Here is a 53,849-nt window from a genome sequence, read left to right as displayed (position 1 = left end):
TGAGCGTCTTCCACTTCGACACGTTCTGGATGCGCGAGTTCAGCTGGTGCGACTTCGAGTGGGACGCGCGGATCTTCCCCGACCCGCCGGGCATGCTCAAGCGGCTGTCGGACCGGGGACTGCGGACCTGCGTGTGGATCAACCCGTACATCGCGCAGCGCTCGTCGCTGTTCGCCGAGGGCATGGCGGCCGGCTACCTGGTGCGCAAGCCCGACGGTGACGTGTGGCAGTGGGACCGCTGGCAGGCCGGCATGGCACTGGTCGACTTCACCAACCCGGACGCCTGCGAGTGGTACGCGGGCAAGCTGCGGGCCCTGCTGGAGATGGGCGTCGACGCGTTCAAGTCCGACTTCGGCGAGCGCATCCCGCTCGACGTGGTCTGGCACGACGGCTCGGATCCGGAGCGGATGCACAACTACTACACCCAGCTCTACAACCGGGTGGTCTTCGACGTGCTGCGCGAGCACCGCGGCGAGGGCGAAGCCGTGGTGTACGCGCGCTCCGCGACCGTCGGCGGGCAGCAGTTCCCGGTGCACTGGGGCGGCGACAACTCCTCCACGTACGAGTCGATGGCGGAGAGCCTGCGCGGCGGGCTGTCCCTGGCGGCGTCGGGCTTCGGCTTCTGGAGCCACGACATCGGCGGCTTCGAGGGGCTGCCGGACCCGGCGGTGTTCAAGCGCTGGATCCCGTTCGGGCTGCTCTCCTCGCACAGCCGGCTGCACGGCAACCAGACGTACCGGGTGCCCTGGCTGTTCGACGAGGAGGCCGTCGACGTACTGCGCTCGTTCACCCGGCTGAAGCTGTCGCTGATGCCGTACCTGTTCGAGGCGGCCGGGCGCGCGCACCGCGAGGGCCTGCCGGTGATGCGGCCGATGGTCTTGGGTTTCCCGGACGACCCGGCCGTCACCCACCTGGACCGGCAGTACCTGCTCGGCGACAACCTGCTGGTCGCGCCGGTGTTCAGCGAGGCGGGGGACACGTCGTACTACGTGCCGGCCGGGCGCTGGACCCGGTTCGGCACCGGGGAGGTCGTCGAGGGGCCCGGCTGGGTGCACGAGACGCACGGCTTCGCCAGCGTGCCGCTGCTGGTGCGCCCGGACTCGGTGCTGGCGATCGGGGCCCGCACGGACCGGCCGGACTACGACTACCGCGACGGCATCACGCTGCAGCTCTATGAGCTGGCCGAGGGCACCCGGACGACGACCGTGCCGGGACCGGCGGGGGAGCCGGCGACGACCTTCGAGGTGGCCCGGTCGGGCGGCACCGTCCGGATCGTCCGCACCGGGGCGGCGGCACCGTGGCGGGTGCGCGCCGGTGACGTGGTGGCCGAGGTGGCCGCCGACGTGGCGACCTGCGAGCTGCGTCTGCCGTAAAGGTCGGACATCGGGTCGGTGGGGGGGGCAAATCCCGCCCCACCGCCGCGTTTCGGGCGGGCTACCACGTTGTCACCGTCCATGAACACCTTGTTACAGAAGATTGCTCTCCTCCCCTCGCGCCTGCCAGCGATATCTGGCAATGTCGGGGTCAGGGCTGTGAGCTGGGCCACTTTGAGCCGGCGGTTGGCCCGGACGGAGGATCGATGATGATTCCACGACCGACGACGCCCCGGCGGCCGTCACGGTGGGCCGCGATGATCGGGGTGACGGCCCTCTTCGCCTCACTCGCGGCCTGTTCCAGCGGTCCTGAGGGCACGGTGGTCAACCTGTACGGCGGAGCCAGCGGCACCGGCTTCGACAAGATCATCGCCGACTGCAACCAACAGGCGGCCGGCCGTTACACCATCGTCGGCAATCTGCTTCCCAGCGACGCCGACGGCCAGCGCGACCAGTTCGTCCGGCGGCTCGCCGCCAAGGACGACGGCATGGACCTGCTCGGCATGGACGTCACCTGGACCGCGGAGTTCGCCGAGGCCAAGTGGATCCGCGAACTGACCGGGGAACAGAAGGCCCAGGCGACCAAGGACACCCTCCAGCCGCCGATCGACACGGCGACCTGGAAGGACAAGCTCTACGGCGTACCGCGCACGACCAACGTGCAGCTGCTGTGGTACCGCAAGTCGCTGGTGCCCACCCCGCCGAAGACCTTCGACGAGATGATCGCGATGGCCCAGCAGCTCAAGGCCCAGGGCAAGCCCTACGAGATCGGGCTCACCGCGGCCCAGTACGAGGGCTACGTGGTCAACGTCAACAACCTGATCACCGCGTACGGCGGCACGCTGGTCAACGAGGACAGCTCCCAGCCCACCATCGACGACAAGACCGTGCAGGCGCTGACCCTGCTCCGCAAGCTGGCCACCTCCGGGGTCACCAGCGCGTCGCTGTCCAACGCCCAGGAGCCCGAGGTCTTCGCGGACCTGCAGGCCGAACGCTCCGCCTTCTCGCTCAACTGGCCGTACGTGCTCAGCGCCATGCGCGAGGCCAACCCGGACCTGGTCGACGACCTCGGTTACGCGCCCTACCCGTCGGTCGACGGCGGGCCGCCCAAGGTGACGCTGGGCGGGATGAACTACGCCATCAGCACCTACAGCAAACACCCGGACGAGTCGTTCGAGGCGGCCATGTGCCTGCGCAACGAGAAGAACGCGCTCAGCGCCGCCCTCGACGCCGGTGACGTGCCGGCGCTCGCCACGGTCTTCGAGCTCCCGGAGTTCAAGGAGGCGTACCCGATGGCCGACGTCATGCGGACCGAGCTGGAGGCCGCCGTGCCCCGCCCGGTGTCGCCGGTCTACCAGAACATCTCGACCCTCGTCTCCACCACGCTCTCCCCGCCGCAGAGCATCAACCCGCAGAAGGCGGCGGACGAGCTGCGCGACTCCATCAAGGACGCGATCGAGGGCAAGGGGATCGTGCCATGACCGCTACACCGACCGCGGCGGCCGCTGAGGCGGCCGAGGACCGCATGGACGACGGCACCACCGAGATCGCCCGCCAGCGGCACACCGACGCCAAACGGGCCGAGCGCAAGCTGGGGCTGATGCTGGTCGGCCCGGCCGTCTTCATCATGCTGGCCGTGGCCGCCTACCCGATCATCTACGCCTTCTGGCTGTCGCTGAACAAGGCGGACCTGCGCCAGCCGGACGCCAACGAGTTCATCTGGTTCGACAACTACGTCACCGTGCTGTCCAGCCCGATCTGGTGGACCGCGTTCGGCGTCACCATGCTGATCACCATCGTCGGCGCCACCCTCGAGCTGATCCTCGGCATGCTGCTGGCGATCGTCATGCACCGCACGATCGTCGGACGCGGGCTGGTGCGCACCTCGGCGCTGGTGCCGTACGCGATCGTCACCGTGGTCGCCGCGTTCTCCTGGCGCTTCGCCTGGACCCAGGGGCTGGGCTGGCTGGCCCCGGAGAATTCCGCGCCCCTGACCGAGTTCTGGCCCTCGATCGGGATCATCATCCTGGCCGAGGTCTGGAAGACGGTCCCGTTCATGGCCCTGCTGCTGATGGCCGGGCTGGCGCTGGTGCCCGAGGACCTGCTCAAGGCCGCCTCGATGGACGGCGCGAACGCCTGGAAGCGGTTCTGGATGGTGACCGTGCCGCTGATCAAGCCGGCCATCCTGGTGGCGCTGCTGTTCCGCACCCTGGACGCGTTCCGGGTGTTCGACAACATCTTCATCCTCACCAGCGGGTCCAACCAGACCAGCTCGGTGTCGATGGTGGCCTACAGCAACCTGATCCGGGGCCTCAACCTCGGCATCGGGTCGGCGATGTCGGTGCTGATCTTCATCACCACCGGGATCATCGCGTTCGCGTTCATCAAGTTCTTCGGGGCGGCGGCGCCCGGATCCGACGCTGAGGGGAGGCGGTAGTCATGCAGCCGGAGACCACGAACCGCAAGCTGATGTGGTGGGGTGTCAACGCGATCGTCCTGCTGTACGCGTTCGTCCCCGTGCTCTGGATCGTGTCGCTGTCGCTGAAGGACGACGCCACGCTCAACGACGGGAACTACATCCCCACCTCGCCCAGCAACGACAGCTACAGCGCGATCTTCAACAACCCCGACTTCCTCCGGGCGCTGATGAACTCGATCGGCATCTGCATCATCGCCACGCTCATCGCCATCGCGTTCGGCACCATGGCCGCGTACGCCATCGCCCGGCTGGACTTCCCGGGCAAGCGGACGATCGTGGCGATGGCGCTGCTCGTGTCGATGTTCCCGCAGATCGCGCTGGTCACGCCGCTGTTCAAGATCGAGACGGCGGTCGGGCTGTTCGACACCTGGCCCGGGCTGATCATCCCGTACATCGCCTTCGCGCTCCCGCTGGCGATCTATACGCTGTCGGCGTTCTTCCGGGAGATCCCGTGGGACCTGGAGAAGGCCGCGAAGATGGACGGCGCGACGCCGTACCAGGCCTTCCGCCGGGTGATCACCCCGCTGGCCATGCCCGGCATCTTCACCACGGCCATCCTGGTCTTCATCTCGTGCTGGAACGACTTCCTGTTCGCCCTCTCGCTCACCTCGACCTCGAACGCGCGGACCGTCCCGGCGGCGATGAGCTACTTCACCGGCGCCACCACGTTCGAGAAGCCGACCGGACCGATCGCGGCCGCCGCCGTGGTCATCACCATCCCCATCGTGATCTTCGTGCTGGTCTTCCAGCGGCGGATCGTCGCGGGGCTGACCTCGGGCGCCGTCAAGGGCTGACCCATCCCACGTACCGATACACCGAGGAGCTGACGTGGCCGAGATCGTTCTGGACCATGTGGTCAAGCGTTACCCCGACGGCGCCCTGGCCGTGGACGACTTCAACCTCGAGATCGCCGACGGCGAGTTCATCATCCTGGTCGGCCCGTCGGGGTGCGGGAAGTCGACCACGCTGAACATGGTGGCCGGCCTGGAGGACATCACCGCCGGCAAGCTGATCATCGACGGTCAGGTGGTCAACGACAAAGCCCCCAAGGACCGCGACATCGCCATGGTGTTCCAGTCCTACGCGCTCTACCCGCACATGACCGTCGGCGACAACATGGGCTTCCCGCTGCGGCTCGCCGGGATGGACAAGGCGGCGATCCGCAAGAAGGTGGAGCAGGCGGCCGAGATGCTGGAGCTGACCCAGCACCTGGACCGCAAGCCGGCCAACCTCTCCGGTGGCCAGCGGCAGCGGGTGGCGATGGGCCGGGCCATCGTCCGCTCGCCCAAGGCGTTCCTGATGGACGAGCCACTGTCCAACCTGGACGCGAAGCTGCGGGTGCAGATGCGCACCCAGATCTCCCGGATCCAGAAGAACCTGGGCACGACGACGCTCTACGTCACCCACGACCAGACCGAGGCGATGACCCTGGGCGACCGCGTCGTGGTCATGCGCAGCGGCGTGGTCCAGCAGGTCGGTTCGCCGGCCCACCTGTACGCCCACCCGGCGAACCTGTTCGTGGCCGGCTTCATCGGCAGCCCGTCGATGAACTTCTTCCCCGGCCGGCTGCGCCCCGACGGCGTGGTGACCGCGCTGGGCGAGGCCAAGCTGCCCGACCAGGTCCGGCAGGCCCTCAACGGCTCGAGCGGCGAGCGGGAGGTGATCGTCGGCATCCGCCCGGAACACTTCGAGGAGGCGTCCCTGGTCGGGGACAAGCCGGGAGCCACCTTCGACGCGCCGATCGACATCGTCGAGGCGATGGGCTCGGACGTCTACGCCTACTTCACCATGAAGGGCGACCAGGCCCGGTCCAAGGACCTGGAGGACCTGGCCAAGGACACCGGCAACGACCTGCACAGCGGCGGCGTCGAGGTGACCGCCCGGCTGGACGCCGCCGCGAACGTCCAGCGCGGCAGGACCGCCCGGCTCTGGTACGACACGTCGAAGATCCAGGTGTTCGACGGGGCCAGCGGCAAGAACCTGGTGGCCGGCACCGACTGACCGGCGGAGGTCGAGCGCTGCCGGCGGCGGATCAGCCGCCGGCAGTCAACTCCCTGCGCCGGCGCCGCGATGAAAGCGGCTGAGCCGCTACGTCGCTGCGCCGCGTGGGTGGATGCCGTCGATGGCCAGGCCGAGCAGGCGTTCCGCCTCGCTGCCGTTCTCGCCGGGGCTGTGCTCGACGGCCATCGAGATGGCGGTGACCAGGGTCAGCAGGTCGTCGATCGACACCTCCGGGCGGACCGCGCCCGTCGCGCGGGCCCGGGTCACCAGCTCGTCGCCGGCCCGCACGATCATGCGGTGGCATTCGTTGTCGGTGCTCGGCACCAGCGACGAGGCCAGCCCGCGGGTCGACGCGACGTAGGCCCCGAGCGCGCGCAGCCAGATCGTCAGCGCGGGGCCGGGATCGGAGCCCGCGGCGAGCTCGTTGGCCTGCTGGCACAGCGTTTCCACCCGGCCGTGGAAGACCGCGTTGAGCAGTGCCTGCCGGGACGGGAAGTGCCGGTGCAGCGTGGCCGAGCCCACTCCGGCCTGCCGGGCGATCTCCTCCAGTGAGGCGTCGGCCCCCTCGCGGGCGAACGCCGTGGCCGCCGCGGCGACCAGCTGGTCGTAGTTGCGCCGGGCGTCCGCGCGTCTGGGTCGCATGCTCACCGTCCCGACAAGATGGGTTGTGCAGGGTGGGTTGTGGAACTGGGGTGCCCCTCCGTATCGTAGCGAACGATAAACGGGGGGCCGCCCCGTTTCCGCGGAGGGACATGTCATGGCACCGGTTCTGGTCACAGGAGGCACCGGCAGCAGGGTGGGGCTGTCGCGCGGGCGTTGCTCGCCGGAGGTGTCGCCGTCCGGGCACTCGTGCGGGATCCGCAGGCCGAAGCGGCCAAGTCGCTCGAGACGCTCGGCGCCGAACTGGTCGTGGGCGACCTCGACGTGCCCGGCACGCTGGTGCCGGCGGCGACCGGTGCCCGCGGCGTCTTCTCGGTGCAGACCCCCGACGTCACCGATCTGGGCTCGGACGCCGAGGTGGTGCGCGGGCGCAATCTGGTCGCGGCGGCCCTGACGGCCGGGGTGCCGCAGTTCGTGCACACGTCGGTGTCCGGCGCGGGGGAGTTCGCCCGCAGCGCACCGGGCTGGGACGAGGGCCGCTGGAACACCCACTACTGGGAGAGCAAGGCCGCGATCGACGAGGCCGTGCGTACGGCGGGCTTCGCCTCCTGGACCGTCCTCAAGCCCTCCACGTTCATGGAGAACCTGCTCGGCTGGTCGTTCATGTTCGGCAACTGGGCGCAGGACGGCTTCGTCACCACGTTCGGCCCGGACACCAAGCTGAGCTGGGTCGCCGTCGACGACATCGGCACCGCCGCCGCGGCCGCCTTCGCCGATCCCGCGCGCTGGCACGGCGTCGACCTGGACCTGGCCGGCGAGCGCCTGACGATGACCTAGGTCGCCGCCACCCTGACCGAGGTGCTCGGGCGCCCGGTCCCGGCTCCGGTGCTGACCGCGGACGAGGCGGTGGCGCGGGGGCTGCCGGCCATGATGGTGCCGATGCAGGAGTGGACCGGGATCATGGGCAGCCCGGCCCGTCCCGAGCAGGCCCACGCGTACGGCCTGCCCACGACCGGTTTCCGCACCTGGGCCCGGACCCACCTGGGCTGAGGGTGGCCGCCGGGCCGTGAGTCGGGGAGGGTGGAGGCATGACTGAGCCGCTCTGGACCGGGCCCGCCGTCGCCCTGGTCACCCTGTTCGACGCCGATGCCGCGGTCGACGCGAAAGGCACCGCCGCGCACGCCGCCCGGCTTGTGGACGCCGGGATCCGGGCAGTGCTGGTGAACGGCAGCACCGGTGAGGCCGCCACCCTCTCCGACGCCGAACGGGTGGAGCTGGTCGCGGCCGTCCGCGCCGCCTGCCCCGGGGTGCCGGTCATCGCGGGCGCCTCCGGGGAGTGGTGGCAGCCCGCAGCCGCCCGGGTCACCGCGGCGATCGACGCCGGCGCGGACGGTGTGCTGGTGGCGCCGCCGCGGCTGGGCGGGGCCCTGGGCAGCTATTTCGCGCACGTGGTGGAGGCCGCCGGCGCGGTGCCGGTGCTGGCCTACCACTATCCGGGCGTCGCGGGCGGGCCGGTGCCGGTCGAGGCGCTGGGCGAGCTGGGCCTGGCCGGTATCAAGGACTCCAGCGGTGACCCGGTCCGGCTCGGGCACGAGCTCAGCCTGGGCGGGGACCTCGCCGTCTACAGCGGGGCCTCGGCGCTGCTGGGCTACGCGAGCTGGCTGGGCGCGACCGGTGGCATCGTGGCGGCGGCGAACCTCGTACCGGAGCAGTGCCTGGCCGCCTGGGAGCGCGACGCCGCCGCACAGCACGTCGTGCTGCGCACCGAGCGCGCGGCCAAGGCCCTGCCGGGCGGCCTCAAGGAGGCCATGGCCCGGCAGTACGGCACCTCACCGGTACGCCGGCTGGGCTGACCCCCTACTTGTCCAGCTTGGCCGGGTCGATGGTGGTGTCCTGGTGCAGGATGAAGCGGTTGGTCGCGTAGGTGATCGCCCACAGCACGACGCCGATGATCAGCAGCACCCCGGCCACTCTGTAGTCGGCGCTGGCCCGGCCGGAGAGCGGACTGGCCAGGTAGGCGCAGCTGATCGCCCCGATGATCGGGATGATCGTCGGGGCCTTGAAGTGCTTGTGCTCCACCGTGTCGCGGCGCAGCACCAGCACCGCGACGTTCACCACGGTGAAGACGCAGAGCAGCAGCAGGGCGGTGGTGCCACCGAGGGCGGTCAGGTCGGCGAACCAGATCAGCCCGAAGGCGATCAGCGTGGTGAAGACGATGCCGACCCACGGCGTACGCCGGGTGCGGTGGACCTTGCCGAGCACCTTGGGCAGCACCCGCTCGTTGGCCATGCCGTAGAGCAGCCGGCTGGCCATCAGCATGTTGATCAGCGCCGAGTTGGCCACCGCGAACATCGTGATGAAGGCGAAGATGGTCAGCGGGAACGCGGGCGCCCCGGCCGCCACCACCTTGAGCAGCGGCGCGTCGCCCTCGTTGAGGTCGGCCGGGGAGACCAGCGCCACGGCCGAGATCGCCACCAGGACGTAGATCACCCCGGTGATGCACAGGCCGGTCAGCATCACCTTGGGGAAGATCCGCACCGGGTCCTTGGTCTCCTCGGCCATGTTCACCGAGTCCTCGAAGCCGACCATCGCGAAGAACGCCAGCGCGGTGGCCGCGGTGACCGAGAAGAACGCGTGCTCGCCGGGCGGCGAGTCGAACTCCACCAGCCGCGACAGGTCGCCGTTGCCGCCGCCGAGCGCCCACGCGCCGATGGCGATGACGATCAGCAGGCCGGTCAGCTCGACGCAGGTCAGCACGACGTTGGCCTTCACGCTCTCGCCGACGCCGCGGAAGTTGACCAGGGCGATGAGGGTCATGAAGGCGACCGCCACCGCGGTCAGTCCCAGCCCTTCGCCCAGCGACAGGTCGAACGCCTCGGCGAAGTTGCCGGCGAACGCCTTCGACGCGCTGGACGCCGAGGTCAGGCCCGAGCACATCACCGCGAAGGTGACCATGAAGGTGAAGAAGTGGATGCCGAACGCCTTGTGCGTGTACAGCGCCGCGCCGGCCGCACGCGGATACTTGGTCACCAGCTCCAGATAGCTGAACGCGGTCAGCAGCGCGACCACGAACGCGATGAGGAACGGCAGCCAGACCGCCCCGCCGACCTCGCCGGCGACCTTGCCGGTGAGGGCGTAGACGCCGGTGCCCAGGATGTCCCCGACGACGAAGAGCAGCAGGAGTCCGGGGCCGATGACCCGGTTGAGAGTGGGTTGTCCGTTGGCTTCGGTGCTGTCCCGTGTTCCCGCGTCCGCCATAGCCGCGTACCTCCACATCGACATGCCTGGCCTCACGGTAAGGGATCAGCGGCGAACGCGCCGCCGCTGAGGCTTGTTCCGGCGCGGCGCACGGGTGAGGATCGACCCACGTGATCCCACCTGCCGGAGGACGACATGCACATCGTGCTGGCTGCCAAGCCCGACGCCGACCAGCCCTGGATCACCGATGCGGTGGCCCGGCTGGCCAAACAGACCGCCGCCACGGTCACCGTGGTCGCGGTCGACGAGGTGGAACTGGAGCGGTTCTCCCCGGCGCCGCGCAGCGTCTTCGTCCAGGGCGCGCGGGAGGCGGTCGACACGGCGATCCGGCGGCTGGCCGACGTGGGGGTCGAGGCGCAGGGGACGGTGCTGCCCGGCCGCCCGCTGGAACGCATCATCGAGTTCGCGGCGCAGCAGGAGGCCGACGTGATCGTGGTCGGGGCCAGCTCCCGGCCGGCGCTGGCGGAACGACTCCTCGGCAGCGTCCCCCTGCAGCTGATCGAGAAGGCGTCCCGCCCGGTCCTCGTGGTGACCCATCCCTGATGGCGGTGCTCGCGCAGATATCGCTGGGCGTGCAGGACTGCGAGCGGGCCGGCGCCTTCTGGAGCGGGGCCCTCGGTTACGTCCGGCGCCCGCCGCGCTACCCGGGTGACGACTGGATCGTCCTGAAGCCGCCGGCGGGCGTCCCGGGCGCGGCGATCGCCATGGACCTGAGCGAGACCCCGGTGCAGGACCAGCCGCGGATCCACTTCGACCTCGACGCCGGCGACCGCTCCCTCGATGGAGAGGTTGCCCGGCTCCTCGCTCTCGGCGCCCAGCGCGTGGACTGGCCGTACTACCCGGAGCAGCCGGAGCCGGGCGCGCCGCCGTACGTGGTGCTGGCCGACCCGGAGGGCAACCGTTTCTGCGTGGCCGGCCGGCGCTGAGTCCTACTCGCGGGCGCCCAGGAGGGAGACCGGCGCCGCCCGGGTCGCCGACCAGGAGGTCAGCAGGCTGGTCAGCCCGGTGACCACGAACGCCGCCACCGCGAGCACCGCCATCAGCGTCCACGGCAGGTCCAGGGTCGCGGTGCCGGTCACCGCCGAGGTCGTGGCCAGCACCGCGATGGAGGTGCCGGCCGCGGCCAGTGCGCCCAGGAAGACGCCGATCATGGTGACCGCCGACGACTCCAGCAGCGCCGCGCGCAGCACCTGAGGCCGGGTCAGGCCGGTCGCCCGGGCCGCGGCGAACTCCCGGCTCCGGGCGGCCGCGGCGATCACGACCGCGTTGACCACCCCGATCAGCGCGTACAGGCCGCCGAGGCCGAGCACGATCAGCATGATGTTGTCGCTCGTGCTGGTCCGGGCCTCGGCGTCGGCCCGGAGCCAGTCGTCCACGCTGGTCACGGCGCCCACTTCGGACAGTTCCGCGGTGACCCGGGCGGGGTCGGCGCCGGAAGCGAGGGTGACGAACGTCCGGGTCGGTGCTTCGGCGAGCTGGTCGGCCGGGAGCAGGCCCACCGGCACCAGCAGGGCCGCCCCGCCACCGATCGTGGCCGGCACCTCGGCGACGACCGGCAGCGGGTGGTCGGTACCGGCGAAGTGGGCCGTCACGGTGTCGCCGCGGGAGAAGCCCGCACGGGACGGGCCGCCCGCCACGGCGTTGCCGCGCAACGCCCGCAGGGAGCCGCTGCCGGGGTGGGCGCGTTCGAAGGCCGCCGGCTCGACGACCAGGGCCGACTCGATCAGGGTGTCCGCCGTGTCGCCGCGGCCCGTGGTGATGCGCAGTGGGGTCTCGGTCTCCGACGAGAAGGACGCCACCCCGGCCACGGCCGGGAAGCCCGGTCCGGTGGTCTCGACCACCAGGTCGGCGGCCGTCCCGCGGCGTTGCTCGGCCACGCCGGCGGCGGCGAACGAGGCGGACGCCCCGACCTGCCCGAAGACGACGCCGATCAGCACGATGAGCGGGGCCGCGGTGGCCGCGCTGCGGCGGACCTCGTCGCGCAGGTTGGCCCGGGCCAGCATGCCGGTCACCCCGGCGGCCGGGATCAGCCGGGCCACCGCGGGGACCAGCACCGGCGCCAGGAGCGACAGGGCGACCGCCGCGCACAGCGACACGTTCATCGTCAGGGCCTGACCACCGGCCGCCCCACCCACCGGGGCCAGGATGATCAGGGCCACCGCCCCGGCGGTGAAGAACAGCCCGGTCAGCCAGCGCCCGGCGGTCATCACCCGGCCCGCGTCGGGATCGCGGAGCGCGTCCAGCGGGCGGACCCGGGCGGCCCGCCGGGCGGCGACCAGCACCCCGGCCAGCGCGAGGCCCAGCCCGACGCCGGCGGAGGCGCCGAGGATCCAGTCGCGCCACTGCCCGGTGAAGCCCTCCGGCACGAAGCCGAAGCCGACCAGCAGCCGGGTCTGCAGGGCCATCACGGCCACCCCGGCCGGTACGCCGGTGGCGGTCCCGATCAGACCCAGCAGCAGCGCCTCGCCCAGGAGCAGCCGGCGCACGTGCCGGCGACCGCCGCCGACCAGCCGCAGCAGGGCCAGGTCACGACGGCGCTGGGCCACGGTGAAGGCGAACGTGGAACTGATGATGAACACGGCCAGGAACGTCGAGAAGCCCAGCGTCACGCCGAGCAGCGCCACCGACGCCTCGGCGCTGTCGCTGAAGTGCAGCCGCTCGGCCGGGGACAGGCCGGCCGGCGGGTCCAGGGTCGCCGCCGAGATCATCAGCAGCAGGGAGGACTGCACCAGCGCGACGCCCAGGCACACCGACAGGGTCGCGCCGACGAACAGCTGCCAGCGTTCGGCCAGGCCGGAGAAACTCATCCGCAGCATGTCAGCGCTCCAGGGCGACGAGGCGGTCGGCGACCTCGCGGGCGCTCACACCGGCGAGGTGGTCGACCAGCCGGCCGTCCCGGAGGAACAGCACCCCGTCGGCGCGGGCGGCGGCGGCCGGGTCGTGGGTCACCATCACGATGCTCTGGCCCCGGTCGGCCATGGCCCGCAACAGATCCAGCACGGTACGGGCGGCCGTCGAGTCCAGCGCCCCGGTCGGCTCGTCGGCGAAGAGCACCTCGGGCGCGGTGACCATGGCCCGGGCGATCGCCACCCGTTGCTGCTGGCCGCCGGAGAGCTCGCGCGGGCGGTGCCGGGCCCGGTCGCCGAGCCCGACGTCGTCGAGGGCCTGGCGGACCTGCGCGCGTCCCGGACGCCGGCCGGCCAGGCGCAACGGCAGGGCCACGTTCTGCTCGGCGCTCAGCGAGCCGATCAGGTTGAAGCTCTGGAAGACGAACCCGATCCGGGTCCGGCGCAGGGCGGTGAGCTCGTTGTCGCTCGCGGCGGTGATGTCGGTGTCGCCGAGCAGCACCCGGCCGCTGTCCGCGCGTTCCAGGCCGGCGGCCAGGTGCAGCAGGGTGGACTTGCCGGAGCCGGAGGGGCCCATCACGGCGGTCCAGGTGCCGCGCCGGAACTCGACGTCGACGTCGTCGACAGCCCGGACGGCGGTGGCGCCGCGGCCGTAGCCTCGGCTCACGCCGCGCAGGGCGACCGCGGTCGAGGTGGGGGTGGAAGTCGTCGTCATCGTCACTGCTCGAACGTATGGCGACGGCCCGCGAATAGCGTTGCGGCGGTCCCCCGGATCCGGGGTAGGGCTAACCCTACGGCCGGCGATCCAGTAAGCGGGACAACACCGTCCGCCCCTTGCCTATATCCCAGTTTGGCTATAGGAAATAGATATGTTGCGCGATCGATCCCGGGTCACCGCCCTCGCCGCCGCCACCCTCCTGCTGCTCGCCGCCTGCTCCGGCACCACCACCGCCGAGGCCGGCGCCGACGCCGGGCAGCCGGTCAGCGGCGGCTCGCTGACCTGGGGCATCGAGACCGAGCCGATCACCCTCAACCCGCACCAGTACGCCCAGGCCAAGGCCCGGCTGCTGGTCGCCAACGCGTACGAGGGCCTGCTGACCCACGACGCGAACGGCGGTTACGTCCCGCTGCTGGCCACGGGATACCAGGCCGCGGCGGACGGCCGGTCCTACACGTTCAAGCTGCGGACCGGCGTCACCTTCTCCGACGGCACGCCGTTCGACGCCGCCGCCGTCAAAGCCAACATCGACCAGCTGCTAGCCCCGGACTACGCACCCACGGTCGCCGCCGTCCAGCTCAAGAACCTCGAGAGCGTCGAGGCGCCCGACCCCACGACGGTCGTGTACCACCTGACGAGACCCGACGTGCTGCTGCTCGACTTCATCTCGTCCCCGCAGGGCGCTGTCGTCTCGCCGACGTCCTTGCGCAAGGCCGCCAACCTCAAGGCCGGCGGTCCGGAGCTGGCCGGGACCGGGCCGTTCATCCTGGACCGGTACGCCGCCGGCCAGGAGGTGCACTTCAAGCGCAACCCGTCGTACCGGGGGAGCCGCCCGGCCTATCTGGACGAGGTGACCTACCGCTTCCTCAAGGAGTCCTCGGTCCGGGTCGGCGCGCTCACCTCGGGCCAGGTGCAGGTCATCGAGGGCGTGCCCGCCACCGATCAGGCGCTGATCACCGGCGACCCGCGGCTCACCCTGACCCGGGGCCTGAACTCGGGCTCCGCCTACTCCTACTACCTCAACGTCTCCCATCCGCCCTTCGACGACCTGCGGGTGCGCCAGGCGTTGCGCGACGCGCTGGACGTGCCGACCGTGCTCAACGCGGTCTACCAGGGCACCGCCACCCGCGCCTGGAGCGTGATCGGCCCGACCAGCCCGCTCTACGACAAGTCCCTCGAGGGCTCGTACGGCAACAACGCCGCCCGCGCCAATGAGCTCCTGGACCAGGCCGGCTGGACCGGACGCGACGCTGACGGCTTCCGGACCAGGGCGGGCCGGCGGCTCACCGTCCGGCTCGTGCAGTCGGCCCCGTTCGTCCGCGACCGGCGCGACATCCTGGCCCAGGCCGTGCAGGCCGCGGTCCGCAAGAGCGCCGGCATCGACCTGGCCGTGTCGGTCGTGGACCAGGGCACCGCCACCAAGGCCCTGGCCGACGGCGAGTACGAGGTCTTCGACAACTCCCGCGCCGACACCGACGCGGGCGCGGCGCTCAACCTGCTGCTCGCCTCGGACGGCGCGATCAACCGCACCGGCAGCAAGGATCCGGAACTGGACCGGCTGCTGGCCGCCGGGCAGGCCACGAGTGACGCGGACCAGCGCCGGGCGACGTACCGGGCGGTCCAGCAGCGGGTCGTCCGCGAGCAGGCGATCGTGCTGCCGCTGTACGCCCCGAACGATCAGATCGCCGCGGCGAGGACGGTCGGCGGCCTCTCCTTCGAGCCGACCGCCGGGGTGCCGAACAGCGCCTACGGGGTCTGGGTGCGCAAGTGAGCCTGGCCGCCGCCGTGCTGCGGCGCGTCGTGACGGGACTGGTGGTGCTCTGGGCGGCGGCCACGGCCGGTTACCTAGCGCTGCTGGCCGCGCCCGGGGACACTGTGGACAGCATCGTCGGCGACGGCGCCGACACCCCGCTGATCCGGGCGCAGATCATCGCCGAGTGGGGCCTGGACCGGCCCGCCGTCGTGCAGTACGCCGACTACCTGTGGCGAGCCACGCACGGTGACCTCGGCCGGTCGTACCTGCTGCAACGGCCGGTGCGGGACGTCGTCGGCGAGCAGCTGGGGCCGACGCTGAAGCTGGCCCTGGCCGCCGCGCTGCTCGGCGTCGTGCTGTCGCTGCTGCTGGCGGTGAGCACCCGCCGGCCGTGGGCGCGCCGGGTCAGCTCCACCGCCGAGCTGGTGCTGGTGTCCACGCCGCCGTTCCTGATCGGGATCATTCTGCTCAGCGTCTTCTCGTTCCGCCTCGGTCTGTTCCCGGTCGCCGGCGATCGCGGGTTCGCCGCGCTTGTGCTGCCGGCGGTCACCCTCGCCCTGCCGATCGCCGGGATTCTCACCCAGGTGCTGCGCGACGGGCTGGACCGGGCGCTGGACGAGCCGTTCGCGGTCACCGCCCGGTCCCGGGGCCTGCGGGAGAGCGCGGTGCTGCTCCGGCACGCGCTGCGGCACGCGTTGCTGCCGGCCGTCACGCTCACCGGCTGGCTCTTCGGCATCCTGCTCGGCGGCGCCGTGATCATCGAGTCGGTGTTCGGCCGGCCCGGCCTGGGCCAGGTCACCCTGGCCGCCGTCACCAGCAAGGACATGCCGGTGGTACTCGCGGTCGTGGTGCTCTCGGCGGCCGTCTACGTGGTGCTCAACACCGCCGCGGATCTCGCGTACCTGATCGTCGACCCGCGGCTGCGCAGGAGCTGAGCGATGACCCTCGCCACCGAGCGGCCACTGATCGGCCGGGCCCGCCGCACCACCCGCCGCCCCCGCCCGGGCGTCGCCACCGCCACCGGCTTCCTGCTGCTCATGCTGGTCGCGGCGCTGTGGCCCGGCCTGTTCGCCGGGGACCCGCTGGCCGCGGACCCGTTCCAGGTGCTCCGGCCGCCGGCCGCCGGGCACTGGTTCGGCACCGATCAGCTCGGCCGGGACGTCTTCGACCGGGTGGTGCACGGCGCCCGGCACTCGCTGGCCATCGGCGTCGCCGCCACCCTGATCGCGGTCACCGCCGGGATCCTGCTCGGCGTGCTGGCCGGCCTGGCCCACCGGTACGCCGACGAGGCGCTCAGCCGCTCGTTCGACGCGCTGTCGGCGTTCCCGCTGCTGCTGATCGCGCTGCTGTTCATCGCCATCGCCGGCCCCGGGACGGTGAGCCTGGTGGTGGCCATCGGCATCGCCACGCTGCCGCACCACGCCCGGGTCGTCCGAGCCCAGACGCTGGTCGTGCGCCGGGCCGGCTACGTGACCCAGGCCGTCGCCTTCGGGCACTCGCGGACCCGGCTGGTGCTGCGGCACGTGCTGCCCAACGTGCTCGGGCCGATCCCGGTGCTGGCCATGATCGGCCTGGGCGAGGCCGTGCTGGCCGCTGCCGGGCTCAGCTTCCTCGGCATGGGACCGCAGCCGCCGTCGCCGGAGTGGGGCGCGATGCTCTCCGAGGGCCGCGGCTACCTGCGGATCGCCTGGTGGGCGTCGGTGCTGCCGGGCGTCGTCGTCACTGGAACCGTCATAGCGCTGACCGTCACCGGACGACACCTGCAGCGCCGCTTCGAGGGACGGGAGCAACGATGAGCACACCCCTGGTCCGCGTCGAGGACCTGCACGTCACGTTCGACACCGGACGGCACCGGGTCGAGGCCGTCCGGGGCGTCAGCTTCACCGTCGAGCGCGGTGAGTGCCTGGCCATCGTGGGGGAGTCGGGGTCGGGCAAGAGCGTCACCGCCCGTACCCTGGTCGGTCTGGCCGGTCCCGGCGCCGAGGTCCGTGCCGCCGCGCTGGAGCTCGACGGCCGCGACGCCCGCCGGCACACCGAGCGGGACTGGCGCCGGGTGCGCGGCGGCTTCGCGGGCCTGGTCCTGCAGGACGCGCTGGTGTCGCTCGACCCGCTGCGCACGGTCGGCGCGGAGATCGGCGAGGTGCTGCGCACCCACCGGCGCCGGACCCCGGTGGAGAAGCTGCTCGCCGACGTGCACGTGCCGGAGCCGGCCCGGCGCGCCCGGCAGTATCCGCACCAGCTCTCCGGCGGCCTGCGGCAACGGGCGTTGATCGCTTCCGCCATCGCCGGCGAGCCGCCGTTGCTGATCGCCGACGAGCCGACCACGGCCCTCGACGTCACCGTGCAGGCGCAGATCCTGGCGCTGCTGGCCGAGCGCAAGGCGGCGGGGGAGACGCTGCTGCTGATCAGCCACGATCTCGCGGTCGTCGGCCGGACGGCGGACCGCGTGCTGGTCATGCGCGAAGGCCGCCTCGTCGAGTCGGGGGCCACGTCGCTGCTCGTGTCCGGCGCGGAGCACCCGTACACGAAGAAGCTGCTGGCCGCGGTCCCGTCGGCGGCGTCCCGCGGCCGCCGGCTGGCCGGATCGGGGGAGAGCCCGGCGGTCCGGCCGCCGGCCGGCGTCGTGGCCGAGGCCACCGCACTGCGCAAGGTGTACGGCCGCAGCACCGTCGTCGCCGGCGTCGACCTGAGCATCGGGCGCGGCGAGATCGTGGGCCTGGTCGGGGAGTCCGGCTCGGGCAAGACCACCGTGGCGCAGTTGCTGTTCGGGCTGGTGGAGCCGACCGCCGGCAGCGTCACCTTCGAGGGCGCGCCCTGGTCCGGGGTGTCCGAGCGCGGCCGGCGACCGCGGCGCCGCCGGATGCAGCTGATCTCCCAGGACCCGCTGTCCTCCTTCGACCCCCGCTGGACGGTGGCCCGGATCGTCGGGGAGGCCCTGCCGCCCGGTGCCGCCGTCGTCCCGCTGCTGGAACGCGTCGGCCTGGACGCCACCGTCCTGGACCGCCATCCGCGGCATCTCTCCGGCGGCCAGCGCCAGCGGGTCGCCATCGCCCGGGCCCTCGCGCCGCGGCCCAGCCTGATCATCTGCGACGAGCCGGTCTCCGCGCTGGACGTCTCGGTGCAGGCCCAGGTGCTGGACCTGCTGGCCGACATCCGGGCCACCGACGGCACCGCGCTGCTGTTCATCTCGCACGACCTGGGCGTGGTGCACCACCTCGCCGACCGGGTCCTCGTCATGCGCGACGGCACGGTCGTCGAGCGCGGCCCGGTCACCGACGTCTTCACCCGTCCGCGGCACGAATACACCCGCGCGCTGCTGGCCGCGGTGCCCACCCTGGAGGCCGTCCCATGACCGATCTGCACCTCGCCGTGGCCCTCGACGGGCTCGGCTGGCACCCCGCCGCCTGGCGCACCTCGCCGCTGGCCGCCACGGCGGTCTTCACCGCCGGGTACTGGACGCAACTGGCCCGGGAGGCCGACGCCGGTCTGCTGGACTTCGTCACGTTCGAGGACACCTTCGGGCCGCCGACCGACGACCCCGGCCGGATCAACGGGCGGCTGGACGCCGTGCTGGTCGCATCGCGGGTGGCCCCGGTGACCCGGCACGTCGGGCTGATCCCGGTCGCCACCACCACCCACACCGAGCCGTTCCACCTGTCCACGGCCGTGGCCACGCTCGACTACCTGAGCACCGGCCGGGCCGGCTGGCAGGCCCGGATCTCCGCCGCCCCGGCCGAGGCGGCCCTGCTGGGACGGCGCCCGGCCGGCTCCGGCGACGAGCAGCTCTGGGACCTGCTCGACGAGGCCGCCGACGCCGTCGAGGTGGTCCGCCGGCTCTGGGACAGCTGGCAGGACGACGCCGTCATCAAGGACATCGCCACCGGCCGGTTCATCGACCGGGACCGGCTGCACTACATCGACTTCGCCGGCCGGTGGTTCAGCGTCAAGGGACCCTCGATCGTGCCCCGGCCACCGCAGGGCCAGCCCGTCGTGGCCGCCCTCGCGCACACCCCGGCGGTGTACGAGTTCGCGGCCCGCTCGGCCGACGTGGTCTTCGTGACGCCGGCCTCGCCCGCCGAGGCCGCCGAGATCGTCGCCCAGGTCCGCGCGGCCGGCCCCCTGAAGATCTACGCCGACCTGGTGGTGTTCCTCGACGAGCACGGCGGGACAGCGCTGCGCCGCCGGGCCCGGCTGGACGAGCTCGCGGGCGCGCCGGTGCCCTCCGACGCGCTGATCTTCGCCGGCGCCCCGGAAGAGCTCGCGGACCTGCTGCTGGCCTGGCGGGAGGCCGGGCTGGACGGTTTCCGGCTGCGGCCCGGCGCCCTGCCGTACGACCTGGAGGCGATCACCCGGCTGCTGGTGCCGACGCTGCAGGACCGCGGCGTCTTCCGCACCGCACCCGCGCCGGGCACGCTGCGCGAACGCCTCGGCCTGCCGCACGCCGTCAACCGCTACGAAGGGGCCCGCCTTGGCTAAGCAGATCATTCTCGCCGCGCACTTCCCCGGCGTGAACAACACCACCGTGTGGAGCGACCCGGCGGCCGGCAGCCAGATCGAGTTCGACTCCTTCGTGCACCTGGCCCGCACCGCCGAGCGGGGCAAGTTCGACTTCTTCTTCCTGGCCGAGGGGCTGCGGCTGCGCGAGCAGCGCGGGCTGATCCACGACCTGGACGTGGTCGGGCGCCCGGACACGCTGACCGTGCTGGCCGGCCTGGCCGCCGTCACCACCCACCTCGGGCTCGCCGGAACCCTCAACGCCACCTTCCACGAGCCGTACGAGCTGGCCCGTCAGCTCGCCACGCTCGACCACCTCTCCGGCGGCCGGGCGGCCTGGAACGTGGTCACCTCCTCCGGCCCGTTCTTCGGCGAGAACTTCCGGCGCGGCGGGTTCCTGGAGTACGCCCAGCGCTACGAACGGGCCGGCGAGTTCATCGACACCGCCCGCGAGCTGTGGGACTCCTGGGCCGAGCTCGCCCCCGACCGCGACCGTGGCTTCTTCGCCGACACCGGCTCGTTCGCCCACCACGGCCCGCAGTTCGGCATCGAGGGCCGCTTCGGCGTCCCCCGCAGCCCGCAGGGCCACCCGGTGATCCTGCAGGCCGGCGACTCCGACGGCGGCCGGGAACTGGCCGCCGCCAAGGCCGACGCGGTCTTCTCCCGGCACCACGAGCTCGAGGACGGCCGGGCGTTCTACCGCGACGTCAAGTCCCGGCTGGCCCGCCACGGCCGCGACCCGGACAGCCTGAAGATCATTCCCGGGGTGTCGTTCGTGCTCGGCGACACCGAGGCCGACGCCCAGGAGAAGGCCCACCACATCCGGCGCCAGCAGGTCAGCCCGCAGACCGCCATCCTGCTGCTGGAACAGCTCTGGAACCGCGACCTGTCCGGCTACGACGCCGAGGGCCCGCTGCCCGCCATCGACCCCGACGTCTCCGAGGAGTCGATCATCCAGGGCCGGGCCGGCATGTACCCCGACCGGCTGGCCACCGCGGCCGAGTGGCGGGCCCGCGCGGAGCAGAAGAACCTCAGCATCCGCGAGCTGATCATCGAGGTGACCGGGCGGCAGTCGTTCATCGGCACCCCGGCCCGGGTGGCGGCCGAGCTCAACACGTATGTGCAGACCGACGCCTGCGACGGCTTCATCCTCGTCCCGCACCTCACGCCGGGCGGCCTCGACGACTTCGTCGACACGGTGGTGCCGCTGCTGCAGGAACGCGGCGTGCTGCGCACCGAATACACCACCAGCACACTGCGCGGGCACCTGGGGCTGGCATGAAGTTCCTGCTCATCACCCTGATCACCCACCTGGACCCGGCGAGGACAACCCGGCAACGCTTCCGCGAGGTGGTCGACAACGCCGTGCTGGGCGAGGAGCTGGGCTTCGACGGGTACGGCGTGGGCGAGCGCCACGAACGCCCGTTCATCTCCTCGTCCCCGCCGGTCGTGCTCAGCCACATAGCCGCGCGGACCAGCCGGATCCGGCTCTTCACCGCGGTCACCACGCTCAGCCTGCTCGACCCGGTACGCGCCTACGAGGACTACGCCACCCTGGACAACCTCGCCGACGGCCGGCTGGACCTGATCATCGGCAAGGGCAACGGCGCCGCCCAGGCCGAGTTGTTCCACGTCACCGCCGAGGACCAGTGGGACCGCAACCGCGAATCGTACGAGCTGTTCCGCCGGCTCTGGCGCGAACCGAAGGTGACCTGGCAGGGCCGCTTCCGCCCGCCGCTCACCGACGCCGAGACGTGGCCCCGCCCGTTGCAGCAGCCGATCCGGGTCTGGCACGGCAGCGCCACCAGCCGCGCGTCGGTCGACCTCGCCGCCCGCTACGGCGACCCGCTGTTCTCCGCCAACGTCACCAACCCGATCGAGCCGTACGCCGAGCTGATCCGCCACTACCGCGAGCGCTGGGCGCACTACGGCCACGACCCGGCGGACGCGCTCGTCGGTGCGGGCTCGGCCGGCTACTACGCCGCGCGTACCTCGCAGGAGGCGATCGCGACGTACCGGCCGATCTTCGACGCCCGGCTGGCCGCGTTCACCCGGCTCGGGCTCACCCCGGTCTTCCCGACCCTGGAGGACGCCATCGCCCGCGGCTCGATCCTGGTCGGCAGCCCCCAACAGATCATCGACAAGGTGCACCGCTACCACGCCGAGTTCGGCCACGAGGTGATGCACCTGAGCGCCGACGCGGACGGCCTCACCGAGAAACAGCACCGCGCCACGCTGGAGCTCTTCCAGAGCGACATCGCCCCCGAGCTGCGCCGGAGCATCCCCAGCCGTCCCCTGGGAGGACAGTGACCATGCCCGTACCCCTGTCGATCCTCGACCTCGCCCCGATCCTGGCCGGCGGCACCGCCGGCGACGCCCTTCACCGCACGCTGGACCTGGCCCGGCACGCCGAGCAGTTCGGCTACGCCCGCTACTGGGTGGCCGAGCACCACTTCACGCCCGGCGTGGCCAGTTCCCAGCCGGCGCTGCTGCTGGGCCAGCTGGCGGCGGTGACCGGCCACATCCGGCTCGGCTCGGGCGCGGTGCAGACCGGCCACCAGACCGCGCTGTCCATCGTGGAGCAGTTCGGCCTGCTCGACGCCCTCTACCCGGGCCGCTTCGACCTCGGCCTGGGCCGCTCGGGCCAGCGCCGCAAGGAAGCGCTGAGCGAACTGGGCACTCCGCCGCCGCCGGCCGAGGAACACGTGGTCGACGGCCTGCTGATCCCGAAGCCGTTCTCGTTCGCCCCGCTGCTGGCCTCCGCCCGCACGGCTCTGTTCGTGCGGCTGTTGCAGCAGCCGGGCGCGGAACCCCCGGACTTCCCCGAGGTGCTGGACGAGATCGAGGCGCTGCTGGCGGGCCCGATCACCGACGGCGACGGCAACGAGGCGCGTGCGGTGCCGGGCGAGGGCGCGGACCTCCAGCTGTGGATCCTGGGCAGCAGCGGCGGCCAGAGCGCCCGGGAGGCGGGCCGGCGCGGCCTGCCGTTCGCGGCGAACTATCACGTCGCACCGGCCAAAGTGCTGGAGGCGGTGGACGCCTACCGCTCGGCGTTCCGGCCGTCGGCGGTCCTGGCCGCACCGCACGTCATGGTCTCGGCGGACGTCGTGGTGGCGGCGGACGACGACACGGCGCGGGAACTGGCGGCGGGCTTCGGCCTGTGGGTGCACAGCATCCGGACGGGGGCGGGGGCCCGGCCGTACCCGTCACCGGCCGAGGTGGCGGCGCACGTGTGGACAGCGGAGGAACGGGACCTGGTCGCCGACCGGGTGGCGACGCAGTTCGTCGGCTCGCCGCAGACCGTGGCGGACAAGCTGCGGACCCTGCAACGGGCGACGGGGGCCGACGAACTGCTCGTCACCACGGTGACGTACGACCACGCGGACCGGGTGCACTCCTTCGAACTGCTCGCCAAGGAGTGGCTGGGCCAGGGGCCCCCGTGGTGACCCCGCCGAAATACGGCGGCGGGTCCGGCCACGCCTGACGTAGGGTCGGGCATCCGAGCATGACGGGGATGCGGGAGGGACCACGGATGGCAGTGGCACGGAGGCGATCGCGGCCGATCACGGTCGGTGGGACGGCGTACCGCTGGACGGTCCGCAGGCGGGCGGCCTACCACCAGGGCGACGGCTGGAACCTGTTGCCGTTCGTGGTGGAGCAGGCCACCGGCCACGGTGCCCTGCTGATGGTCACGCTGCCGGACCACTCCGCGCCGGAGGGCCGGTCCGTGTCCTCGTCGACGGTCGCCGCGAGTATCGACCGGGCGCTGACGGCCGGTTGGCGTCCGGACTGGCGGGGGCCGGCGATCCGCTCCCGGCCGAAGACGTCCCGCTGGGGTGACGAGTTCCGTGGCGGCCGGTCCGTGCAGCCGGTGCGGCACTCCGGCCCCCGCCGGGACACCTGAGACGGCGGCCCCGGAGCGCGGCGCTAGTTGCGGGCGAGCGGCACCCCCAGCCGGTCCAGCAGCCGGCGCCGCAGCGGTCCGAAGCCCGGGTCGTCCGGCGCCCGCGGATGCTCCAGGGGGATCACCAGTTCCTCGGCGATCTTCCCGCCGTCGAGCACCAGGGCCCGGTCGGCCAGCAGCAACGCCTCGTCGACGTCGTGGGTGACCAGTAACGCCGCGAAGCCGTGCCGCGCCCGCAGGCGGCCGAACAGGTCCTGCATCTTGAGCCGGGTCAGTGCGTCCAGCGCACCGAACGGTTCGTCGAGCAGCAGCACCCGCGGTTCGCGGACCAGCGCGCGGGCGAAGGCCACCCGCTGGGACTGCCCGCCGGACAGCTCCGCCGGCCAGCTGTGGCCCCGGTCGGCCAGGCCCACCTCGGCCAGCGCCGCCGCCGTACGGGCCGGGACGTCACCGCCGGTCACGCCCAGGCCGACGTTGCCGGCCACCCGCTTCCAGGGCAGCAGGCGATGCTCCTGGAAGACGACCGCGTGCTCGCGGGGGACGGTCACCGCGCCGGTCGCGTCCGGGTCGAGGCCGGCCAGGATGCGCAGCAGGGTGCTCTTGCCCGAGCCGCTGCCGCCGAGCAGGGCCACCACCTCGCCCGGGGCGATGGACAGGTCGACGCCGTCGAGGACGACCGCCGGGCCGAACGCCCGGTGGACACTTTGCGCCCGTACCACCGGATTCATGACGCTCGCAGCCCGCGTCGCCATGCCAGGGCTCTCCTTTCCGCGGCCCGCAGCAGCAGGTCCGACAGCAGGCCAAGGGCGGCGTACACGAAAAGCCCCAGGACCACCACGTCGGTCTGGCTGAACTCGCGGGCCTCCATCATCAGGAATCCGATGCCGTTCTGGGTGTTGGTCTGCTCGCCGACCACCAGGCTGAGCCAGGCCGCCCCGATGGCCAGCCGCAGGCCGAGGAACAGCGAGGGCAGCGCGCCGGGCAGGATCACGTGCCGCAACCGGGCCCAGGTGCCCAGCCCGCAGGTCTTGGCCGCCTCGACCAGGCGTTCGTCGATGTCGCGGATGCCGGCGTACGTGTTGAAGTAGAGCGGGAAGAACACGCCCAGCGCGACCAGGGTGATCTTCATCGACTCGCCGATGCCGACCCAGATGATCAGCAGCGGCACCAGGGCCAGGTGCGGGAGCATCCGGGCCATCTGCACGGGCGGGTCGATGGCGTCGTCGCCCAGGCGCAGCAGGCCGGCCGTCGCGCCCAGCGCCAGCGCGAGCACCCCGCCGATGACCAGCCCGATGCCGGCGCGGGTCAGCGAGTCCAGCAGGTGCGCGCCCAGCGTGCCGTCGGCGGTCAGGCGCCAGCCGGTGCGCAGCACGGTGCTCGGGGCGGGCAGCTTGTCCGGCGACAGCACGCCGCCGCGCGACAGCGCCTTCCACAGCAGCAGGATCACGACCGGGCTGACGATGCGCTGCCACCGCAGCCGCCGGACCCGCTTGACCTGGCGCGGGCGCACCGCCACGTCCGGTGCCGTGGCGACGGCGGTCATTGCAGCTCCGCGGTGAACCGGTCGTCGATCCGGGCCTTCATGTCGACACTGCCCGGGATGAGCTTCAGGTCGGTGAAGCCGTCAGCGATGGCTTGCAGCTCGGCGCCGACCTCGGGAGTCAGCGGGGCGAGCGGCTGCGCGGAGCGGGCCAGCGCGCGGGCGGTCACCGCCTCGTCGATCTTCAGCTCCGGGGCCAGCACCTTGGCGCGTTCCTCCGGGTTGGCGATTCCCCAGGTCGTGGTCTTCTGGTACGTGTCCAGGAACGTCCGGATCCGCGGCGCCTTGTTCTTGACCGCATCGGGGTGGACCAGGATGTACTCGCGGTTGTTGGCCAGCCCGGTGGCGTCGGCGAGCACCTGCACCCCCGGCTGCTCGGCCAGCGCGAAGTACGGGTCCCAGATGATCCACGCGTCGACCTGGTCGTTGTCGAAGGCCGGCCGCCCCTCGGCGGGCTTGAGGTACTTCACGTTGATGTCGGTCAGCTTCATGTGGTTGGCCTCCAGCAGCTTGACCAGCAACCAGTTGACGTTCGAGCCCTTGTTCAGCGCGACCGTCCGGCCGCGCAGGTCGGCGAAGCTCTTGTAGCCCTTGGCCTGCTTGACCAGGACGGCCTCGCCCTTGGGGACGGGCGCGCTGGTGCCGACGATGGCGAAGGGGATCTTGGCGGCGGCCGCGAAGATCGGCGGGGCCTCGCCGGTCTGGCCGATGTCGATGGCGCCCGCCTTGAGCGCCTCGGTGACCGCCGGGCCGCTCTCGAAGAGCGACCACTGCGCGTCCGGGGCGGCGGCCCGGGCCTTGACCAGGCTCAGCCCGCCGAACCGCTGGTAGCCGATCCGCAGGGGGCCGTTGTCGGCCGGGCCGGCGCCCGCGTCGTCGCCGGCGCACCCGCCGAGCGCCACGGACACGGTCAGGGCCAGCAGGGCGGCGATCGCACTCCGTCTATGCATGGCCGTCACTCTATCTAGCCGATAGGAGATATGGGTACCCTGGGCCCATGACCTCGCTCGACTTCCACTGGTTCCTGCCCACCAACGGCGACAGCCGCGACATCGTCGGCGGCGGGCACGGCACGCCGGTCGGCTCCGCCGGGGGCATCCGCCCGCTGACCATCGGCTACCTCGGCCAGATCGCCCGCAGCGCCGAGCAGCTCGGCTTCGTCGGCGCACTCACCCCGACCGGGGCCTGGTGCGAGGACGCCTGGCTGGCCACGGCGATGCTCACCGAGGTGACCGAGCGGCTCAAGTTCCTGGTCGCGTTCCGCCCCGGGCTGATCTCGCCGACCCTCGCCGCCCAGATGGCCTCGACGTTCCAGCGGCTGTCCGGCAACCGGCTGCTGCTCAACGTCGTCACCGGGGGCGAGTCCAGCGAGCAGCGCGGCTACGGCGACTTCCTCGACAAGGACGCCCGGTACGCCCGCACCGACGAGTTCCTCGGCATCATCAAGGCCCTGTGGCGGGGCGAGACCGTCGACCACGTCGGCGAGCACCTGCGCGTCGAGGGCGCCCGGCTGAGCCGCCTGCCCGACCCGGCGCCGGAGATCTATTTCGGCGGCTCGTCGGCCGCGGCCGGCCCGGTCGCGGCCCGGCACACCGACGTCTACCTCACCTGGGGTGAGCCGCCGGCCCAGGTGGCGGAGAAGATCGCGTGGATCCGCGGCCTGAACCCGGCGCTGCGCTTCGGCATCCGGCTGCACGTCATCGCCCGCGACACGGCGGAGGCGGCCTGGGCCGAGGCGGACCGGCTGCTGCAGGGCGTCTCGCCGGCCGACATCGAGGCGGTGCAGGCGGGCCTGCGGCGCAGCGAGTCCGAGGGCCAGCGGCGGATGCTCGACCTGCACGGCGGCAGCCGCGACGGCCTGGTCGTCTCGCCGAACCTGTGGGCGGGTGTCGGCCTGGTCCGCGGCGGCGCGGGCACGGCCCTGGTCGGCAGCCACACCGAGATCGCCGACCGGATCGCCGAGTACGCCGGCCTGGGCATCACCGAGTTCATCCTGTCCGGCTACCCGCACCTGGAGGAGGCGTACTGGTTCGGCGAGGGCGTCCTGCCGGAGCTGCGCCGCCGCGGCCTCTGGCGGCACCCGGACGGTGACGGCCACACCGGGGCGACGAGCATCCCGTTCGCGGGCGTGGCCACCGCCGGGGCTGCCTCCAGCTGATCACGCGCCGAGCCCGGCCGGGCCCGGCGCGCCCCCGATCAGCGCCAGGTCATGTCGAGCTGGCGTTCGAACGCGTCGTAGCCGGCCCGGGCGAAGGCCCGGGCCATCGGCTGGTTGCCCACGTCGGTGGAGGCCCGGATCCGGGGTACGCCCTCCTCCGCCAGCAGCCGCGTGCCCGCCGCCAGCACCTCGTCGATGTAACCGTGGCCGCGGTGCTCCGGCACCACCCCGAGGTAGGCGATGATGGGGTTGTAGCCGTTGTGCGCCGGGATCACGAAGCCGACCGGCTCCCCGTCCGGCAGCGTCGCCACCCGCCACCACTCGTGCGGGCTGGCATAGCCTTCCAGCTCGTCGCGGTACTGCTCCTCGGCGGCCTGCCGGGCGCTCATCCGGCTCAGATCGTCGAGGCTGTGCGCGTCCAGGGTGCCGTCCAGCACCCGCGTCATGAGCCCGATGAGCTCCTCGGCGTCGCGCACCGGGCGGAACGTGAGGCGCCCGGCCGGCTCCGGCACCGGCGTGCCGGGCCGCCACTCCAGGCGCAGCCGCTCGACGAAGAGCTTGGCGCCGAGGCGTTCCAGCACGCCCATCCGCTGCTCGACGCCGCGGCGGACGTCGGGCTGCTCGCGCCAGTCGCCCGGGACGTACCGCAGATAGTCGGGCGGAGTCTCACCCGCGGCGACCACCGTGGACAGAGCCGTCCGGACGAGCCGCACGGCGTCGTCGGGGTCGCCGTCGAGATCGAGGATGTCCATCAGGAACGGGTGCTCCGCGCCGGGGCGGGACCACCAGGCGGCCCGGGCGACGACGCGCTCGCCGCGCAGGGCGAGCCACAGCCACCGCGGGTGGCGGCGGCCGGCGTCCAGGTCCTTGGCGAGCTCGCCGTTGAGGACGTACGGGAAGGTGGTGAACAGGTCCAGCTCGTCGGGCCCGGTGATCGGGCGCAGGGTCAGGTCGTGGTGGTGCAGAGTCAAGGCATTCTCCGTTGCGGAGGCGCCCTGTCCCGCCGGGATCAGCTCGGCTGGTGGCCCCGGGAGGACGTGGGCGCGGTGTGCGTCGCGTACATGGCCCAGCCCTCCTTCCTTCGTCGGTCCGGCCGCCAGTTCTATCCGCCGCCGGGCGGGGCCGCAACCGATTTACTCGATAGGGTCGGGGCATGGACCTGCCGGCCCGCGCCGCCGAGCTGATCGCCGTACCCTCCACCGCGGACCGGCCCGAGGAACTGCACCGCGCGCTGGAGCTCGTGCTCGACGTCGTCGGGCCCGGCTTCACGGTGGAGCGCTTCACCTCCCGGGGCAAGCCGAGTGCCCTGGTGCACCTGCCCGGGCCGCGCCCCCACTTCCGGGTGCTGCTCAACGCCCACCTCGACGTCGTGCCCGCCGAGAGCTATGCGGCCCGGCGGGACGGCGACCGGCTCTACGGCCGCGGCGCGCAGGACATGAAGGTGGCCGCCTTGGTGCTGGCCGAGGTGTTCCGCTCGCTGGCGCCGTCGCTGCCGTACCCGCTGGGTCTGCAACTGGTCACCGACGAGGAGGTCGGCGGCTTCGACGGCACCGCGTACCAGCTGGCCGCCGGCGTCACCGCCGGCTTCGTGCTCATCGGCGAGCAGAGCGGTCTGCGCGTGGTCACCGATTCCAAGGGCATCCTCCAGGTACGCCTGCACGCCACCGGCACCGCGGCCCACGCCGCCTACCCGTGGCTCGGCGACAACGCTCTGCTCACCCTGACCGGTGCGGTCGACGCCGTGCTGCGCCGATGGCCGGTGCCGCCGGACGAGCAGTGGCGTACGACGGTCAACGTGGCCCGGATCGAGACCACGAACCGCGCCGTCAACCAGGTGCCGGCCGAGGCCACCGCCTGGCTCGACATCCGCTTTCCGCCGCAGGACACCGACTTCGCCGGCCGCACGAGCGAGGAGATCGCCGCGCTGCTGAGGTCGGTCAGCGGCGTGCCGGTCAGCGTGGACAGCCTCGGTGCGCCGCACCACGCTGACCCGCACAGCCGCGAGGTCATGCTGCTACGGGCGGCGGCGAGCTCGGCCGGCTACCCGGGCGAGCTGCTGCGCAAGCACGGCGCCGCCGACGGCCGGTTCTACTCCGCGCGCGGCATCGACGCGGTGATCTTCGGCCCGGGCGGCGACGGCCAGCACGGCTCCGGCGAGTACGCCGACCTGCGCACCGTGGGCCCGTACCGGAATGCTCTGGTCACGTTCCTCACCGAGCTCGCTCGGGACCCGGCACCAGCGGTACCTCGGGATTCGGCCGTAGGGTGACCTTCACGGCGTAGGCCCGGGCCGCGGCCGACGCGGTCCGCAGCGCGAGCCGCCAGTCGTCCAGCGCGAAGGTGTGCGTCACCAGCGCGTCCACCGGGTAGGCCGGGTCGGCGAGCCACTCCACCACCTCGGCCATCGTGGTCCGCCCGGCCAGGGCCGGCTCCGGACCCGAGTTGACGGTGCCCTGGACGGTGAGCTGGCGGTTCCAGACCAGCGACCAGTCGACCCGCTGCCGGCCGGCCCCGCCGACGAGCACCAGCATGCCGGTCGGCCGCAGCAGGTGCAGGGCCAGGTCGATCGTCTCGCTGCGGGCCACACAGTCGAAGACCACGTCCACGCCCAGGTCCAGAATCGGGGTCCGCGTCAGCCGCGGCCGGACAACGCGCCCGCCGTGCACGCGGGCGAGGGACTCGACCACCTGCGGACCCGGCTCCAGCGCCCGGCTGGCCCCCGTGCGCACCGCCGCCGCCCGGCTGAACTCACCCGGGCCGACCACGGTGATGTCCAGGTCCGGGTGCAGCCGGCGCAGGGCGGCCGTCACGAGCAGGCCGATGGTCCCCGGGCCGATGACCACGGCGCGGTCACCGCGGCGCTGCCAGTGCAGCGCCGCGTGCAGGGCGACGGCCGCGGGCTCGGCGAGGACCGCACGGTACGACGGCAGCGCCCCGACCCGGTGCAGCTGACTCTCGTGGGCGGCGACGTACTCGCCCCAGCCCCCGCCCAGCGCCGCGTCGAAGCCCTGGGTGGGCGACCGGCAGCCGGAGACACCGGGCTCGTCGAAGCGCTCGCAGACGTACGGGAAGCCCTCCCGGCACGACCGGCACAGGGCGAAGCCGCGGTGCACGCAGGACAGGACCGGGTCGACGACGACCCGGTCGCCCGCGGACACAGAGGTGACACCCGGCCCGGCCGACTCGACCACGGCGACGATCTCGTGCCCCAGGACCTGCCGCCGCGCGGTGTAGTACGCGCTGAGCACCAGCGACGACTTGGCGTGCGCGACGGCCGTGTCGCTGCCGCAGATGCCGGACAGCTCGGGGCGCAGCAGCACCCAGCCGGGGGCGCGGGGCAGCACCGGCACCGGCACGTCCTCGCGCAGGGCGAGCAAACCGGCCGCACCCCGGCCGGCGTCACCACCGAGGCCCCGGGGTAGCGCCCGGGCGGCCGCGGTGGCCAGGTACCGGGGGATCGACAGGTCCGCCAGAACGGCTCGCATGGTGCTCCTTCCAGCCGCGACGCCTGCCGCGCCGGGCTCAACCCGGCGTGGTGACCCGGGCGACGATGTCCGCGGTGGCGGCGAGCACGACGCCGATCCCGGCGATCTCCCGGAAGCTCTGCTCGGTGGCCTGGGAGATGGCATCGGTGGCCAGCACGACCCGGTAGTCCCGCTCACTGGCCTCGATCATGCTGGCCCGGGGGCAGTTGGGCAGGTTGCAGCCGGCGAAGACCACGGTGTCGATGCCGCGCTCGCGCAGCAGCTCGTCGAGCGGGGTGCGGTAGAAAGCGCCCCAGCGCGGTTTGAACAGCGCGAACTCGTCGGGGCCGAGCTCCTGCGCCCGCCCCTCGAGCAGCAGCTTGTCGTCCAGGTCGGGGCCGTCGCCGGGCAGCAGGCCGGGCGCGAGCAGCCGGCCGTCGGTGCCGGGCCGGGCCAGCTGACCGCCGCCGTCGATGAGCGTGCGCCGCACCCGGTCGACGTCGTCACCCTGGTAGAGCCGGACGATGTGGACGATCGGCCGGCGCGCGGCCCGGAAGGCGTCGATCAGCGAGCGCAGCGACGGGATGATCTCGGTGGTGCCGGCCAGCCCGTACGGCCGCCCGGACAGGAAGTCCCGCTGCATGTCGATGGTGACCAGCGCGGACGACTCCCAGTGCGGGGCCAGGTGCGGATCGGTCATGCGGACCCTCCGATGCGGTGGGACGACGCCAGCAGCATATCGGCGGTCCCCTCAGCCGGCGGACTGCTGGAGGATGGTCCGGAGGATGATCGGTGCGGCGTCCTCGGTCAGGGTGAGGACCACCCGCGTCCTGCGCGCGGCGGTGTCGTCCTCCACGAGGTGTCCGTCCGGCTCGACCCGCAGCCCGACCGGCGGCGCGTCGGCCGGGTGCAGGAGGCCGACGGCGACCCCGGCGGCGAGCGGGTCGTGCAGCGGCACGCGCCGCTCGCCCAGCACCGGCTCGTAGTAGTCGAAGTAGCCGGTCAGCATCGCGCCCAGCGCCGCCGTCAGCGGCGGTCCGGCCGCCAGCGCGGCCCGGTCGGACTCGTCGAAGCGGTGCCGCATGGTGACGTCGAGCGGCACCACCGTCACCGGCCAGGCCGCGTCGAACACGGCGGTCGCCGCGGCGGGATCGCCGGCGATGTTGGCCTCGGCCCGTCCGGTCACGTTGCCCGGCACCCGGACCGCCCCGCCCATGACGGTGACGTCGCGGACCAGGCCGGGCAGCTCCGGGTCGCGGTGCAGCGCCAGCGCCAGGTTGGTCAGCGGCCCGGTCGCCACGATCCGCAGCTCACCGGCGTGCTCGCGGGCCAGCCGGAGCAGCAGCTCGGCGGCGTCCTCGCCCTGCGGCTGCCGGCCGGCGGCGGGCAGCTCGATCCCGCCGATGCCGTTGCCGCCGTGCACCCGGTCCGCGCCGCCGCCGAAGGTGCCGGCCAGCGAGTGGTGGGCGCCGACGGCGACGGGGATGTCGTCGTGGCCGGCCAGGGCGAGCAGGTTCAGCGTGTTGCGGGCGGCCTGCCCGGCGGCCGTGTTGCCGCTGACCGTGCCGATGCCCGCCAGGACGGATCCGCGCTGAGCGAGCAACAGGGCGAGAGCCAGCGCGTCGTCCACGCCGGTGTCGCAGTCGAAATAGACTGACTGAATCACGGCCTCAGGCTAAGCCGTCCGGGTGCGCGGTGGTTGTCCCCGGGCCGGCCTGGGTACGACCTGCGGCATGACGGACTACGGCATCCATGCCTCGCACGAGCAGATCCCGCCCGCCGAGCTCCTCGCCGCCGTGGTCGCCGCCGAACGCGCCGGTTTCGACGCCGCGATGTGTTCCGACCACTTCTCGCCGTGGAGCGCCCGGCAGGGCCAGTCGGCGTTCGCCTGGTCCTGGCTCGGCGCCGCGCTGCAGGCCACGAACCTGTCCTTCGGCGTGGTCAACGCGCCCGGGCAGCGCTACCACCCGGCGATCATCGCGCAGGCCATCGGCACCCTCGGCGCCATGTATCCGGGCCGCTTCTGGGCGGCGCTGGGCAGCGGGGAGTACAGCAACGAGCACATCACCGGCGAGCCGTGGCCCCGCAAGGACGTCCGCGAGGCCCGGCTGCTGGAGTGCGTCGGCGTCATCCGCGACATGCTCGCCGGCGAGGAGGTCACCCGCGACGGCCTGGTCAAGGTCGACCGGGCCAAGCTGTGGACCCGGCCCGAGACGGCCCCCGCGCTGATCGGCGCCGCCGTCAGCACCAAGACGGCGGCCTGGTGCGCCGGCTGGGCCGACGGCCTGGTCACCGTGAACGCCCCCGAGGAGCAGCTGCGCAAGATGATCGCGGCGTACCGGGACGCGGGCGGGCGCGGGCCGATCAGCCTGCAGGTCCACCTGAGCTGGGCGCCGACCGAGGCCGAGGCCGAGAAGATCGCCCACGACCAGTGGCGCAGCAACATCTTCCCGCCGCCGGTCTGCTGGGACCTGGAGACCGTGGACCACTTCGACGTGATCTCGGCGAACGTGACCGTGGATCAGGTCCGCGAGGTCGTCAACATCTCGGCCGACCTGGAACGGCACATCGAGTGGCTGCGCGGGTACGCGGCCCTGGGCTTCGACCGGATCTACCTGCACCACGTGGGCCAGGACCTGCTGCCGTTCGTGGAGACCTTCGGCGCGAAGGTGCTGCCGGCCCTGCGCTGAGCCTCACCTGTCCAGGTGCCGGGCGCGGGCGCGGTGATCGCGTACGCGCCCACCACGAAGGCCGGGCGCCGGGGGAGCCGCCGCCCGGCCAGGCCGAACGCGAACGTCCCGCAGAGCCCGCCCGCGCCGCCGAGCTTTTCACGGGCGTAGACCGGCAGCCGGCAGCACCACCGCCGACAACGGCGTCACCAGGAACGCGCCCACCGTCCAGATGACGAGGAACGTACGGATGATCAAGCTGGGCACCACGTACCGCAGCCCGGCCGGCACCGGCACCTTGGGCACGGTCGTCCGCCGGGCCCGGACGGTGACGGTCAGCCGGCCGAGCCTGTGCGGCAGCGGGATCCCGGCGATGGCCGGGCCGGCGGCGAGGTCGCCGAGCACGCTGACCCGCCGGGCGCCGAGCCGGTCGACGAACGGCCCGGCCATGGTCGCGCCCAAGGCCAGCGGCACGGTGGTCGCGAAGGCGGTGATGCCGGTACGGACCGCGCTGCCCGTGGCCTCCAGCACGAACCAGGGCGGCGCCACGAGGGCCACCACGTGGCCGAGGTGCGACACGGCGTTGGCGGCGAGCTCGCGCCGCGGGCCGGGCTGGAGCATCGGCGCCGCTTACCCCGAAGCCCGGCGCCTACAGGGCCGCCTGAGCTACTGCCCGGTGGACAGCTCGTTGTAGCAGCCGGCGTACTCCTGGCCGGACAGCTTCTCGATCTCGGCCATGATCTCGTCGGTCGCCGTCCGCCGGGCCCGTGCGGCGTTGCCCGCCGGGGCAGCGAAACGCAGAGCCGCGCCGAATCGCACGGTCACCCGCCCGGGCCGCGGAAACCGGGCGCCGACGGGCTGGATCCGGTCGGTGCCGATCACGGCCACCGGTACGACCGGCGCCCCGGAGGCCAGGGCCAGCCACGCCACCCCCGTGCGCCCGCGGTAGAGCCGGCCGTCGCGGGACCGGCTGCCCTCGGGATGGATGCCGAACGCCTGGCCGTCCCGCAGCACACCCAGCGCCGTCTCCAGGGCCGCCTGGGCCGCCCGGTGCTCGCCGCGCGGCACGGCGACCGCGCCCAGTCCCAGCAGGGTCGAGCCGGTGAGCCGGCCCAGCACGCCGGGCCGGGTGAAGTACTCCGCCTTGGCCAGGAACGCCACCCGCCGGGGTGACACCAGCGGGATCAGGAAGCTGTCCAGGAACGACAGATGGTTGGCGGCCAGGATGACCGGGCCTTCACGGGGCACGTGCTCGCGGCCTTCGACCACCGTCCGGAACGCCAGCCGGGACACCGGGACGAGCAGGGCACGGGTCAGCTGCGGCAGCATGTCAGGACTCCACGTACGCGTCGATCGCCGTGCGCAGCAGCGCGTCGGCTTCCTCGGTCTCGACCGTCATCTGCAGGCTGCCCCACGACCACAGCTGCGCGATGCCGTGCAGGTTGGCCCACAGCGCGCCGGCGGCCACGGCGGCGTCGTCGCGGCCGGGCCGGGCCCGCGCGATCAGCTCGACCAGGACGGCGAACAGTGGCTTGCTGGCTGCCCGCAGCCCTTCCTGGTTACCGCGCAGCAGCTCGTGCCGGAACATCAGCTCGAACATGCCGCGGTCGGTGCGGGCGAAGTCCAGGTAGAGCCGGCCGAGGGCGAGCAGCCCGGCGCGCGGGTCGCGCTGCTCGCCGAGGGCGGCAACGTGGTCGGACAGCCGGTCGTAGCCCACCCGGGCCACGGCCGCCAGCAGCTCGCGGTGGGTGGGGAAGTAGCGCCGGGGAGCGCCGTGGGAGACGCCGGCGCGGCGGGCGATCTCGCGCAGGGACAACGCGTCGGTGCCCTCGGCGGTGACCAGCTCGACGCCGGTGGCGACGAGATGCGCACGCAGGTCATCCGGCATAGACACTGTCTACCAGACGCCGTAGACAGTGTCTATCAGGCGCGTCGTTGATCCGGCACGCCGGCGGCCACCCACACGAGCCGGTGCGACGGCGGGCCCGGGTGTGGGTCGCTCAGGGCGGTGATCTTCACGCCGGTGTTGCCCCGGCCGCGACGGGGGGAGCCCATCCCGGCCGGGGGATGAGGCAGAACGGGTGCCCGGCCGGGTCCGCGAACACGCCCGCGCCGGGCAGGGCGGTGGCGCCCAGCGCGAGGACGGCGGCGGACGCCACGGCGACGTCGTCGACCATCACGTCCAGGTGGAGCTGCTGGGGCGTCGCCGGGTCCGGCCAGGTCGGCGCCGCATTGCCGGGGGCCCGCTGGAAGCCCAGCCCGGAGGCGCGGTCGCTGCTCGCCACGACCGCGAAGTCGTCGTCGTGGTAGGTGACGGGCAGGCCCAGCAGCGCGCTGTAGAACGTGGCCAGGGCCAGCGGCTCCGGGCAGTCGACGATCACGTGGTGCAGACGGCCGATTCCCATGGTGCCTCCCGATCCGGCGGCCCGCGGCGTCCGCGGCTTCCCGCCCATCATGTCGAGAACGGCGGGCCGGCACCGACCCCCTGGTATGACGAAGTTTCTGCTGATCCAGCACCACACCGCGATGGGCACCTGGGCGCCGGCCGACGTACGGCGGCACTTCGACTACCAGCGCGACCTGGACGCCGAGCTCACCGCGGCCGGTGAGCTGATCGAGGCGCAGGGGCTCGGTGGCCGCTCGCATCAGGTCGCGGGGGAGCGGGGCGCCCTGCCCGAGCTCGCCGGCTACCGGGTCGTGGACGTGGAGTCCGAGGAACGCGCGCTGCAGATCGCGGCCCGGGCGTCGGCGGCGCCGGGGCCGGGCGGCGCGCCACTGGGCCAGCGGATCGACGTACGGCAACTGCTGATCCCGTGAGAGCGCTTTCTCGCCGTAACCGGTTCCGGTGGTCTGAACATGCGTGTTCGCACCGGAAAGCGCTCTCCGTCCACCGAACCTTTCGTCATCCTTAAGTCGATCGATACGTCCTTGACCGCGTCCCGTTCGTCACGGTTGAGTTCGGCACTGTTAAGTCACCTTCCGGTTCCCCGTTTCCCCATCCGGAGTCCGCAGTGCCTCACTCCCCACGCCGGCTGCTGCTCGCCGCCGGCACCGTGCTCGTCGCCCTCGTGGCCACCACCGGCGTCCGCTTCGTGGCGAACGCGGACACGCCCCCTGTCCGCGCCACAGCCGCAGCCTTCTCTCACCCTGGCGTGCTGCTCAGTCGCGCCCAGCTCGACTTCGTCAAGGCCAAGGTCACCGCCAAGGCCCAGCCCTGGACCAACGCCTACAACCAGATGGCCGCGAGCCGGTACGCCTCGCTGTCGCGGACGCCGAAGCCCCGCGCGACCGTGGAGTGCGGCTCCTACTCCAACCCGAACAACGGCTGCACCGACGAGCGCGAGGACGCGATCGCCGCGTACACCGACGCGCTCACCTGGTACATCACCGGGAACACCGCGTACGCGACCAAGGCCATCGCCCTGATGGATGCCTGGTCGGCCACGCTCAGGACACACACCAACAGCAACGGCCCGCTGCAGACCGCCTGGGCCGGTTCGGTGTGGCCCCGGGCCGCGGAGATCATCAAGCACGCGTACGGGAACTGGCCCGGCCAGGCCCGCTTCGCCACCATGCTGCGCACCGTCTACCTGCCGGTGGTGCTGGCCGGCAGCGCCAGCAACGGCAACTGGGAACTGTCGATGATGGAGGCGGCCGTCGGCATCGCCGTCCACCTCGACGACCGGGCGAGCTACGACCGGGCCGTCGCCCGCTTCAAGCTGCGCGCCGCCGCCTACATCTACGTCAGCGCCGACGGCGCCCAGCCGAAGTACCCGCCGGCCGGCGGCATCGACACCCGGGCCGAGCTGATCAGCTACTGGCAGGGCCAGAGCACCTTCGTCGACGGGCTCTCCCAGGAGACCTGCCGCGACTTCGTGCACACCGGCTACGGCATCTCCGCGATCGCGCACGTCGCCGAGACCACCCACATCCAGGGCGGCGACCTCTACCCCGAGTTGCAGGACCGGCTGCGGCACGCGCTCGGCCTGCACACCAAGGTCGAGAACGGGACCGCGGTGCCGGCCTCGATCTGCGGCGGCTCGGTGACCAGGGGCCTCGGCCCGATCAGCGAGGTCGCCTACAACGCCCTGCACAACCGGCTCGGTGTCGCGATGGCCAACACCGGCACCTACACCGAGGCCCGGCGCCCGCAGGGCAGCAACAACCTGTTCGTGGCGTGGGAGACGCTCACCCACGCCGGCAACCCCGCCTGATCCCCGAAGGAAATCGATGACCACCATCCCCCGACGACGGCGTGTCCTCGCCGTCTCCGTCACCGCCCTGGTCGTCGGCGTGCTCGGCGTCGCCGGCGTCACCAACGCCCTGGCCGCCACCACCGGTTCCGTGGTGAGCAGCGCCAACGGCAAGTGCCTGGACGTCACCAACGGCTCCACCGCCAACGGCAACCTGCCGCAGATGTGGTCCTGCGCGAGCGGGCCGAACCAGACCTGGACCTACGGCGACGACAAGTCACTCAAGGGCCTCGGCAAGTGCCTGGACGTGGCCGGCGGCGCCACCACCGACGGCGCGGTCGTGCACATGTGGGACTGCTTCGCCGGGCTGACCAGCCAGCAGTGGACGTACACGGCCGGGCGCGACCTGGTCAACGTCAAGGCCGGCAAGTGCCTCGACATCAAGGACAACAACCTCGCCGACGGCGCCAAGCTCCAGCTGTGGAGCTGCGGCGGCGGCGCCAACCAGAAGTGGACGGTCAACGGTGCCTCGACGCCCCCGACCACCCCGCCGGTGACCCCGACGACGGTCCCGCCGGGCAGCGGCAACCCCGACCTGGGCCCGAACGTGACGATCTTCGACCCGTCGATGTCGCAGGCGACCATCCAGAACCGCCTGAACACCGTCTTCAACCAGCAGGTCCGCAACCAGTTCGGCAACGCCCGCTACGCGCTGCTGTTCAAGCCCGGGTCGTACCACGTCGACGCCAACGTCGGCTTCTTCACCCAGGTCGCCGGGCTGGGCCTGACCCCGGACGCGGTCAACATCAACGGCGCGGTGCACACCGAGGCGGACTGGTGGCCGGACGGCTCGCAGAACGCCACCCAGAACTTCTGGCGCTCGGCCGAGGGCCTGTCGGTGACCCCGAACGGCGGCCTCGACCGCTGGGCCGTGTCGCAGGCGGCGCCGTACCGCCGGATGCACGTCCGCGGCAACCTGGCACTCTCCGACGGCGGCTGGTCGTCCGGCGGCTTCATGGCCGACACCAAGATCGACGGGCAGATCCAGTCCGGCTCGCAGCAGCAGTGGATCACCCGCAACTCGCAGATGGGCAGCTGGAGCGGCTCCAACTGGAACCAGGTCTTCGTCGGTGCCCAGGGCGCCCCGGCCAACAGCTTCCCGACGCCGCCGTACACCACGGTCGGCCAGACGCCGGTGGTCGCGGAGAAGCCGTACCTGTACGTCGACTCGGCGGGCGCGTACCAGGTGTTCGTCCCCGCGCTGCGCACCAACTCGGCCGGCACCACCTGGGCCGGCGGCAATCCGGCGGGCCGGTCGCTGCCGATCGGCACGTTCTTCGTCGTCAAGCCCGGCGAGACCGCGGCGAACATCAACGCGGCCCTCGCCTCCGGCAAGAACCTGCTGGTCACCCCGGGTGTCTACAACCTGAACCAGACCATCACCGTGACCCGGCCCGACACCGTCGTGCTCGGCCTGGGCCTGGCCACCTTCGTCCCGCAGAACGGCATCACCGCGATGACCGTGGCCGACGTCGACGGCGTACGGGTCGCCGGGGTGCTGTTCGACGCCGGTACCACCAACTCCTCGGTGCTCATGGAGGTCGGCCCGGCCGGCTCGTCGGCGAACCACGCGGCGAACCCGACCGTGCTGTCCGACGTGTTCTTCCGCATCGGCGGCGCGATCGCCGGCAAGGCCTCGGTCAGCCTGCGGATCAACAGCGACCACGTGATCGGTGACCACGCCTGGATCTGGCGCGCCGACCACAGCGACAACGGCACCCACGGCTGGACGGTCAATCCGGCCGCCAACGGCCTGACCGTCAACGGCGACAACGTGACGTTCTACGGCCTGTTCGTCGAGCACTACCAGCAGTACCAGACCATCTGGAACGGCGAGAACGGGCGCACGTACTTCTACCAGAACGAGATGCCCTACGACCCGCCGAACCAGGCCGCGTACATGAACGGCTCGACGCAGGGCTGGGCGGCGTACAAGGTGGCCGACTCGGTGAACAACCACGAGGCGTGGGGCCTGGGGTCGTACGCGTTCTTCAACGTCAATCCCAGCGTGGTCAACGCCCGCGCCTTCGAGGTGCCGGTGAAGCCGGGCATCAGGTTCCACAACATGGTGACCGTCTCGCTGGGCGGCACCGGGACGATCTCGCACGTCATCAACAACACAGGCGCCGCCGTCAACAGCGGTCACCAGGTGACCAACCTGGTCAGCGGTCCCTGATCCCTTTCCCACGTCGCGACGGCCCGCCGGACTTCCGGCGGGCCGTCTGCCTTTCGGGGTCAGCGAGCGTTGTAACGCCTGCGCGCCCACAGGTAGCCGGCCAGGGCGATGGCCGCGCACCAGGCGGTCGCCCACCAGATCGAGTCGCCGACCGGGCCACCGGTCAGCAGGGCCCGGATGGTCTCCATGATCGGGGTGAAGGGCTGGTACTGGGCGAACTGTCGCAGCCCGGCCGGCATCGAGTCGGTCGGGACGAAACCGCTGCCGATGAAGGGCAGCAGGGTCAGCAGCAGCGGCGTGTTGCTCGCCTCCTCCACGGTCTTGGCCACCAGGCCCAGCGCGGTGGCCAGCCAGGTGACGGCGAACGAGGTCATCGTCAGCACGCCGAGCACGCCCAGCCACGCCGCCGGTCCGGCGGTGGGCCGGAAACCGATCGCGAGCGCCACGGCCAGCACGATGGCCAGGCTGACCAGAGTCTGGATCATGCTGCCGACCACGTGCCCGGTCAGGACCGACACCCGGGCGATCGCCATGGTGCGGAACCGGGCCACGATGCCCTCGGTCATGTCGGTGGCGACCGAGACCGCGGTGCCGGCCGCCGCTCCGCCGACGGTCATCAGCAGGATGCCCGGCACCACGTACGCCAGGTATTCGGTGCGTCCCCCGCCCAGGCCGGCGCCGAGCGTGCCGCCGAACACGAAGACGAACAGCAGCAGGAAGATCACCGGCATCCCGGCCAGGTAGAAGATCATCGCCGGATAGCGCTGCATGTGCCGCAGATTGCGCCGCAGCATGGTGTTCGAGTCGCGGACGGCGAGGCTCAGGGTGGTCATCGCACGGGCTCCCTCGCGGTCAGGGCCAGGAAGACGTCGTCCAGGTCGGGCGTGTGCACGGTCAGGCTCTCCACCTCGGCGCGGGCCTCGTCCAGGGTGGTCAGCAGGGCGCGCAGCGTGCGTACGCTGCCGTCCCCGGGCACCTGGAGGGTGAGCTGGGCGGAGTCGACGTCGGTGGCGTCCAGCGCCACGGCCGCCGCCCGCAGCGCTGGTCCGTCGGCGAAGCGCAAGGTGATGTGGCCGCCCGGGACCAGCCGTTTGAGCTCGTCGGCCGTGCCCTCGGCGACCAGCCGCCCGCCGTCGAGCACCGCGATCCGGTCGGCGAGCTGGTCCGCCTCCTCCAGGTACTGCGTGGTCAGGAAGATCGTCACCCCGTCGGCCACCAGGCGCCGGACGGTCTGCCACATCGCCTGCCGGCTGCGCGGGTCCAGCCCCGCGGTCGGTTCGTCGAGGAACACCAGCCGCGGCCGGCCGACCAGGCCCATCGCGATGTCCAGCCGCCGTCGCATGCCCCCCGAGTACGCCGACGCCTGCTTGCCGGCCGCGTCGGTCAGGTCGAACTGCTCCAGCAGCTCGTCCGCCCGGCGCCGGCCCGGGGCCCGGCCCAGGTGGTGCAGGTCGGCCATGAGAATGAGGTTCTCCCGGCCGGTGAGCAGCCCGTCGACGGCGGCGAACTGACCGGTGACCCCGATCGCCGCCCGGACCGCGTCCGGCTCGGTCGCCGGGTCGTGGCCGGCCACCCGGATCTCGCCGGCGTCGGCGTCGATCAGCGTGGAGAGGATCTGGACGGTGGTGGTCTTGCCGGCGCCGTTCGGGCCCAGCAGGGCGAAGATCGAGCCCGCCGGGACGTGCAGGTCGATGCCGTCCAGGACGGTGTGGTCGCCGTACGCCTTGCGCAGGCCGGTCACGGTGATCATCGGAGCTCCCCGGTGTCGCCGCGGCGCACGATGATGTCGCCGAAGGAGGTGCGGGCGCGCACCTGCACGTTGTCCTCGCCGGGCTCCGGGGCGCCGGCGCCGTCGAGGTGGTTGAGCACCTTGCCGAACTGGGTGTGCAGGTCGAGGTACGCGGCCGTGCCCGCCGCTATGCCGACCTCAAGCTCACCCATCGAGCTGCGCACCTCGACCGTGCCGCGGCGCACCGCGCCGATCCGGACGCTGCCGTTGGCGGTCGCGGCGTCCACCGAGCCGCCGACCTGCCCGGCGACGACGTCTCCGTTGGCCATCTTCGCGGTCAGGTCGCCGGCGACGGAGTCCACCCGGGTGTCGCCGTTGGAGTTCTTGAGCACCGCGGCGCCGCTGACCGTGCCGAGCCGGATCGTCCCGCTCCCGGTCGTGGCGCGGGCGGTCCCGGTGACCGACCGGGCGAAGACGGAGCCGGCGCTGGTGTTGACCTCCAGCGGCCCGGTGTGGTCGAGCTCCACGTCGCCGGTGGCGGTGCGGATCACGGTGTCGCCGAGCGAGCCGGCGCAGTGGAACGCGCCGACGGCCACGTCGGCGTGCAGCCGGGAGCCGGCGGGCAGGGCGATCTCGACGTCGATCTGCCCGCTGCGGCGCAGGATCCCCATGTTCTTGAGGCTCTTCGGCGTCTTGACCAGCAGGCGCCCGTCGGCCAGCTCGACCTGGGTCTGCTCGGCGGTGCGCTGGTCGGCGGCGGAGGAGGGGTCGGTGGGGCGGACCGCGACGACGGTGTCCGCGCGGTCGGTCGCGGTGATCCGCACGTCGGCCACGAGCAGCTCGAGGGTCGCCCGGATCGGGGCGGGAGTGTCGAAGGTGGGCATGCGCTGGTCCTTTCGCGGGGTGACGGGCACGGTCAGCGGGCCCAGCCGGTATAGCGCTGACCGCCGAACGGGGCGCGGGAGGTGCGCGGCCGGTCACCGGCCTGCACGGCGGCGGTGCTGGCCCGGACCAGCCAGGCGTTGACCGAGAGGCCCTCGCGGCCGGCCGCCTCCTCGATCCGGGTCTTGAGCTGGTCCGGCAGCCGGAAGTTGATCCGCGACACGGCGCCGTCGTCGGGGATGTCGGTGGCCTCGACCGGCTCGGGTGCCGTCGTCTCCACCGGGTGCTCGACCGGGGGAGGCGTCACGACGAAACCGGGGGAGCCACCGCGCAGCCGCAGCTCGACCGAGCCCGGGGCGAGGTCGCGGGTGATCTCGTCCGCCGCGGCGGACAGAGCGTCGAGCAGGGCGAGCCGGAAGGCCGACTCCATCGGCGCGGTGAGCCGCTCGGCCAGCTCGCGGGCATCGGAGCCGCCGAGCTCGGCCGCACCGGCGAGCTCCTCGCGGAGCCGTGCGACATATGACGTGAGGTCCATGACGCCACTGTGGCATCACTATGGCGCCATGTAAAGCCACTGAGGCGCCAGACGGCGCCATGGCCCAGACGCGGCGAAACCCAGGCGCGGTTCGCCTGGGTTTCAGGAAGTGCGGGAATTTGTCAGCGGGCGGGTGCGGTGGGGACTGTGCCACGGTGGCGCCGGGCGTCGCGGATCACCGGCACGGCCCACACCGCCAGGACGGCCAGGGCCAGGCCCGCGGTGCGCGTGTCCCAGCGGCCGTGCAGCACCAGGGCCAGCAGGTACGCGCACGCGACGAACGTGCGGAAGAAGGGGGCGTTGCGCACGACGAGGACTCCTCTCACGAGCAGTACAGGCGGGGATCGGCCGGGGGCAGCACGGGTGGCCGGCCCTCGGGGGACGGGGTGGACTCGTACGTCAGCCCGTTCGCCCACCGGCCGGCCGCGGCGTCCTCGCCGTCGGAGAAGCTCAGGTAGGTACGGGCGTACGCGTCGTCGGGCACGGCGTCGGGGAACGCCTCCGGCACCGGCATGTGCTCGATGCCGTCCTCGCGCAGTTCCTCGATGGCGGCCAGCCACACGTTCTGGTGCATGGTGTCGCGGGCCAGCAGGTAGCGCAGCATCTGCTTGACCCCGGGGTCGCCGGTCATGTGGAACAGCCGGGCCAGCCGCAGCCGGCTCTGCGCCTCGGCGCTCACGTTGAGGTGGAAGTCGGCGAGCAGGCTGCCGCTGGAGGTCACGTACGAGCCGCTCCACGGCACGCCGTTGCTGTCGGCCAGCAGCGGACCGGCCCCCGCCTGCACGAGGTGGGCGGAGTAGATCTCGGCGCACTGGGCCGGATTGTCCTCGTTCTCGTTCGCGGTCAGCGGCGCGTCCTGCAGCAGCCGGGTGATCATGGTGCTCAGCATCTCCACGTGGGCCAGTTCCTCGGTGCCCATGTCGAGCAGCAGGTCGCGGTACTTGCCCGGCAGCCGGCAGGTCCAGCCCTGCATCAGGTACTGGTTCGCGACGGTCAGCGCCCCCCAGCGGCCCCCGAGGGCGTCCTGCAGGCGCCGCGCGAAGGTGGCGTCCGGGCCGTCCGGCCGGGCCTCGAACCGCAGTTGCTTGACGTGGTTGAACACGACTTCACCATGCCCGTCCGGGCGTCCTCTCCAGGCCAGCGGGTGGCCCGAACGGGTCAACGTCGGCGGCGCGGCAGGGTGACCTCCAGGGCCACCCCGCGCGGGGCCAGGGCCCGGGCCCGCAGCGTCCCGCCCTGGGCGTCGATCAGGTGCCGGACGACCCACAGGCCCAGGCCTTTCGTGCCCGCCGGGGGTGTACGCCGGTGCAGCGCGCGCCGCAGGTCCTCGGTCAGCCCGCCCTGGTCGGCCACCGTCAGCCGCAGCCGGCGCCGCCGTACCGCGGCGGTCAGCCGGATCTCGCCGGGGGAGTAGCGGGCGGCGTTGGACAGCAGGTTCAGCAGGATCTGCCGGGTGTGCCGGCCGGAGACCAGGCAGCGGCCCGCACCGGCACTGATCGACACGGCCAGCCGGTCGGCGGGTACGGTGGCGGCGACGACCGGCAGGACCCGGTGCAGTGGTACGGCGGTGTCGGCGGGCTCGGCGAGACCGGCAGCGGCGGCGGCCGCCTGCTTCAGCACCGCCTCGGCGTGCGACGCGTGCTCACCGGCGAGCCGGGCGAGTTCGCCCCGGCGGACCTCGGACGGTTGCGATTCCAGCGCCCGGACCAGCGAGGTGAGGGTGGCGACCGGTGGGCGCAGCTCGTGGCAGACGCTGCGCAGCAACAGGAGCGACGGGTCGGGCCGTGGCGTTCGCCTCAGACGCATGAGTGGACCTCGCTGGGGCATACGCGCCTCATGCAGAAGGACATTCGCGTCATCGTCGTCGACGACCATCCTCTGTTCGTCCGGGGTATGGAGCTGCTGCTGCCCGAAGTCAGCGACGGCCGGGCCGAAGTGGTGGCGGCCACCGGGGACGCCGCGTCGGCGGCCAGCCTGGTCCGGCGTACGGTGCCCGACCTGGTCCTGGTCGATCTGCACATGCCGCCGCCGGGCGGGGTCCGGGCGATCGCCGCCATCCGGCGGTCCAGCCCGCGGGTGCGGATCGTGGCGATGTCCGGCGACGAGGACCCGGCCCCGGCGCTGGAGGCGCTGCGGGCCGGCGCCGAGGGCTTCCTGCCGAAGACCAGCGAGGTCGCCGACGTGCTGCAACCCCTGCTGTCCATTCTCGACGGCTGGGCCGTGTTGCCGGCCGAGCTGCTCGGCGCGCTGCTCGGCCCGGGCCGCGGGAGCCGGCCGGCGCCGGTGGACCTGGACGCGCCGGAACGGCAGCTGCTCCAGCTCATCGCGGCCGGCGCGACGACCACGGAGATCGCTCTGCAGCTGCACGTCTCGGAGCGGACCGTGAAGCGGTTGACGGCGACCCTGCTGCGCAAGCTGCGGGTGTCCAGCCGCACCGAGGCGGCGGCGCTGGCCGGCAGCGCCGGGATCCTCTGACGCACTGACATGGCGAGCGGTTGCCCGGTCAAGTCGTCATGAAACAGCGAATGTCCTGATCAACAGAAAGACGTTCAGTGCGACGATCAGGGCCGCGACGATCCCTGCCACGACGGTGGTCGACGGCCGGTTGACGTGCTCGCCGAGGATGTCGCGGCGCCGGGTCAGCCAGACCAACGGGATCAGCGCGAACGGCACCCCGAAGCTGAGCACCACCTGCGACCAGACCAGCGCGGCGGTCGGGTCGACCCCGAGCACCAGCACCAGCATGGCGGGGGCCATGGTCAGCGCCCGGCGCAGGGTCAGCGGGATGCTGCGGCCGATGAAGCCCTGCATGACCACCTGGCCGGCGTAGGTGCCGACGCTGGAGGAGGCGAAGCCCGAGGCGAGCAGGGCCAGGGCGAAGGCCAGCGCGGCGTACTGGTCGAGGGTGAGCCCGAGCCCGGCGTGGATGCCCTCGAGGGTGTCGGTGCCCGGGATGCCGGAACCGAAGAACAGCCGCGCGGCGATCACCAGCATCGCGAGGTTCACCAGACCGGCCAGGCCCAGCGCCACCAGCGTGTCGACGCGCTGGTAGCGCAGGGCCTGCCGGAGCTGTCCCGGGCCGGTGGTGGCCGCGTCCGTACGGGTCTTGGTCAGCGCCGAGTGCAGGTAGATCACGTGCGGCATCACCGTGGCGCCCAGGATGCCGGTGGCCAGCAGCAGACTGTCGACACCGGCGAAGGACGGCACCATGCCGCCGGCGACACCGGCCGGATCGGCGCCGGCCCGCCAGGCGTTGTAGAGGAAACCGAGCAGGATCACGCCGAGCAGGCCGGCGATCACCGACTCGAAGCGCCGTACCCCGCGCTGTTGCAGCCCCAGCAGGGCGAAGGCCACCACGCAGGTGATCAGGCCGCCGACCGGCAGCGGGATCCCGAAGAGCAGGTACAGCGCCAGCGCCCCGCCGATGATCTCCGCCAGATCGGTCGCCATGGCGACCAGCTCGGCCTGCACCCAGAGCCCGCGCGACACCGGGCGAGGAAGGTGCTCGCGGCACAGCTCGGCCAGGTCCCGCCCGGTCACCAGGCCCAGCTTGGCCGACAGCGACTGGATCAGCATGGCCATCAGGTTGGCCGCGACGATCACCCAGACCAGCAGATAGCCGAACGTGGCCCCGCCGGTGAAGTTGGTGGCGAAGTTGCCGGGGTCGGCGTAGGCGATGGCGGCCACGAACGCGGGACCGAACCAGGGAGCCACCCGCGCGGCACGCCGGCGCAGCGGGAGCATGAGCTGAGCGGCGGAATCCAGGACGACCATGGCCTGTCACCTTCCCCGTACGGCGGCACAGCCGGGCCAGGCACTGACCCGCCGGGGCCAGGCGTCACCGGAGCACGAGAGCCGACCGGGACAGGCGCCTGGTGACCTTGCGGCCCGCGGTGCGCGACTGCACCACGGCGAAGGCGAGCAGCAGCTCGGCCACGTCACCGCCGTAGTACATCAGGGTCGCACCGGCCTGCCGGTCCGCGACGGTCGCCGGGACCTGGACGTAAGCGCCCGCGTAGAGCAGCTGCGACAGGGTGGCGTGGGCCGCGATCGCCACCCCGAGCAGCACCAGCCGGGCGAACACCGACGGCCGGTGCGGGGCCGGGTCCGCGCCCGCGACCACCCACGCGAACAGGCAGCCGGACAGGACGAAGTGGATCGTGACGACCTGGTGCAGCGCGGGTTCGGTGAGCATCCGGGCGTACAGCGAGGTCAGGTAGAGGGCCACCAGGCCGCCCGTGGTCAGCAGCAGCGCGACGACCGGGTGGGCGACGGCCCGGGCCGGGCGGCTGCGCAGCAGCCGGGTCAGGCGCCGGGCCGTCCGGACCGGGAGGGTACGCAGCAGCAGCGTCACCGGCGCACCCAGCACCAGGCCGAGCGGCGCCACCATGGCCACCAGCAGATGCTGCAGTGCGTGCCCGGTGAAGTCGTGCACCGGCAGCACCAGCCCGATGATCAGGACGGCAGCACCGGTCTGGAACGCGGCACCGCGCCAGGCACTCCAGCCGGCCACCCGCAAGCTCTGCCACTCGTAGCCGAGGGCGATCAGCAGTACGAGGACGGGCAGCCCATAACCGGGAGCGTGTCCCGTCACCGGACCGGCACGCGGTCGTCCGCACCACGCTGCAACGCCCAGCCGGCGAGCACCAGCACCGCTCCCAGCGCCAGGAACGCGAGGTCCCACCACAGCCGGCCGGCGCCCTCACGTACGTGGTGCACGCCCAGGATCTGGTGATCGATGATGCCCTCGACCAGGTTGAACAGGCCCCACCCGGCAAGCATCCAGCCCCACAGCGCCCGCGACGTCCAGGCGGCCCGCCGGTCGCGGGTGACCCGCGAGTAGAGCAGACCGATCCCGCCGAGCACGAACAGCCAGGTCACGACGTGGAACAGCCCGTCCCACAGGGTGTTCATCCGCAGGCCCTCGACCGTGTCCGGGGAGTAGAACCGCACGCCGATGCGGTCGGAGTCGGTGCCGGTCAGCAGGTGGTGCCACTGCAGCACCTGGTGCAGCAGGATGCCGTCGACGAAGCCGCCGAGGCCGATGCCGAGCAGGAGCCCGGGAGCGCGCAGGAGTCTCGCCATGATCTGCGCCTACCCGCGCGGCGGCGGTTCATGTCCCGGTGGCGGGCCACCGGTCGGCCCCGAAGGGCCGGGGGCGGGCCCGGCCGGGCCATCGGGCCGGGTAGCTCAGTCGGCGTGCCGATCCCACCGCTATGGAGGTTCTGATGTTCAAGCACGTCGACTACCTGCAGTTCCAGGCCAAGCCGGAGAAGCCGGACGCCCTGCTCGCGGCGAAGATGCAGGAGCTGGTCGGTGGCCAGTTCGGTGAGATGACCGTGATGATGCAGTACCTGTGGCAGGGCTGGTCCTGCCGGGTGCCGGGCAAGTACAAGGACATGATCATGGACATCGCGACCGAGGAGATCGGTCACGTGGAGATGCTCACGACCATGCTGGCCCGGCTGCTGGAGGGTGCGCCGTCCGTGGCGACCGAGAAGGCCGCCGCGGCGAACCCGCTGCTGGCCGCGGTGCTCGGTGGGCAGAACCCGCAGCACGCGATCGTCAGCGGCGGCAGCGCGCTGCCCCGCGACTCGCAGGGTGTGCCGTGGAACGCCGGCTACATCGCCGCCAGCGGCAACCTGCTCACCGACTTCCGGTCCAACGTGGCCGCCGAGGCGCAGAGCCGGCTGATGACCAGCCGGGTCTACAACATGACCGACGACCGCGGGGTCAAGGACATGCTGCAGTTCAACCTGGCCCGCGACACGTACCACCAGCAGCAGTGGCTGCTCGGCATCGAGAACCTGATCGCCGACGGTCTGGTCGAGGACGAGATCGAGGGCTCGAACCGCGAGGACGAGAAGGAGTTCGCCCGCCGCACGTTCTACAGCTTCGACCCGGCGAGCACCGCCGGTGAGGGCCGCTGGGCGCAGGGCCAGTCGCTGCTCGGCGAGCAGCTCGAGTACGTGCCGGACGCGCAGCCGCTGACCGACGACAAGCCGCTGGGCCCGGCCCCGGACCCGAAGCTGTACGTCACCTACGACGGCTCGATGGGCAAGGGCAAGCCGGGCACCGGCGCCGGCGCGCACGCCCAGGGGGTCGCCAACGTGGTCAACAAGATCAAGGGAGCGCTCGACTGAGCACCACCGGGAAATCCAAGGAGCCGGGTCGCCACGGAGGCGACCCGGCTCCTTTGTGTCCGGAGGAACCGCCGGCTACCGGCGCACGGACTTGGGGGACAGGGCCAGGCCCAGCCCGATCATGCCGAGGCCGAGAACGAGGTGCAGCCAGTCGTCGGCGGTGTTGACCGGCACGAAGTTGGCCGAGCTGTCGTCGCCGACGATCAGGCCGTACAGCCACAGCACGAGGTAGATCGCGCCGCCCGCGATGAGGTACATCCGCGCGCCGGAGACGGTCTTGGCCAGCACGAAGGCCGCCGCCCCGAACAGCAGGTGGACGATGTTGTGCAGGATCGACACCTGGAAGATGCCGAGCAGCTTCGCCTCCGAGTGGTGCCCGGCGAAGCTCATGGTGTCGTAGTCGCTGGTGATGCCCGGGATGAAGCCCAGGATGCCGACGAGCACGAAGACCGCGCCGACGGCGAGCGCGGCGGTCTGGATGCGGGTCCGCGTCCGGGAGGCCGCGGAAGAAGTACTGGCCATGGTTGACTCCTTGTCTTGAGGGAACGCCCGGATGCCCCTCCCGCAGCACGGACAAACGCTGTTTGAACGTCGCTCTCGCCGGTATTCCCCATCGATGCGAATCAACGGGAAAGCTCTCCTCACGGCCGGCGCCGCAGCCGCCGGGGCCGTGACGGCATCCAGGATCGCGGTGGCCCGCCGGAACAAGGACCAGGAGGCCGGCCGCCGCCACGTCATCACCGTCAACCGCGCGTTCGACGAGGCCGGCACCGGCAGCCTGCCCACTCCGCTCGCCGCCCTCGGCGAGGCAGTGGAGATCCGGCGGCGGCCCGCGCCGGGCGGCCGGGGCACCGAGTTCTCGGCCCGGGCGCGGTCCGGCAAGGTGTCCGCCGGTGAGATCCGGCGGGCGCTGCGCGAGGCCCGCTCGGAGCTCGAGGTCGGCTACGTGCTGCTGCCCGGCGGCCCGACCACCCGGCCCACCCCGCTCAACAAGCCGCTGCGCGAGGCCACCGACCACGGCCGCGAAGGAGGTCTGCTGTGAAGGCACTGCAGTGGCAGGGGGTCAACAAGCTCGCGGTCGGTGACGTGCCCGACCCGCAGCTGCGCAACCCCGGCGACATCATCGTCAAGGTGCGGCGCACCGTCACCTGCGGCTCGGACCTGCACCTGCTCGGCGGCTACATCCCGTTCATGGAGAAGGGTGACGTGCTGGGCCACGAGTTCCTCGGCGAGGTGGTCGAGGTTGGCCCGGAGGTCCGCCGTCACCGGGTCGGCGACCGGGTCGTCGTGTCGTCGTTCATCTCGTGTGGCAAGTGCTGGTACTGCGAGCAGGAGCTCTACTCGCTGTGCGACAACGGCAACACCAACCCGGCGATCACCGAGACACTGTGGGGCCAGGCGCCCGGCGGCTGCTTCGGCTACTCGCACGCGATGGGCGGCAACCCCGGCAGTCACGCCGAATACATCCGGGTGCCGTTCGCCGACGTCGGTGCCTTCGCGGTGCCCGAAGAGGTGAGCGACGAGCGGGCATTGTTCGCCTCGGACGCCGCGGCCACCGGCTGGATGGGCGCGGACCTGGGCGGCGTCAATCCCGGTGACGTGGTGGCGGTGTGGGGTGCCGGCGGCGTCGGGCAGATGGCGGCGCGGGCCGCGATGCTGCTCGGGGCGGAACGGGTCATCGTCATCGACCGCCTCGACAACCGGCTGCAGCAGGTCGAGAAGTACATCGGCGCCGAGACGCTCAACTTCGAGACGACCAACGTCGCCCTGGAACTGCGCGAGCGCAGCGGTGGCCGGGGGCCCGACGTCTGCATCGAGGCGGTCGGCATGGAGGCCGCCGGCAAGGGCCCGCAGTACGCGTACGACCAGCTCAAGCAGCAGTTGCGGTTGCAGACCGACCGGCCGGTCGCGGTGCGCGAGGCGGTGCACGCCTGCCGCAAGGGCGGCTCGGTCTTCGTGCTCGGTGTGTACGCCGGCTTCGTCGACAAGTTCCCGCTCGGCGCGCTGATGAACAAGGGCGTGACGATGCGCGGGGCGCAGATGCACGGGCAGCGCTACATCCCCATGCTGCTGGACCGGATGGCCCGCGGTGAGCTGATCACCGAGCACCTGGCCACCCACGTCATGCCGCTCGGCCAGGCCCCCGAGGGCTACCGGATCTTCAAGGACAAGGAGGACAACTGCGTACGGGCCGTTTTTGTGCCGTAGGCGTATCAAACGGGACCTCTCGGTGCTCCTTCTCACCGCAACCACCGGTGCGACACCACGGGAGGAACCGGTATGCAACGCAATCCGAACCGGCTGTCCGCGCGCGGGCCCATCGACCCGCGCCACGGCTTTCCACGCTGGTACAAGGACGCGGCCGGGGTCCGGCTGGAGCTGGCCTTCGATCCGCTCGATCCGCGTACCCCGGCCATGGGCGACCTGCCCGACCCGGCCGCGCCGGTCAGCTTCCCGCGCAACTTCCCGGACGAGGCGTTCTACTTCCTCACCGAGGCGGAGCTGCCGATCGGCGGCTCCGCCCGGCCGGGCCGGGCCCGGGTCGTGCTGGCCCTGGAGGCCGCCTTCGCCGGCACCGGCGCGGTCGCCGACGGCCAGCAGCAGGTCTTCGCGCGGGTCCGGGTGCGCCTCGACGGCGGCATCCCCGGCGCCGCCTACACCTTCACCCACCCGTACGGGCAGACCGATCCGCTCGTGGCCGACGAGAACGGCCGGGTGTTCGTCACCGACGACGTCGGCGCCGCACCGCTGCTGTTCGACACCGCCGTGACCGACGGCGAGGTGGCACCGTTCCTGCGCTGGAGCGCGGATGCACCCGGCGGCTACCTCGGCGACGGCGGCGTCGAGCACACCATCACCGGCAGCCCGCTGGGCTTCGACTTCTTCCGCGTCGAGGGCCCCGGCGTCGGCGACGTGGCCGGCGCGACCCCCGACCCGGCGGACCCCGGCAACCGCGACAAGGTCTTCACCGACCTGTTCACCCTCCAGGGCCGGATCTCCACCGTGGCCGGCGCCGAGGCGACCCGGGCGGTGTACTCACGCAGCTCCGGCAGCCTGGTGCTGGACGTCTTCGCGACCAGTGAGCCGGGCCAGACCCTGCACGCGGCCGGTGCCACGATGACCGGCTCGGGCACCGGCTACCACGTCCGCGCCGCCGCGACCGCGGTGCCGGCCACCGCGGACATCGTCAACACCACTGACGTCCCGCCGACCGTCACCACCATCGCGGTCACCGACGCCGTGACCGTGACCGTCGCCGACTACGACCTCACCCAGCGGCGGCTCAGCGTCGAGGCGGTCTCGTCCGACCTGGACGACCCGCCGGTGCTGACCGTGGCCGGGTTCGGCCCGCTCACCGCCGGCAAACAGGAGTTCACCCCGGTCGACGTGCCGCCCACCACGATCACCGTGACGTCCTCGCACGGCGGCAGCGACACCCGGCACGTGCTGGTCACCGGGCCGGCCGCGGACCCCGATCCGCTCACCGCCGCGGCGGGACCCGACCGGCTGGCGACGGCGGCCGAGGTGGTGACCCTCGACGCGGGGGCCAGCACCGGCGCCGGGCTCGCGTACCGCTGGGAACAGATCGCCGGGACGCCCGTCACCCTGACCGGCGCCGACCAGGTCCGGGCGACCTTCGTGGCGCCCGCCGCGGGCGCGCTGGAATTCCGGCTCACCGTGCAGTCGGCCGCCGGCAGCGCCACCGACACCGTGTCGGTGCAGGTCAGTCCGTCGGTGCCCGGCACCGACACGGTCACCGTCGACCGGGCGGAGTTCCGCACCGACTCCGGGCGCTGGCGCATCGAGGGCACCGCCACCGGCCCGCTGCCGGACCGCGTCACGGCGACCCTGGACGGCCTGGAGATCGGCAGCGCGCCGGTCGACACCACCTTCGCCTGGGACGTGCGCCGCACGGTGATCCCCGGCGAGACCGGCCTGACCCCGGCACCGGGGGCCCGGGTGGACATCACGACCAGCCGGGGCGGCGCCGGGTCGAGCCCCGTCACCATCCGCAACTGAGGGGACCGCGACCATGGGCTACTCGATCACCGGCGTCTTCACCGAGGCCTGCGACTGCACCCTGATCTGTCCCTGCTGGCTCGACGACGCCCCCGACGAGGACCACTGCACCGGGCTGTTCGCCTGGCAGCTCGACGGCGCCGCCACCATCGGCGGCGCCGCCGTCGGTGGCCTGCGGGTGGTCAGCGTCTCGACCCACTCCGGCGGGCGCCGGGCCGGCGCCACCACCACCGCGGTCTTCGTCGACGAGGCCGCCGACGACGAGCAGTTCGAACTGCTCGCCGCGGCCTTCAGCGGTCAGCTGGACGGGCCGCTGGCCGAGCTGGCCGCGGTCAGCGGGGCCGTGCTGCAGCGCAGCCGGGCCCGCATCGAGGTCAGCGCCGACCGCACCGGCTGGCACATCTTCGTCGGCCGGCCGGCCCAGGCGCCCGTGGCGGGGGCCGGGCTGGTGGAAGTGACCGGCAACCCGGCGGCCTTCGGCGGTGAGGACGAGCCGCTGACCCTGACCCACACCGCGCTGGACGCCGAGCTCAGCGTGGCCGGCCCCGGGCAGGTGGTCGCGCACCGCACGGACCAGCTCGCGGTCCGCGTGCCGGCCCTGCCCGGCGCCTACCTGGACGTGCACGGCCGCTCGGCCATGCGGGGCCGGTTCCGCTACGTCCACACCGCCGCGCTGACCGCGGTGGTGCCCCGGTGACCTTCCCGCAGCAGCAGGCCCGTCGGGGGCGGGTCCTGCTCTGGGGCGGCGGGGGGGGGGGGGGGGGGGGGGGGGGGGGGGGGGGGGGGGGGGGGGGGGGGGGGGGGGGGGGGGGACCCACGCACACAAAAACCGAACCACAAAAACCCAGAAAAGG

57 protein-coding genes (1 of these 57 only partly in view) are annotated in these 53,849 nt (G+C 72.5%); 31 read left to right on the top strand and 26 right to left on the bottom strand.

The window, feature by feature from the left end; genetic code table 11:
• From yicI to ACZ6S4_RS04995, 5 genes are all read left to right on the top strand, one after another.
• Positions 1 to 1,373, top strand: the 3' portion of a protein-coding gene (gene yicI, locus ACZ6S4_RS05015) for an alpha-xylosidase (RefSeq protein WP_465473636.1). Its footprint begins 883 nt before the window's first position; the window shows 1,373 of its 2,256 coding nt (coding positions 884–2,256); its start codon lies beyond the left edge, outside the window; it ends in the stop codon at positions 1,371 to 1,373.
• A 257-nt stretch (positions 1,374 to 1,630) separates the two neighbouring features.
• Positions 1,631 to 2,854 carry an ABC transporter substrate-binding protein gene (locus ACZ6S4_RS05010; RefSeq protein WP_465473635.1) on the top strand — a complete coding sequence of 408 codons (1,224 nt, stop codon included), beginning with the start codon at positions 1,631 to 1,633 and terminating at the stop codon, positions 2,852 to 2,854.
• A complete protein-coding gene (locus ACZ6S4_RS05005; protein WP_465473634.1) occupies positions 2,851 to 3,810 on the top strand; it encodes a carbohydrate ABC transporter permease in 960 nt (319 codons plus the stop codon). The genes ACZ6S4_RS05010 and ACZ6S4_RS05005 overlap by 4 nt, the downstream gene beginning before the upstream one ends.
• Before the next feature lie 2 nt (positions 3,811 to 3,812).
• Positions 3,813 to 4,646, top strand: a complete 834-nt coding sequence (locus ACZ6S4_RS05000) for a carbohydrate ABC transporter permease (protein WP_465473633.1) — start codon at positions 3,813 to 3,815, stop codon at positions 4,644 to 4,646.
• A gap of 34 nt (positions 4,647 to 4,680) precedes the next feature.
• On the top strand, positions 4,681 to 5,853 hold the full coding sequence (locus ACZ6S4_RS04995) for an ABC transporter ATP-binding protein (RefSeq protein WP_465473632.1): 1,173 nt from the start codon (positions 4,681 to 4,683) through the stop codon (positions 5,851 to 5,853).
• Between the two features lie 87 nt (positions 5,854 to 5,940).
• Here ACZ6S4_RS04995 and ACZ6S4_RS04990 read toward each other — a convergent pair whose 3' ends face one another.
• Positions 5,941 to 6,495 (bottom strand): TetR/AcrR family transcriptional regulator, encoded by a 555-nt coding sequence (locus ACZ6S4_RS04990; RefSeq protein ID WP_465473631.1) that lies wholly within the window; start codon positions 6,493 to 6,495, stop codon positions 5,941 to 5,943.
• Positions 6,496 to 6,669: 174 nt separating this feature from the next.
• Here ACZ6S4_RS04990 and ACZ6S4_RS04985 point away from each other — a divergent pair, with 174 nt between their 5' ends.
• The 3 genes from ACZ6S4_RS04985 to ACZ6S4_RS04975 are packed head-to-tail and all read left to right on the top strand — an operon-like array spanning position 6,670 to position 8,306.
• Positions 6,670 to 7,290 carry an NmrA family NAD(P)-binding protein gene (locus ACZ6S4_RS04985; protein ID WP_465473630.1) on the top strand — a complete coding sequence of 207 codons (621 nt, stop codon included), beginning with the start codon at positions 6,670 to 6,672 and terminating at the stop codon, positions 7,288 to 7,290.
• Positions 7,291 to 7,311: 21 nt separating this feature from the next.
• Positions 7,312 to 7,503, top strand: coding sequence for a hypothetical protein (locus ACZ6S4_RS04980; RefSeq protein ID WP_465473629.1), 192 nt, complete (start codon positions 7,312 to 7,314; stop codon positions 7,501 to 7,503).
• 38 nt (positions 7,504 to 7,541) lie between these two features.
• The gene (locus ACZ6S4_RS04975; RefSeq protein WP_465473628.1) at positions 7,542 to 8,306 is read left to right on the top strand and encodes a dihydrodipicolinate synthase family protein; all 765 of its coding nucleotides are present in this window, start codon (positions 7,542 to 7,544) and stop codon (positions 8,304 to 8,306) included.
• 4 nt (positions 8,307 to 8,310) lie between these two features.
• Here ACZ6S4_RS04975 and ACZ6S4_RS04970 read toward each other — a convergent pair whose 3' ends face one another.
• A complete protein-coding gene (locus ACZ6S4_RS04970) occupies positions 8,311 to 9,735 on the bottom strand; it encodes an APC family permease (protein ID WP_465473627.1) in 1,425 nt (474 codons plus the stop codon).
• A 111-nt stretch (positions 9,736 to 9,846) separates the two neighbouring features.
• On the opposite strand from ACZ6S4_RS04970, the gene ACZ6S4_RS04965 reads away from it, so the two are divergent.
• Entirely contained in the window at positions 9,847 to 10,254 is a 408-nt protein-coding gene (locus ACZ6S4_RS04965) for a universal stress protein (RefSeq protein WP_465473626.1), read from the top strand.
• Positions 10,254 to 10,637, top strand: coding sequence for a VOC family protein (locus ACZ6S4_RS04960; protein WP_465473625.1), 384 nt, complete (start codon positions 10,254 to 10,256; stop codon positions 10,635 to 10,637). Before ACZ6S4_RS04965 ends, ACZ6S4_RS04960 begins: the two co-directional genes overlap by 1 nt.
• A gap of 3 nt (positions 10,638 to 10,640) precedes the next feature.
• On the opposite strand, the gene ACZ6S4_RS04955 is transcribed toward ACZ6S4_RS04960, so the two are convergent.
• A complete protein-coding gene (locus ACZ6S4_RS04955; protein WP_465473624.1) occupies positions 10,641 to 12,527 on the bottom strand; it encodes an FtsX-like permease family protein in 1,887 nt (628 codons plus the stop codon).
• 1 nt (position 12,528) lies between these two features.
• Positions 12,529 to 13,272 carry an ABC transporter ATP-binding protein gene (locus tag ACZ6S4_RS04950; RefSeq protein WP_465473623.1) on the bottom strand — a complete coding sequence of 248 codons (744 nt, stop codon included), beginning with the start codon at positions 13,270 to 13,272 and terminating at the stop codon, positions 12,529 to 12,531.
• Positions 13,273 to 13,426: 154 nt separating this feature from the next.
• On the opposite strand from ACZ6S4_RS04950, the gene ACZ6S4_RS04945 reads away from it, so the two are divergent.
• The 9 genes from ACZ6S4_RS04945 (at position 13,427) to ACZ6S4_RS04905 (ending at position 23,426) form a co-directional block, all read left to right on the top strand.
• Entirely contained in the window at positions 13,427 to 15,046 is a 1,620-nt protein-coding gene (locus tag ACZ6S4_RS04945; protein WP_465473622.1) for an ABC transporter substrate-binding protein, read from the top strand.
• A complete protein-coding gene (locus tag ACZ6S4_RS04940; RefSeq protein WP_465473621.1) occupies positions 15,043 to 15,963 on the top strand; it encodes an ABC transporter permease in 921 nt (306 codons plus the stop codon). The genes ACZ6S4_RS04945 and ACZ6S4_RS04940 overlap by 4 nt, the downstream gene beginning before the upstream one ends.
• Before the next feature lie 3 nt (positions 15,964 to 15,966).
• Positions 15,967 to 16,824 (top strand): ABC transporter permease, encoded by an 858-nt coding sequence (locus ACZ6S4_RS04935; protein WP_465473620.1) that lies wholly within the window; start codon positions 15,967 to 15,969, stop codon positions 16,822 to 16,824.
• The gene (locus tag ACZ6S4_RS04930; RefSeq protein WP_465473619.1) at positions 16,821 to 18,380 is read left to right on the top strand and encodes a dipeptide ABC transporter ATP-binding protein; all 1,560 of its coding nucleotides are present in this window, start codon (positions 16,821 to 16,823) and stop codon (positions 18,378 to 18,380) included. The genes ACZ6S4_RS04935 and ACZ6S4_RS04930 overlap by 4 nt, the downstream gene beginning before the upstream one ends.
• Positions 18,377 to 19,504: an LLM class flavin-dependent oxidoreductase gene (locus ACZ6S4_RS04925; RefSeq protein ID WP_465473618.1), complete on the top strand. Its 1,128-nt coding sequence runs from the start codon at positions 18,377 to 18,379 to the stop codon at positions 19,502 to 19,504. Before ACZ6S4_RS04930 ends, ACZ6S4_RS04925 begins: the two co-directional genes overlap by 4 nt.
• Positions 19,497 to 20,804 carry an NtaA/DmoA family FMN-dependent monooxygenase gene (locus tag ACZ6S4_RS04920; protein ID WP_465473617.1) on the top strand — a complete coding sequence of 436 codons (1,308 nt, stop codon included), beginning with the start codon at positions 19,497 to 19,499 and terminating at the stop codon, positions 20,802 to 20,804. The genes ACZ6S4_RS04925 and ACZ6S4_RS04920 overlap by 8 nt, the downstream gene beginning before the upstream one ends.
• A complete protein-coding gene (locus ACZ6S4_RS04915; protein ID WP_465473616.1) occupies positions 20,801 to 21,832 on the top strand; it encodes an LLM class flavin-dependent oxidoreductase in 1,032 nt (343 codons plus the stop codon). Before ACZ6S4_RS04920 ends, ACZ6S4_RS04915 begins: the two co-directional genes overlap by 4 nt.
• A 2-nt stretch (positions 21,833 to 21,834) precedes the next feature.
• Positions 21,835 to 22,968, top strand: coding sequence for an LLM class flavin-dependent oxidoreductase (locus tag ACZ6S4_RS04910; protein WP_465473615.1), 1,134 nt, complete (start codon positions 21,835 to 21,837; stop codon positions 22,966 to 22,968).
• Positions 22,969 to 23,054: 86 nt separating this feature from the next.
• Complete coding sequence (locus ACZ6S4_RS04905) at positions 23,055 to 23,426, top strand: hypothetical protein (protein ID WP_465473614.1); 372 nt, start codon at positions 23,055 to 23,057, stop codon at positions 23,424 to 23,426.
• Between the two features lie 23 nt (positions 23,427 to 23,449).
• On the opposite strand, the gene ACZ6S4_RS04900 is transcribed toward ACZ6S4_RS04905, so the two are convergent.
• From ACZ6S4_RS04900 to ACZ6S4_RS04890, 3 genes are read right to left on the bottom strand one after another with little or no spacing between them, the layout of a single operon-like run.
• Positions 23,450 to 24,154 carry an ABC transporter ATP-binding protein gene (locus ACZ6S4_RS04900; protein ID WP_465474139.1) on the bottom strand — a complete coding sequence of 235 codons (705 nt, stop codon included), beginning with the start codon at positions 24,152 to 24,154 and terminating at the stop codon, positions 23,450 to 23,452.
• Positions 24,151 to 24,969, bottom strand: coding sequence for an ABC transporter permease (locus tag ACZ6S4_RS04895; RefSeq protein WP_465473613.1), 819 nt, complete (start codon positions 24,967 to 24,969; stop codon positions 24,151 to 24,153). Before ACZ6S4_RS04895 ends, ACZ6S4_RS04900 begins: the two co-directional genes overlap by 4 nt.
• Positions 24,966 to 25,916, bottom strand: coding sequence for an aliphatic sulfonate ABC transporter substrate-binding protein (locus ACZ6S4_RS04890; protein ID WP_465473612.1), 951 nt, complete (start codon positions 25,914 to 25,916; stop codon positions 24,966 to 24,968). Before ACZ6S4_RS04890 ends, ACZ6S4_RS04895 begins: the two co-directional genes overlap by 4 nt.
• A 47-nt stretch (positions 25,917 to 25,963) precedes the next feature.
• On the opposite strand from ACZ6S4_RS04890, the gene ACZ6S4_RS04885 reads away from it, so the two are divergent.
• Positions 25,964 to 27,124 (top strand): LLM class flavin-dependent oxidoreductase, encoded by a 1,161-nt coding sequence (locus ACZ6S4_RS04885; RefSeq protein ID WP_465473611.1) that lies wholly within the window; start codon positions 25,964 to 25,966, stop codon positions 27,122 to 27,124.
• Positions 27,125 to 27,162: 38 nt separating this feature from the next.
• Here the strand turns inward: ACZ6S4_RS04885 and ACZ6S4_RS04880 are convergent, their stop codons facing one another.
• Positions 27,163 to 28,095, bottom strand: a complete 933-nt coding sequence (locus ACZ6S4_RS04880) for a GNAT family N-acetyltransferase (protein ID WP_465473610.1) — start codon at positions 28,093 to 28,095, stop codon at positions 27,163 to 27,165.
• A 182-nt stretch (positions 28,096 to 28,277) separates the two neighbouring features.
• On the opposite strand from ACZ6S4_RS04880, the gene ACZ6S4_RS04875 reads away from it, so the two are divergent.
• Positions 28,278 to 29,393, top strand: a complete 1,116-nt coding sequence (locus tag ACZ6S4_RS04875) for a M20 family metallopeptidase (protein ID WP_465473609.1) — start codon at positions 28,278 to 28,280, stop codon at positions 29,391 to 29,393.
• On the opposite strand, the gene ACZ6S4_RS04870 is transcribed toward ACZ6S4_RS04875, so the two are convergent.
• Genes ACZ6S4_RS04870 through ACZ6S4_RS04860 form a run of 3 tightly spaced genes read right to left on the bottom strand, consistent with a single transcriptional unit; the run spans position 29,335 to position 32,254 of the window.
• The gene (locus ACZ6S4_RS04870; protein ID WP_465473608.1) at positions 29,335 to 30,609 is read right to left on the bottom strand and encodes a zinc-dependent alcohol dehydrogenase; all 1,275 of its coding nucleotides are present in this window, start codon (positions 30,607 to 30,609) and stop codon (positions 29,335 to 29,337) included. The two genes, ACZ6S4_RS04875 and ACZ6S4_RS04870, sit on opposite strands and share 59 nt — an antisense overlap.
• A 37-nt stretch (positions 30,610 to 30,646) precedes the next feature.
• Positions 30,647 to 31,288, bottom strand: a complete 642-nt coding sequence (locus ACZ6S4_RS04865; protein ID WP_465473607.1) for a cysteine hydrolase family protein — start codon at positions 31,286 to 31,288, stop codon at positions 30,647 to 30,649.
• A gap of 51 nt (positions 31,289 to 31,339) precedes the next feature.
• Complete coding sequence (locus ACZ6S4_RS04860) at positions 31,340 to 32,254, bottom strand: nucleoside hydrolase (RefSeq protein WP_465473606.1); 915 nt, start codon at positions 32,252 to 32,254, stop codon at positions 31,340 to 31,342.
• Between the two features lie 67 nt (positions 32,255 to 32,321).
• On the opposite strand from ACZ6S4_RS04860, the gene ACZ6S4_RS04855 reads away from it, so the two are divergent.
• The gene (locus tag ACZ6S4_RS04855; protein ID WP_465473605.1) at positions 32,322 to 33,278 is read left to right on the top strand and encodes a TIGR03885 family FMN-dependent LLM class oxidoreductase; all 957 of its coding nucleotides are present in this window, start codon (positions 32,322 to 32,324) and stop codon (positions 33,276 to 33,278) included.
• Positions 33,279 to 33,416: 138 nt separating this feature from the next.
• On the opposite strand, the gene ACZ6S4_RS04850 is transcribed toward ACZ6S4_RS04855, so the two are convergent.
• The 4 genes from ACZ6S4_RS04850 to ACZ6S4_RS04835 all read right to left on the bottom strand — a co-directional run bounded on the left by ACZ6S4_RS04850 (position 33,417) and on the right by ACZ6S4_RS04835 (position 35,662).
• Entirely contained in the window at positions 33,417 to 33,878 is a 462-nt protein-coding gene (locus tag ACZ6S4_RS04850) for a hypothetical protein (RefSeq protein WP_465473604.1), read from the bottom strand.
• A 45-nt stretch (positions 33,879 to 33,923) separates the two neighbouring features.
• The gene (locus ACZ6S4_RS04845) at positions 33,924 to 34,586 is read right to left on the bottom strand and encodes a lysophospholipid acyltransferase family protein (RefSeq protein ID WP_465473603.1); all 663 of its coding nucleotides are present in this window, start codon (positions 34,584 to 34,586) and stop codon (positions 33,924 to 33,926) included.
• A 1-nt stretch (position 34,587) separates the two neighbouring features.
• Positions 34,588 to 35,145 (bottom strand): TetR/AcrR family transcriptional regulator, encoded by a 558-nt coding sequence (locus ACZ6S4_RS04840; RefSeq protein WP_465473602.1) that lies wholly within the window; start codon positions 35,143 to 35,145, stop codon positions 34,588 to 34,590.
• Between the two features lie 127 nt (positions 35,146 to 35,272).
• Positions 35,273 to 35,662, bottom strand: coding sequence for a VOC family protein (locus tag ACZ6S4_RS04835; protein WP_465473601.1), 390 nt, complete (start codon positions 35,660 to 35,662; stop codon positions 35,273 to 35,275).
• A gap of 85 nt (positions 35,663 to 35,747) precedes the next feature.
• Here ACZ6S4_RS04835 and ACZ6S4_RS04830 point away from each other — a divergent pair, with 85 nt between their 5' ends.
• The 3 genes from ACZ6S4_RS04830 to ACZ6S4_RS04820 all read left to right on the top strand — a co-directional run bounded on the left by ACZ6S4_RS04830 (position 35,748) and on the right by ACZ6S4_RS04820 (position 39,686).
• Entirely contained in the window at positions 35,748 to 36,074 is a 327-nt protein-coding gene (locus ACZ6S4_RS04830) for a YciI family protein (RefSeq protein ID WP_465473600.1), read from the top strand.
• Between the two features lie 194 nt (positions 36,075 to 36,268).
• Positions 36,269 to 37,471 (top strand): alginate lyase family protein, encoded by a 1,203-nt coding sequence (locus tag ACZ6S4_RS04825; RefSeq protein ID WP_465473599.1) that lies wholly within the window; start codon positions 36,269 to 36,271, stop codon positions 37,469 to 37,471.
• 16 nt (positions 37,472 to 37,487) lie between these two features.
• Positions 37,488 to 39,686 carry an RICIN domain-containing protein gene (locus ACZ6S4_RS04820; RefSeq protein WP_465473598.1) on the top strand — a complete coding sequence of 733 codons (2,199 nt, stop codon included), beginning with the start codon at positions 37,488 to 37,490 and terminating at the stop codon, positions 39,684 to 39,686.
• Positions 39,687 to 39,745: 59 nt separating this feature from the next.
• On the opposite strand, the gene ACZ6S4_RS04815 is transcribed toward ACZ6S4_RS04820, so the two are convergent.
• The 7 genes from ACZ6S4_RS04815 to ACZ6S4_RS04785 all read right to left on the bottom strand — a co-directional run bounded on the left by ACZ6S4_RS04815 (position 39,746) and on the right by ACZ6S4_RS04785 (position 44,638).
• On the bottom strand, positions 39,746 to 40,519 hold the full coding sequence (locus ACZ6S4_RS04815) for an ABC transporter permease (protein WP_465473597.1): 774 nt from the start codon (positions 40,517 to 40,519) through the stop codon (positions 39,746 to 39,748).
• On the bottom strand, positions 40,516 to 41,436 hold the full coding sequence (locus ACZ6S4_RS04810) for an ATP-binding cassette domain-containing protein (protein ID WP_465473596.1): 921 nt from the start codon (positions 41,434 to 41,436) through the stop codon (positions 40,516 to 40,518). The genes ACZ6S4_RS04815 and ACZ6S4_RS04810 overlap by 4 nt, the downstream gene beginning before the upstream one ends.
• The gene (locus tag ACZ6S4_RS04805) at positions 41,433 to 42,299 is read right to left on the bottom strand and encodes a DUF4097 family beta strand repeat-containing protein (protein ID WP_465473595.1); all 867 of its coding nucleotides are present in this window, start codon (positions 42,297 to 42,299) and stop codon (positions 41,433 to 41,435) included. Before ACZ6S4_RS04805 ends, ACZ6S4_RS04810 begins: the two co-directional genes overlap by 4 nt.
• Positions 42,300 to 42,331: 32 nt before the next feature.
• The gene (locus tag ACZ6S4_RS04800; protein WP_465473594.1) at positions 42,332 to 42,832 is read right to left on the bottom strand and encodes a hypothetical protein; all 501 of its coding nucleotides are present in this window, start codon (positions 42,830 to 42,832) and stop codon (positions 42,332 to 42,334) included.
• Between the two features lie 122 nt (positions 42,833 to 42,954).
• Positions 42,955 to 43,140, bottom strand: a complete 186-nt coding sequence (locus tag ACZ6S4_RS04795) for a hypothetical protein (protein WP_465473593.1) — start codon at positions 43,138 to 43,140, stop codon at positions 42,955 to 42,957.
• 14 nt (positions 43,141 to 43,154) lie between these two features.
• Complete coding sequence (locus tag ACZ6S4_RS04790) at positions 43,155 to 43,934, bottom strand: manganese catalase family protein (RefSeq protein WP_465473592.1); 780 nt, start codon at positions 43,932 to 43,934, stop codon at positions 43,155 to 43,157.
• 56 nt (positions 43,935 to 43,990) lie between these two features.
• Entirely contained in the window at positions 43,991 to 44,638 is a 648-nt protein-coding gene (locus ACZ6S4_RS04785) for a sensor histidine kinase (RefSeq protein WP_465473591.1), read from the bottom strand.
• Between the two features lie 30 nt (positions 44,639 to 44,668).
• On the opposite strand from ACZ6S4_RS04785, the gene ACZ6S4_RS04780 reads away from it, so the two are divergent.
• Positions 44,669 to 45,307 (top strand): response regulator, encoded by a 639-nt coding sequence (locus tag ACZ6S4_RS04780; protein WP_465473590.1) that lies wholly within the window; start codon positions 44,669 to 44,671, stop codon positions 45,305 to 45,307.
• A 36-nt stretch (positions 45,308 to 45,343) separates the two neighbouring features.
• Here the strand turns inward: ACZ6S4_RS04780 and ACZ6S4_RS04775 are convergent, their stop codons facing one another.
• The 3 genes from ACZ6S4_RS04775 to ACZ6S4_RS04765 form a co-directional block, all read right to left on the bottom strand.
• Positions 45,344 to 46,606: an Nramp family divalent metal transporter gene (locus ACZ6S4_RS04775; protein ID WP_465473589.1), complete on the bottom strand. Its 1,263-nt coding sequence runs from the start codon at positions 46,604 to 46,606 to the stop codon at positions 45,344 to 45,346.
• Between the two features lie 64 nt (positions 46,607 to 46,670).
• Positions 46,671 to 47,426: a cytochrome c oxidase assembly protein gene (locus tag ACZ6S4_RS04770; protein WP_465473588.1), complete on the bottom strand. Its 756-nt coding sequence runs from the start codon at positions 47,424 to 47,426 to the stop codon at positions 46,671 to 46,673.
• Positions 47,423 to 47,917: a DUF2243 domain-containing protein gene (locus ACZ6S4_RS04765; protein WP_465473587.1), complete on the bottom strand. Its 495-nt coding sequence runs from the start codon at positions 47,915 to 47,917 to the stop codon at positions 47,423 to 47,425. Before ACZ6S4_RS04765 ends, ACZ6S4_RS04770 begins: the two co-directional genes overlap by 4 nt.
• A 143-nt stretch (positions 47,918 to 48,060) precedes the next feature.
• Here ACZ6S4_RS04765 and ACZ6S4_RS04760 point away from each other — a divergent pair, with 143 nt between their 5' ends.
• Complete coding sequence (locus ACZ6S4_RS04760) at positions 48,061 to 48,975, top strand: manganese catalase (protein ID WP_465473586.1); 915 nt, start codon at positions 48,061 to 48,063, stop codon at positions 48,973 to 48,975.
• A 75-nt stretch (positions 48,976 to 49,050) separates the two neighbouring features.
• On the opposite strand, the gene ACZ6S4_RS04755 is transcribed toward ACZ6S4_RS04760, so the two are convergent.
• The gene (locus ACZ6S4_RS04755; protein WP_465473585.1) at positions 49,051 to 49,497 is read right to left on the bottom strand and encodes a DUF4383 domain-containing protein; all 447 of its coding nucleotides are present in this window, start codon (positions 49,495 to 49,497) and stop codon (positions 49,051 to 49,053) included.
• Between the two features lie 148 nt (positions 49,498 to 49,645).
• On the opposite strand from ACZ6S4_RS04755, the gene ACZ6S4_RS04750 reads away from it, so the two are divergent.
• The 4 genes from ACZ6S4_RS04750 to ACZ6S4_RS04735 all read left to right on the top strand — a co-directional run bounded on the left by ACZ6S4_RS04750 (position 49,646) and on the right by ACZ6S4_RS04735 (position 53,692).
• Positions 49,646 to 50,017, top strand: coding sequence for a hypothetical protein (locus tag ACZ6S4_RS04750; protein WP_465473584.1), 372 nt, complete (start codon positions 49,646 to 49,648; stop codon positions 50,015 to 50,017).
• Entirely contained in the window at positions 50,014 to 51,183 is a 1,170-nt protein-coding gene (locus ACZ6S4_RS04745; RefSeq protein WP_465473583.1) for a zinc-dependent alcohol dehydrogenase, read from the top strand. Before ACZ6S4_RS04750 ends, ACZ6S4_RS04745 begins: the two co-directional genes overlap by 4 nt.
• A 72-nt stretch (positions 51,184 to 51,255) precedes the next feature.
• The gene (locus ACZ6S4_RS04740; protein WP_465473582.1) at positions 51,256 to 52,995 is read left to right on the top strand and encodes a PKD domain-containing protein; all 1,740 of its coding nucleotides are present in this window, start codon (positions 51,256 to 51,258) and stop codon (positions 52,993 to 52,995) included.
• A 13-nt stretch (positions 52,996 to 53,008) separates the two neighbouring features.
• The gene (locus ACZ6S4_RS04735) at positions 53,009 to 53,692 is read left to right on the top strand and encodes a DUF1326 domain-containing protein (protein ID WP_465473581.1); all 684 of its coding nucleotides are present in this window, start codon (positions 53,009 to 53,011) and stop codon (positions 53,690 to 53,692) included.
• Positions 53,693 to 53,849: the final 157 nt, after the last annotated feature.

This window comes from Actinoplanes sp. NPDC051405 (genome assembly GCF_055586185.1).
The sequence above is the reverse complement of the archived record's forward strand: the minus strand, read 5'-3'. Positions and strand labels throughout refer to the sequence as shown.

What these genes read in the sequence shown, in the direction of transcription:
- ACZ6S4_RS04915 (WP_465473616.1), top strand. Translation starts at nt 20,801, where the DNA reads ATGAAGTTCCTGCTCATCACCCTGATCACCCACCTGGACCCGGCGAGG.
- ACZ6S4_RS04935 (WP_465473620.1), top strand. Translation starts at nt 15,967, where the DNA reads ATGACCCTCGCCACCGAGCGGCCACTGATCGGCCGGGCCCGCCGCACC.
- ACZ6S4_RS04865 (WP_465473607.1), bottom strand. Translation starts at nt 31,288, where the DNA reads ATGACCGATCCGCACCTGGCCCCGCACTGGGAGTCGTCCGCGCTGGTC.
- ACZ6S4_RS05010 (WP_465473635.1), top strand. Translation starts at nt 1,631, where the DNA reads ATGATCGGGGTGACGGCCCTCTTCGCCTCACTCGCGGCCTGTTCCAGC.
- ACZ6S4_RS04735 (WP_465473581.1), top strand. Translation starts at nt 53,009, where the DNA reads ATGGGCTACTCGATCACCGGCGTCTTCACCGAGGCCTGCGACTGCACC.
- ACZ6S4_RS04910 (WP_465473615.1), top strand. Translation starts at nt 21,835, where the DNA reads ATGCCCGTACCCCTGTCGATCCTCGACCTCGCCCCGATCCTGGCCGGC.
- ACZ6S4_RS04850 (WP_465473604.1), bottom strand. Translation starts at nt 33,878, where the DNA reads ATGCTCCAGCCCGGCCCGCGGCGCGAGCTCGCCGCCAACGCCGTGTCG.
- ACZ6S4_RS04755 (WP_465473585.1), bottom strand. Translation starts at nt 49,497, where the DNA reads ATGGCCAGTACTTCTTCCGCGGCCTCCCGGACGCGGACCCGCATCCAG.
- ACZ6S4_RS04895 (WP_465473613.1), bottom strand. Translation starts at nt 24,969, where the DNA reads ATGACCGCCGTCGCCACGGCACCGGACGTGGCGGTGCGCCCGCGCCAG.
- ACZ6S4_RS04810 (WP_465473596.1), bottom strand. Translation starts at nt 41,436, where the DNA reads ATGATCACCGTGACCGGCCTGCGCAAGGCGTACGGCGACCACACCGTC.
- ACZ6S4_RS04775 (WP_465473589.1), bottom strand. Translation starts at nt 46,606, where the DNA reads ATGGTCGTCCTGGATTCCGCCGCTCAGCTCATGCTCCCGCTGCGCCGG.
- ACZ6S4_RS04955 (WP_465473624.1), bottom strand. Translation starts at nt 12,527, where the DNA reads ATGCTGCGGATGAGTTTCTCCGGCCTGGCCGAACGCTGGCAGCTGTTC.
- ACZ6S4_RS04800 (WP_465473594.1), bottom strand. Translation starts at nt 42,832, where the DNA reads ATGGACCTCACGTCATATGTCGCACGGCTCCGCGAGGAGCTCGCCGGT.
- ACZ6S4_RS04890 (WP_465473612.1), bottom strand. Translation starts at nt 25,916, where the DNA reads ATGCATAGACGGAGTGCGATCGCCGCCCTGCTGGCCCTGACCGTGTCC.
- ACZ6S4_RS04835 (WP_465473601.1), bottom strand. Translation starts at nt 35,662, where the DNA reads ATGGGAATCGGCCGTCTGCACCACGTGATCGTCGACTGCCCGGAGCCG.
- ACZ6S4_RS04740 (WP_465473582.1), top strand. Translation starts at nt 51,256, where the DNA reads ATGCAACGCAATCCGAACCGGCTGTCCGCGCGCGGGCCCATCGACCCG.
- ACZ6S4_RS04925 (WP_465473618.1), top strand. Translation starts at nt 18,377, where the DNA reads ATGACCGATCTGCACCTCGCCGTGGCCCTCGACGGGCTCGGCTGGCAC.
- ACZ6S4_RS04960 (WP_465473625.1), top strand. Translation starts at nt 10,254, where the DNA reads ATGGCGGTGCTCGCGCAGATATCGCTGGGCGTGCAGGACTGCGAGCGG.
- ACZ6S4_RS04765 (WP_465473587.1), bottom strand. Translation starts at nt 47,917, where the DNA reads ATGGCGAGACTCCTGCGCGCTCCCGGGCTCCTGCTCGGCATCGGCCTC.
- ACZ6S4_RS04885 (WP_465473611.1), top strand. Translation starts at nt 25,964, where the DNA reads ATGACCTCGCTCGACTTCCACTGGTTCCTGCCCACCAACGGCGACAGC.
- ACZ6S4_RS04900 (WP_465474139.1), bottom strand. Translation starts at nt 24,154, where the DNA reads ATGAATCCGGTGGTACGGGCGCAAAGTGTCCACCGGGCGTTCGGCCCG.
- ACZ6S4_RS04785 (WP_465473591.1), bottom strand. Translation starts at nt 44,638, where the DNA reads ATGCGTCTGAGGCGAACGCCACGGCCCGACCCGTCGCTCCTGTTGCTG.
- ACZ6S4_RS04820 (WP_465473598.1), top strand. Translation starts at nt 37,488, where the DNA reads ATGACCACCATCCCCCGACGACGGCGTGTCCTCGCCGTCTCCGTCACC.
- ACZ6S4_RS04990 (WP_465473631.1), bottom strand. Translation starts at nt 6,495, where the DNA reads ATGCGACCCAGACGCGCGGACGCCCGGCGCAACTACGACCAGCTGGTC.
- ACZ6S4_RS04840 (WP_465473602.1), bottom strand. Translation starts at nt 35,145, where the DNA reads ATGCCGGATGACCTGCGTGCGCATCTCGTCGCCACCGGCGTCGAGCTG.
- ACZ6S4_RS04965 (WP_465473626.1), top strand. Translation starts at nt 9,847, where the DNA reads ATGCACATCGTGCTGGCTGCCAAGCCCGACGCCGACCAGCCCTGGATC.
- ACZ6S4_RS04930 (WP_465473619.1), top strand. Translation starts at nt 16,821, where the DNA reads ATGAGCACACCCCTGGTCCGCGTCGAGGACCTGCACGTCACGTTCGAC.
- ACZ6S4_RS05000 (WP_465473633.1), top strand. Translation starts at nt 3,813, where the DNA reads ATGCAGCCGGAGACCACGAACCGCAAGCTGATGTGGTGGGGTGTCAAC.
- ACZ6S4_RS04805 (WP_465473595.1), bottom strand. Translation starts at nt 42,299, where the DNA reads ATGCCCACCTTCGACACTCCCGCCCCGATCCGGGCGACCCTCGAGCTG.
- ACZ6S4_RS04975 (WP_465473628.1), top strand. Translation starts at nt 7,542, where the DNA reads ATGACTGAGCCGCTCTGGACCGGGCCCGCCGTCGCCCTGGTCACCCTG.
- ACZ6S4_RS04875 (WP_465473609.1), top strand. Translation starts at nt 28,278, where the DNA reads ATGGACCTGCCGGCCCGCGCCGCCGAGCTGATCGCCGTACCCTCCACC.
- ACZ6S4_RS04815 (WP_465473597.1), bottom strand. Translation starts at nt 40,519, where the DNA reads ATGACCACCCTGAGCCTCGCCGTCCGCGACTCGAACACCATGCTGCGG.
- ACZ6S4_RS04905 (WP_465473614.1), top strand. Translation starts at nt 23,055, where the DNA reads ATGGCAGTGGCACGGAGGCGATCGCGGCCGATCACGGTCGGTGGGACG.
- ACZ6S4_RS04845 (WP_465473603.1), bottom strand. Translation starts at nt 34,586, where the DNA reads ATGCTGCCGCAGCTGACCCGTGCCCTGCTCGTCCCGGTGTCCCGGCTG.
- ACZ6S4_RS04830 (WP_465473600.1), top strand. Translation starts at nt 35,748, where the DNA reads ATGACGAAGTTTCTGCTGATCCAGCACCACACCGCGATGGGCACCTGG.
- ACZ6S4_RS04870 (WP_465473608.1), bottom strand. Translation starts at nt 30,609, where the DNA reads ATGCGAGCCGTTCTGGCGGACCTGTCGATCCCCCGGTACCTGGCCACC.
- ACZ6S4_RS04760 (WP_465473586.1), top strand. Translation starts at nt 48,061, where the DNA reads ATGTTCAAGCACGTCGACTACCTGCAGTTCCAGGCCAAGCCGGAGAAG.
- ACZ6S4_RS04945 (WP_465473622.1), top strand. Translation starts at nt 13,427, where the DNA reads ATGTTGCGCGATCGATCCCGGGTCACCGCCCTCGCCGCCGCCACCCTC.
- ACZ6S4_RS05005 (WP_465473634.1), top strand. Translation starts at nt 2,851, where the DNA reads ATGACCGCTACACCGACCGCGGCGGCCGCTGAGGCGGCCGAGGACCGC.
- ACZ6S4_RS04970 (WP_465473627.1), bottom strand. Translation starts at nt 9,735, where the DNA reads ATGTCGATGTGGAGGTACGCGGCTATGGCGGACGCGGGAACACGGGAC.
- ACZ6S4_RS04780 (WP_465473590.1), top strand. Translation starts at nt 44,669, where the DNA reads ATGCAGAAGGACATTCGCGTCATCGTCGTCGACGACCATCCTCTGTTC.
- ACZ6S4_RS04855 (WP_465473605.1), top strand. Translation starts at nt 32,322, where the DNA reads ATGACGGACTACGGCATCCATGCCTCGCACGAGCAGATCCCGCCCGCC.
- ACZ6S4_RS04950 (WP_465473623.1), bottom strand. Translation starts at nt 13,272, where the DNA reads ATGACGACGACTTCCACCCCCACCTCGACCGCGGTCGCCCTGCGCGGC.